Origin of the sequence: Nocardia sp. NPDC050413, from assembly GCF_040655475.1 — a bacterium.
In the GTDB taxonomy this organism is placed as follows: Bacteria; Actinomycetota; Actinomycetes; order Mycobacteriales; family Mycobacteriaceae; genus Nocardia; species Nocardia coubleae.
Genome location: NZ_JBFAJZ010000010.1, coordinates 1 through 57,671, shown reverse-complemented (window position 1 = coordinate 57,671; position 57,671 = coordinate 1). Strand labels below are relative to the sequence as shown.

Below are 57,671 nucleotides of genomic sequence, written 5' to 3'. Positions count from 1 at the left end.
CATCACCCAGAAGCAGTGGCTCGCGGTGACCCCGCCGCGCCTGCCGAAACTGGCCTCCCTCGACTCGGTGGTCGGGCACACCGACCCTGTGCTGCTGGACTGGCACGTCGGCCTGGCGTTCCCGTGTCAGCGCCCGTTCGAGCACCACGACGGTGTCGCCGAGGCGCCGAAGTGGCGGATCCTGCCCGACCGGGTGGGTTCGGACGCGGCCAACGCCTGGCAGGACGACATCGGCGGCGGCCCGCTCGGGTGGACAGGTCTGCTGATGAAGGCCGAGACTGTGCCCACCTACCTGGATCGTGATCTCGGTCGCGACTGGGGCTCGCTGGAGCGGTTCACCCCGTACGAGCCGGCGCCGCCCGCCGACATCACGGTGCGGGTGGTAGACCAGTCAGGACGGGCGAAGGAGCCGGACATCCGGGCGCGGTAGAGACTGGGGCAGCGCATGGGCAGTGATCGGGCAGTTGCGCTGCTGTTTCACGAAAACCCTAGTGTCACTACACATTTCGGTTCGGTGAAACACCCGTTAAGGACCCGCTCAACTTGGCCCGTTCTCAGGTTTGGCCACGTACCCTGGTGGGTATGACAGGAGCCTTCGATGACATGGACCTGCGGGATCTCGTCGACCTGCTCAGCGACGACGAGAAGAAGGAACTACGACCTGCCGTGATGCGGGTGCTGGAAAGACTGCCCTCCCAGGAGGTATTACGCCGCGACCTCAACCGTCGCTTGCTCAACGTCTGACCTTCCGCACACGGCATACAAACCGAAGGCGGGGACCACGATGGTGGTCCCCGCCTTCACGCTTTCCCGCCTCAGAACACCCGCAGCGGTCCCGGGCTCCAGAACCCGTCGCGACCGGTCGTCGCGGTCTCGAGCTGGGCCGGTTCGGCCTGGATGTGCTGGTCGTAGCGTTCCAGCGAACCCCAGTCGCGGGCCCAGTCGTCCTTCAGATAGGTGGGGATGGTCACCCGGGCGGCCAGCATCTGCGCGAAGCCGAGCGGGCCACCGAACTCCTGGGCCTGCCAGGTGTCGGTCGAGGAGATGGCCAGCGGGCGGTCGGGCAGGATGCGGTAGTTGGGCACCTCGGCCACGCCGTTCTCGTGCGAGAACGGACGCTGGCACGGGAACTGCAGGCCGACGGCCCAGTCGAGCAGCACCGGCTGGGTGCGGCCGATGAAAGTGTCGAGGCTCTGCAGCTTGGGCACACGCGGCGGGGTGAACGCCAGCCACTGGTCACCGATCAGAATCGGGTCGTTGGCCAGGATGCGCACGGCGTTCGCCTCGGGAGCCAGCTCGGCCAGCGGCACCCGCAGGTTGCGCCACGACGGCGCCGGGCCGATATCGCGCGGCTGGTAGGTGCCGAGCGGGGTGACGCTGCCGTCGGGGTTGCGCGTGCCGTACTCCACGAGCAGCGACTGGCCGTACTTGTCGGCGCCGGTGTCGTCCTTGGAGGCGATGCGGCCGGCCGCGCTGATGACGATCAGCGGGGACTCCTCGGTGCGCGCGGGCAGCCCGTACCAGGACGACTCGAGGCGGGCGCGCTGCTGCATGCCCTCCTGGTAGGAGCCGAGCACCGGCGTCTGCGCGGGATCGAGACCGAACGGCAGCGCGACGGTCGACCCGTTGACACCACGAGCGCCCTCACCACCGCCGGTGCCCGCGCTCTCACCTTCGGCGAAGGCGGCGCCGACCGACTGGTTGCTGGTGTTGCCGGTACCCGGCTTCACCTCGACGGCGTCGGCCGACAGGTCGCTCGGCACGCCGTTGGGGCTGAACCCTTCGGCCAGCGTGCCGCGCAGCGGGTCGGCGGGGTCGACGAGCGGACGCGACGGGTCGACGAGCGGGTCGAGTCTGCCGCTGTTCGGGTCGGCTTCCACCAGCACGTCGCGGGCCAGGCCGCAGCTCTCGCCACCGAGCGCGTCGATGTTGGAGCGGGCGAGCGAGTACGCCGGGTACTGCTGGGTGGCGCCCTTCACCAGCGAGAGCACCTCGAACGCGACCATCAGCCCGACCACGACGGTGAGCGGGATGGCGGCGAACTTGCGGATCCGCCTGCCGCGCTTGGTCTTCGCCGAGGGCTGCGGTTTCACGTAGTCCTCGCGCAGCGCGTACCAGCCGACCAGGGCCAATCCCACGCCGAACAGGATCAGCATCACGGTGTTGGACTGCACGCCGCTCAGCGAGATGGTCTTGTCGAACCACGGCACGCCGTAGCTGGACACGTACCAGTACCCGTTGATGCCCGAGAACGACAGCGCGAGCACGAACAGCAGTCCGGCGAGGAAGATCGCCCGGTTCTTGCGTGACCGCAACGCGCTCTGCGACACGGCCACAGCCGTCACCGCGGCGAGCGATCCGGCGATGCCCGCGTACGCGCCGAAGTGGTGGGTCCACTTCGTCGGGTTGAACATCATGAAGAAGATCGTGCCGAACACCACGGCCATCAAACGCCAGGTCGGACCCGACGCGATACCGGGCACCTGGCGGCGGCGCAGCAGCACCAGCAGCGTGGTGAACAGGCACAGCAGCATCACCAGGAAGGCGAAGCGGCGGGCCAGCGAACCGTCGACGGTCTCGACGAACATGTAGTAGTAGCGCAGGTAGTCCTCGTACCAGGCCAGGTTCGGGCCGGTGGCCTGGCGCACCCGGTTGGCCTCCTGGATACCGGCGAAGGTCTGGTCGCTGTAGACCACGGTGAGCACGAGCAGGCCCGCCGAGGCGATCGGCGCGAGCAGCGCGGCCGTGCCGAACTGGCGATGCCGGCGCACGATGATCCGCACCAGCGGCCGGATACCGGCCAGCAGCGCGGCCACACACATCAGGCCGGTCGGGGCGGCGGCCAGCGTGAAGGCGGCGACGAGCACCGCGATCCCGGCGGGCAGCAGCCGGCCGGTGGCGATGGCACGTTCGATCGAGACCCAGGTGAGCAGCGCGCCGAGGGCCACGATCGGCTCCGAGCGCAGGCCGTTGTCGAACGGCAGCCAGAAGGCGAGGAACACCAGGCCACCGGTCCACAGCGCCACCTGGCTGCGCTTGACCGCGTTGCCGAGGCGGGGCACCACCTCGCGGCTGATGACCATCCAGCACAGGATCGCGCAGATCAGCGCGGGCACACGCACCCACGGGCTGGCCGTGGAGATCTCGGCGAACACCTGGATGACGTAGTAGTACCAGCCGAACGGCGCCTCCGGCACGCCGTACCAGCGGAAGTAGTTGGCCATGTAGCCCGCTTCGGGCGCCACCCGGACCATCGAGAGGATGTAGCCGTCGTCGGAGGTGTTGGCGCCGACGAAATGCCACACGAGCAGCGTGCCGATCACCGCGCCGTCGGCCCAGGTGGGCTTGAGCCAGTTCTTCGGCAGGAACCGGCGGTGCCCACGCCCGTCGCTGCCGTCGAGCTGGGCGAGCGCACCGAGTGCCAGCAGGGTGCACAGCACGGCCGCGATGATCGCGATGAGCTTCACCGCCGACGGGCTCGACGAGAACCTGGTGTCGATGGTTGAGGTGAGCGAGAGGCCCTGGGGTACTTCGCCTTCCAGGTCGGAGAACACGCCGACGATCTGCGGGCGCAGGTCGCCGCCGAGCTCGCCCTCCACCGGGACGCGCACCGTCTCCGTCGCGCCCGGCTGACCGGGGATCGGCCGCTCGATCTCGGTCGTCAGGCCGTCGAACGAGGCGCGGGTGCGGTGCTGGTCGGAGGCGATGGTGATGGTCGAGCAGCCACCCATCTCCGAACGCGGCGCCGAGGCGACCACCGCGTTGCGGTCGACCACGTCGACGGCGGTGTCGGAGACGCGAACGAACAGCGCCTCGAGTGCGGCGCCGTCGCCTTGAGGCGGTGCGGTGGCCAGCAGCATGCCGCCCTGGGCGGGCAACCGGTCGACCGCGGCACACGGAATGGTGGCGTTGAGGTCGATCGGGACCTGCGACATCAGCGGCGCTTGCAGATTGCCGAGCTTGCCGTTCTGCGGCCAGTTCAGCTGCGCGGTGGTCTGGGTGACCGGCAGGAACGGCGTCGCCACCGCGAACACGGCTCCCAGGAGTCCGGCGATCAGCGCGATCCATCGCGCGATGCGGAAGTCCTTCGCGGAGGCCACCGGTTCTGCGGGTGGCTTGGAGAGAACAGCTGTTGCGGCGTCTGGCACGGTTCGCCATGGTATCTGCTGGGTTGACTCAGCGTTGGTGCGCGCGAGTCAGCGGCCGTTGAGTCGTCGGATTGCCAGTGTGAAGTTCAAGTATTTCATTAGGTTTAACCTGGTAGAGCCCGTGATCCTCCCGCCGGCCCCACTTGTTTCGCCATGATGCATATCAGCTATCGATCCAGGTCCGTTCGGAGCGACAGGCAAGTACCGTAGAAGGCACAGGAGTTATCCGATGATACCAGCGCGGGTTCTTCGCATTGATAAAAAGTGCGGTAACTGTTACACGCGGTAACGTCAGTGCATTCTAAGGCCGGAATCGGCGCATACGCACCCTTTTCACGAAAGTTTCCGCACGAAATCGTCGCGATGAATCGAGCGCTGTAAACAATTCCCATTCGTACTCTTGAACGTGACAGCTTTCATCCCGAAAGTCTGTCGGCTTCACCTAGGAGTACGCATGAGCCATACCAATTTCTATACGCGTGCAGCCCTGGCTTCCGTGAGTTGTGCGGCAGCCGCAATTGCCTTCGGAATAGGGCCGGCGCACGCCGCCGGATCCACCACCGTTTCGCCCGCCGGGGCGAATGTATCGGCTACCAATTCGGGGACGGTGAAGTTCGTGGCGGGCAGCGTCACGGTGACCTGCACGACCTCGAGCACCACCGGCGCGGTACCCGCCGCGCCGAACAACTCGAACCCGAGCGGGCCGGTGACGGTTCCGATCGCGGCGCCGAGCATCACCGGGTGCACCACGAGCATGTGGGGTGTGAGCGCCACCGTCACCACCAGCGGCAGCTGGGCGATCACCGGCCAGAACGGCTCACCCATCACGGGCAGTCTGGTGATTCCCACCGGCGGCGCGGTGATCAAGACCTCCGGTCTCGCCACCTGCACCGCCGTTGTCGCCCCCACGGCACCGGCGAATGTGGCCGGTTCGTGGACCAACGGGTCGCCGTCGACGGTGTCGCTGAACAACGCCTCGGCGCCCATCAAGGTGACCGGTGGATTCGGCTGCCCGACCAGCTCGACCACCGGAACGGTGACGGCCACCTACAAGGTGAACAACACCACCAACCCGTCGGTGCCGATTACCGTCGGCCCCTGATTTCAGGGTTGATATTCCGGTGACGGGTAACGCGACGAAGTCACCGCGAATCAGGTGAAGCACGCCGGCGTGCGATAAATAAAGGCCCGCATGCGTCCGATGGCGCATGCGGGTCCCTGCATTCAGGGATTCCGCGACGAGAATTGTTTCTCGTACGCGGATTTGTCGTGCCCGGGCCCGGATGCGGCGGTTATCGGCTCAGAGATCACCGCTGTGGATATCCGATCTGAACAGCCGATTCGGATGAGACCCCGCCTGCCGAACCCTCATGACTGGAGGTGTGGAGTTCAACCGTTTTATTGTGTTTAGAACCGGCAACTACCGATTTGCAACGGCCCCACCGATCGTTTCATTACGATGCCGAGTTACTATTACAGCAGGTCAGCAGCACCTTGCACTCGACGTCTGCAGCTTGGCACAGAGATAGTCGCAATAGTACCGATCAATTGCGCAGCCGTTAATAAGAACGGCGGTAACTGTTATGTCCGGTAACGGCTGGGCATTCTAAGCTAGTCGAGCCGCGTTCGGGCCCCGAACGGCGAGTGATTCCCGATGAAATGGTCGCTACGAAACACACGACATGAACAATGCCGATTCGTACTCTTGCTCCTGACAGCTTTCATTCCGAATGCTTGTCAGCTTCACCTAGGAGTACGCATGATCGAAAACAATCTCTGGACACGCGCAGTCTTGGCTTCCGTGAGTTGTGCGGCAGTAGCCGTCACTTTCGGCATCGGACCGGCCAATGCCGCCGGCTCCACCACCATTTCGCCCGCCGGCGCGAATGTGTCGGCGACGAATTCCGGGTCGGTGAAATTCGTTGCGGGCGGCGTCACCGTCACCTGCGCCACCTCGAGCACCACCGGCACGGTGCCCGCCGCGCCCGGCAACACGAATCCGAGTGGGCCGGTGTCGGTGCCGATCGCGGCGCCGAGCTTCGCCGACTGCACAACGAGTCTCCCCGGCACCAGCGCCACCATCACCACCAGTGGAGATTGGGCGATCACCGGCCAGAACGGCTCGCCCATCACCGGCAGCCTGGCGATCCCCACCGGCGGCATGGTGATCAAGACCAGTGGCATCACGGCCTGCACCGCCGTGGTCGCGCCCACCGCCCCGGCCGATGTGGCAGGTACGTGGACCAACGGGGCGCCCTCCACGGTGACGCTGTCCGATGCGCCCGCACCGGTCAAGGTGACCGGTGGGTTCGGCTGCCCGACCAGCGCGACCAGCGGCACGGTGACCGCCACGTACAAGGTGGACAACACCACCGATCCGGCGGCGCCGATCACGGTCGGCCCCTGATTTCAGGGTGATATTCCGGTGACGGGAATCGCGACGAAGTCACCGCGAATCAGGTGAAGCACACCGGTGTGCGATAAAGGCCCGCGTGCGTTCGGTACGCACGCGGGCTCCTCATCGATTATGTCCTCCGACGCGGTATTTCCCGGTCGGGGGCACCCTTCTGCCGGGAGCGGATTTACCGGCGCACCGGACCCCGGTCACTTCCATACCCCTCCCCTCCCTAGACTCGACCACATGACCAAGGTGAATCTCGTAACAAACTACGGACCGATCGTGCTCGAGTTGGACGACCAGGCCGCGCCGAACACGGTCGCCAACTTCGTGAACTACGTGAACTCCGGCCATTACAACGGCACCGTGTTCCACCGCGTCATCCCCGGTTTCATGGTGCAGGGCGGCGGCTTCGAGCCCGGCCTGAAGCAGAAGCCCACCCAGGCGCCCATCCAGAACGAAGCAACCAACGGCCTGAAGAACGACAAGTACACCGTCGCGATGGCCCGCACCAACGACCCCCACTCGGCCACCGCCCAGTTCTTCATCAACGTCTCCGACAACGCCTTCCTCAACCACACGGCCCCCCAGGGCCAGGGCTGGGGCTACGCGGTCTTCGGCAAGGTCACCGACGGCACCGAGGTGGTCGACAAGATCGCCGCCGTCCCCACCGGCAACGCGGGCCCCCACCAGGACGTCCCCGTCGACGACGTCGTCATCGAATCCGCAACCGTCGCCTGATTTCCCCGACGCTTGCCCGGGCCGCCACCTTTCTTTCGGTGGCGGCCCGTTTCGAAGAATTCGACTCGGGCACACTTATCACAGCACGGGCATCCTTGCCGCAATGAGGAATTCGACTACGAATTCCAAGCTCCGACTGCGGCGTTCGAACGCGTAAGAGATTTTCAGGGTCAGGCAACCCAGGCTTTCAACGGCTCTGTATCGAGTGTGACGCCGACGGGTTCGGGGATGGTGACCTGTGCGCCGAAGGGCTGGATGAGGATTCGCTCGTACTCACCGTCGACCGGATTGCTCCGCACGACTACGGAACCCTTCTCCCGATCGATCAGGAGATACACCGGAATGCCGGTTCTGGCGTAAGCGCGCGGCTTCTCGCAACGGTCCCGCCGATCCGTGTCCTGATCGTGTGATGTCACCTCGACGACCATCAATACCGGCGCAGGGTCGGCCCATTCGGGTTGTCCTGCGAAGACACCTGTCGGAGCGAGTGCGCCGTCCGGGCGCGCCCGACCTGTCCGATACGAGTCGACCTTCAGACCGCGTTCGGGAAACAGCCACAGTTCAGGGCGCAAGACGAGCAGGATACGCATCAGCCACTCGAGCACACAGTCGTGGTCCCCGTCCGGCACGGCCTTCGCCCCCAGCTTCCCCTCGACGAACTCCAGCCGTACACCCTCGGACACCTGACCGGCGACCCGCGCGAGTTCCTCGAACTCCCCGGTCGTCATAAGCGGCTCACGCGCTGCGGTCATGAATCAACGATACCCAGTGCATTCGCTTGACGAAGCATCCTTCGATGGTCGGCATGCGGCTCGCGAGCAGGTTGGAGCGCGATGAGGATGTGATCGGTTGGCCGGTGATCGCCGACGCGTGGGGACTCGGTAGGACTGTGTGAGGTTGCTCGGTGGGCGAGCGCAACGGCCTGCCGCGGGAGTCGCGGCAGGCCGTTGGTGAGGGCTACAAGGGCAGGACGTGGTGTTTGCGGGGGTTGCGCTGGAGTTTCTTGTCCTGGAGGAGTTTCAGGGCTCGGCGGAGTTCGAGGCGGGTGGTGGCGGGTTCGATTACCGCGTCGATGAAGCCGCGTTCGGCGGCTACCCAGGGGGTGGCGATGTTGGCGTTGTAGAAGTCGATCAGGTTTTGGCGGATGGCGGCGCGCTGGTCTTCGGGGGCGGCGGCGATCTGGGCGGCGCCGAGGAGGCTGACGGCGCCCTCGGCGCCCATCACGGCGAGGCGGGCGGTCGGCCAGGCGAGGTTGATGTCGGCGCCGAGCTGCTTGGAGCCCATCACCGCGTAGCCGCCGCCGTACGACTTGCGGACCACCAGGGTGATCTTGGGGACCGAGGCTTCCACATAGGAGAACAGGAAGCGGCCGCCGCGCTTGATGACGCCGACCTTCTCCTGTTCCACGCCGGGCAGGAAGCCGGGGGTGTCGACGACGAAGATCAGCGGGATCTCGAACGCGTCGCACAGGCGCACGAAGTGCGAGGCCTTGTCCGAGGCACGTGCGTCGAGGGCGCCGGCCGAGGCCAGCGGCTGGTTGGCGACCACGCCGACGCTGCGGCCGTCGACCCTGGCGAAACCGGTGATGATGTTGGGGCCGGTGCCCGCGCTGATCTCCTTGAACTCGCCGTCGTCGAAGATGCGCAGCAGGATGTCGTACATGTCGTAACCGGCGTTGTCGGAATCCGGCATGATCGTGTTCAGCTCACGATCGGAGTCGGTGATCTCGGGCTCGATGCCCGGGTTCACGACCGGCGGGAGCTCCTGGCAGCTGCTCGGCATGTAGGCCAGGTACTCGCGCACCCACTGGAACGCGGCGGCCTCGTCGACGGCAACGTGGTGGATGTTGCCGTACTCGGCCTGCGTCTTCGCACCACCGAGCTCCTCGAGGCTCACGTCCTCGCCGGTGACCTCTTTGATGATCTTCGGACCGGTGACGAACATGTGCGCCGACTCGGTCGCCACCACCACATCGGTGCAGATCGGCTGGTACACCGCGCCACCGGCGCAGTTGCCGAGGATCACCGACACCAGCGGCACCATGCCCGACAGCGGCTCCACATTGGTCGCCATCCACGCGTACCAGGCCAGCGAGCTGATGGCCTCCTGCACGCGCGCGCCGCCGGAATCGTTGATGCCGACCAGCGGGATGCCGACCTTGGCGGCGTACTGCATGATGCCGCACAGCTTGCGGCCGAACGCCTCGCCGACCGAACCGCCGTACACGGTCTGATCGTGCGAGAACACGGCGACCGGACGGCCGTCGACCTGTCCGTGCCCGACGACGACACCGTCGCCGTAAAGGGCGGTCGGGTCGCCGGGCTTGCGGACCAGCGCACCGATCTCGACGAAGGTGCCCGGATCCATCAGCATGTTGATCCGGTCTCGGGCACTCGGAATGCCCTTACGCGCCCGCTTTTCGATACCCTTCGCGCCCGCGGGCTCTTTGGCGAGCTCGAGCCGCTGGTTCAGATCGGCAAGCTTTTCGGCGGTCGTGCTCAACTAACTCAATCTCCCTTTGCGGAAATCGCGGCCAGCTTGGCGGCGAGGTCGGCACCGATCTGGCCGATCCGCGGTTCGTCGACAATCTGCAGGTGGTCGCCCGGAATATGGACGATCTCCAGGTTGGGAATGTATTCGTCCCAGCCGCCGTTCGGCTTGCGATGGGCGAAACGCGGCTCGAGTTCGATCGCGCCGTCGTGGTAGCGGTCGGCCAGGTACAGCACGACGTCACCGTCATACTGACGCGGCGAAATCTGCTGCAGCGCACGGTTTTCCAGCCATGAGGTGCGCTGATGTTCGAGCACACCCCCCGGAATCTTCGCACCGGACAGCTTGATCAGGTCGCTGATCATCGCGAACTGCTCGGTATCCGTCGCAGCGGCGAGTTCCTCGATCTGCTCCCGATCGAGCTCGGCGGGGACGTTGTAGGTCTTCTTGGCGAAGGCCTGGTAGCGCTCGAGGCGGCGCACGCGCTCCTCGGGGCTGTTGTCCTCGTCCTCGACGGTCATCGCGAGGTCGATCAGGCCGACATAGCGCACGTCGGCGCCTTCTTCGCGCAGCATCTGACCGACCTGGAGTGCGAGCACCGCACCCAGCGACCAACCGGCCAGCACGTACGGCCCGTCGCCCTGGAGCTTGCGCAGCTCGGGCAGGTACTGGCGGGCCCGCTCCTCGATGGAGCCGTCGACCCGCTCGAAGCCGTACATCGGGGTATCGGCGGGCAGACGCTTCAACAGCGGCTCGTAGACCAACGTGTTGCCACCGGCCGGATGGAACACGAACACCGGCACGGCGTCGGAACCTTCCACGCGAGCCCGCAGCGGACGAACGAACCCGTCCACATCGGCCCCGCTGTCCTGCAACCCGCGCACGATGTCGGACAGCTGCTCGATGGTCTCGCAGTCGAGCACGTCGTCGACGGTCACCTCGGCACCCACCCGCTCGGTGAGGCGGGCCGCCATCTTCTCGGCGACCTCCTCTTCCAGAATCGGGAGAGTGTTGAAGATGCCGCCGGGCGAGGCGCCTGTGACGACAGCCCAGGTGGCGTAGGTCAGCCGCTCGGCCGCGTCACGTGGCGGAACGTTGTCCTCGTCGGCACTCGCATCGGCGAAGTAGTCGATATCGGCAACGGCGGACTCTTCCGCAACCGGCTCGGCCACAGCCGCATCGCTAGCAGGCGCATCGGAAACCGACTCCCCCGCAGCACTTTCCGACGGAAGCTCAACACCGGCAGCCTTGGCCGCGGCCAACGGATCATCCCCCGCCGCGATAGCGGCCCGCGCCGCCTCCACGAAGTTCGCGTCGACCCCGAGCTCCACATCTTCGCCCGCGGCCCGCGCCGCAGCCTGCTTCTCCGCCATCGCCGCGACCTCGTCGCGGTGCTCGATCGCGTAGCGCAGCACCTTGGCCACCTCGTGCAGGCTGGCATCACGCACGGCCGACACCTGCAGCTGCGGGATGTCGAATTCGTATTCCACGCGGTTCTTGATGCGCATGGCCATCAGCGAGTCGAGGCCGAGTTCCATCAGCGGGATCTCCATGGGGAGGTCCTCGACGGCGTAGCCCATGGACTCGGCGACGATCACGCACAGCCGCTGCTCGACGGTCTCGCTGCCGTTGGGGTCCCAGCGGTCGCTGGTGGCGACGGCGATCTCGGCGGCCGACGGATCGGTGGCCGGAACAGCAACGGGTGCAACGGGTTCGGGCAAGGCAGCACCGGAGGTCACGACCGCGTCGAACAGCAGGGTGAACCCGACCGGCGTCTTGGCGTGCACCTGCACCGACGCGCCACCGAGGTGCGGGGTGAGCGTGGTGGTGAGGGTGCCGGTGGTCGGCAGTTCGGCGTGCGGGTGCGTCACCGTGACGGCGACATCGGAAAGTACCTGCGCGGCAGCGGCTTTCACGAGCGCGGTGAGGTCGGAGACCGAACCGGCCTGCACCTCCCACGCGTGGCGTCCGTCCGGCATGGCGACATGCGCGCCGGGCACGCGGGTGCTGCCCGAGCCACCCGACATCGTGACCTTGGGCCAGTACTCCTTGCGCACGAACGCGGTACGCGGGATATCGGCGTAATCACCTTCGGGCAGCAGCGAACTCAGGTTCACCGCATGACCGTGCACGTAGAGCTGGGCGAGCGCGCCGATGACACCGGCCGACTCGTCCTCCTTGCGCTTCAAGGTCGGGATGAGCTGCGCGTCGTGCACCCCGGCCGCGAAGGTGGTGCCCAGAACCTGCATCAGCGCAACGGAATTCGGCGCCAGCTCGAGGAACGTGGTGTGCCCGGTGTCGACGGCGGCCTTGATCGCGTTGGTGAAGTACACGCTGTGGCGCATGTTCTTCACCCAGTACGGCTCGTCGTGGATCGGGTCGGTGCCGGGCTTGAAGTACAGGCCCTCGTGCACGGTCGAGTACAGGCCGACCTTCAGCGACGTGGGCTCGATGCCGGCGAGTTCGGCGGCGAGTTCGCCGAGCAGCGGATCCATCTGGGAGGTGTGGCCCGCGCCGCGGGTCGGCAGGATGCGGGCGAACTTGCCCATGCCCTCCACCTCGGCGACGATCTGCTCCACCTGGTCGCGCGGCCCGCCGATGACGGTGTTCGTCGGCGCCGCGTACACCGCGCACTCCACATCGGGGAAGCGCGGCAGCAGCTGGGCCACGTCGTGGGCGCTGAGTTCGACCAGTGCCATATTGCGCACGTCGTCCTCGGTGATCATCTGCTCGCCCTCGCCCATCAGGCGCGAGCGGGCGCAGATCACGCGCACCGCGTCCTCGATCGACAGACCGCCCGCGATGTAGGCACCGGCGACCTCACCCATCGAATGACCCACCACCGCAGCGGGTTCCGCGCCGTGTGCGCGCAGCACCGCGGCGAGGCCGAGCTGGATGGTGAAGATGCCGACCTGGCAGGTGCCGACGTCGTAGTCCTGCTCGTCGTCGAGGAACATCTCGCGGATCGAGTAGCCGGCCTCGTCCTGCACCAGCTCGTCGACCTCGTCGACCGTCTTACGGAAGATCGAGTTCTCGGTGTAAAGCTGCTTGGCCATCTTGCGGTGCTGGGAGCCGAAACCGGCCATCACCCACACCGGACCGTTGGACGCGGGCGAGTCGGCGGTGAACACACCGGCGCCCGGCTTGCCCTCGGCGATCGCACGCAGACCAGCCACGGCCTCCTCGTGTGTCTTGGCGACGACGACACCGCGCGAACGCTGGTGGCTGCGCTTGGCCAGCGAACGGGCCACGTCGGCCAGCGGCACATCCTTGCCCGCACCCTCTAGCCAGTCGGCCAGCCGCGCGGCGGCACGCTTGCGGCGCGACGGCAGGTAGGCCGACACGGCGAGAATCACCGGCAGCGGCTCCTCGCGGTCGCCGTCCCACTCGAGCGGGGCCGGTTCGACGGCGGCCTCGGTGATCGCGACGGCCTCGGCGACCACATCGGTGGTCTCCTCACCCTCGACCTGGGCGGCGGCGACCTGCTCGGACGTCACGTCCTCGACGACGGGCTGCGACGGCACGTATTCCTGCAGCACCACGTGCGCGTTGGTGCCACCGAAACCGAAACCGGAGATACCGACGGTGGCGACACCGCTGTAGCGCGGAAACTCGGTCGGCTCGTCGACGACCTTGAGGTTGGCCTGCTCGAACGGGATGTACGGGCTCGGGCCCGCGTAGTTGATGTTCGGCGGAATCACGTTGTGCTGGAACGACATCAGCACCTTGGCCAGCGCGGGCACGCCCGCACCGGATTCGAGGTGGCCGAAGTTGGTCTTCACCGAACCGAGCAGGGCGGGCTTGTCGGCCTCGCGGCCACGGCCGATGACGCGGGCCAGCGCGTCGGCCTCGATCGGGTCGCCGATGGGGGTGCCGGTGCCGTGCGCCTCGATGTAGTCGACCGAGGAGGGGGCGATGCGCGCGTCGCGGTAGGCCGCACGCAGCACGTCGACCTGGGCGTCGGGGTTGGGGGCGAACAGGCCGTTGGAGCGGCCGTCGGAGTTCACGGCCGAACCCTTGATCACGCCGAGGATGTTGTCGCCGTCGCGTTCGGCGTCGACGAGGCGCTTGAGCACGACAAGGCCCGCGCCCTCGGAACGGACCATGCCGTCGGCGTCGGAGGAGAACGCCTTGATGTGCCCGTCCTTGGCGACCGCGCCGTTCTGGTCGAAACCGAGCGTGATCACCGGGGCCAGGATCATGTTCACGCCGCCGGCGAGCGCCACATCGGCCTCGCCGTCACGCAGCGCGCGCACGGCCTGATGCACCGCGACGATGGTCGAGGAGCAGGCGGTGTCGACGGTGATCGACGGGCCGCGGAAGTCGAAGAAGTACGAGACACGGTTCGCGATCACACCGGTCGACGCGCCGAGCAGGGCATAGCCCTCGGCCGACACCGGCAGATCCGGATCACGATCGCCAAGACCCAGCGAGGCGAGCAGCTGGAAGTCGCTGGTCGAGGAGCCGACGAACACGCCGACCTTGCCGCCCTTGAGGTCACTGGCCGGGATGCGCGCGTGCTCGAGCGCCTCCCAGGTGAGCTCCATCATCAGCCGCTGCTGCGGGTCGACCCGCTCCACCTCGACCGGCGACATCGCGAAGAACTCCGCGTCGAAGCCCTTCACCACGTCCTGGTCCAGGTAGCCGCCGAGGGTGTTGCCCGCCTCGATGGCCGCCGCGACCGACGGGTCGGCGCGGAACTCGTCCCAGCGGCCCTCGGGCAGCTCACGGATCGCGTCGCCGCGGCCCATGATGAATTCCCAGGTCGACTCGGGAGTGTCGCCCGCGCCCGGCAGCCGCGTCGACAGGCCGACCACGGCGATGTCGTGCGCCTCACCGGGGGTGAAGCTCGCGGTGTACTCGTCGGCCGACTCCTCGACCTCCTCCGGCTCACCGTTGACGATGATCTCGGCCAGCGACGCAATGGTCGGATGCTGGTAGATCACCGTGGGAGCCAGCGAAACGCCGGTGCGGTCCTCGATGTCGCCGCCGAGGGCCAGCGCGTCGCGCGAGGCCAGCCCGAACTCCTCCATCGGCCGGTCGACGGTGATCGCGTCGATCGACTGGCCGGTCGCGTCGGCGACCCAGCGGCGCAGCCAGTCACGCAGCTCGGCGACCGAGAGTTCGGTCTGCTCCGCGGGGAGGTCGGGGTTCTGGGTGGGCGTGCCCTCGTTGTCAGCCATCAATTCCTCAAGCTACCTGTCTGCGTACAGGGCGCGCCGTGGATTGACGCCCGGTGTGGTCGCACCGGGCGTCAGCTCCGAGCCGGTCGGCCGATTACTCTTCCGGTGCATCGGGGAAAGCCTGCTGGGTGTAACCACCGCGCAGCGTTCCCTCGAGGTAGGCGGCCTTGCAGGCGCGCCGGGCGATCTTGCCGCTGGACGTACGCGGAATGGAACCCGCGGGCACGAGCAGCACGTCACGCGCGGTGACGCCGTGGCGCTGCGAGATCGCCGCGCGAACGGCGTCGGCGATCGGGCCCGGGTCGGCCTTGCCGGCGCCGGGACCGCGTTCGGCCACGATCACCAGCTGCTCGGAGGCGTCGTCGGCGTCGAACTTCAGGCCCGAGTGGCTGTCGGCGGCGAAGACCTCGGCGGGCAGCTGGTTGGCGGGCACCGCGAAGGCGGCGACGAAACCGGGGCGCAGCGCCGTCGAGGCCTCCTGGGCGGAGTACTCGAGGTCCTGCGGGTAGTGGTTGCGCCCGTCGACGATCACCAGGTCCTTCACGCGACCGGTGATGTACAGCTCACCCTCGAAGTACACGCCGTAGTCGCCGGTGCGCATCCAGTCGGCACCGGGCTCGGTGCCCTCGGTGTGCCCACCCGGCTGCGCTTCGGCGATCTTGTTGCGGAACGTCTTGGCCGACTCGTCGGGGCGACCCCAGTAGCCGATGCCCATGTTCTTGCCGTGCAGCCAGATCTCACCGACCCGGCCGTCGGGCAGCTCACGGCCGCCCTTGGGATCGTCGATCGACTCCGGGTCGATGATCGCGGCCCACTGCGACAACCCGACGTAACCGCAGGAGACCTGCGCGATGGCGTTCGGCGCGGTCGGCTCGACCCGAACCATCCGGCCCGCGTTCAGCTCGTCGCGGTCGACGTAGATGTACTTGGCCTCGTCCTCGGACTTGGTCGCCGAGACGAACAGCGTCGCCTCCGCCATGCCGTAGCAGGGCTTGATGGCCGTCTTGGGCAGACCGAACGGCGCGAACGCCTCGTTGAACTTCTTCATCGAGGACACGGTCACCGGCTCGGACCCGTTGATCAGGCCGATCACGTTCGACAGGTCCAGCGACTCGCCCGCCTTCGGCACCCCACGCGCGGCGGCGTGCTCGAACGCGAAGTTCGGCGCGGCCGCGAACGTGCCGGCACCGTCGGAGACGGCGGCCAGCTCGTTGATCCAGCGCGACGGGCGGCGCACGAACGCGCTCGGCGACATGATGGTGATGAACTTGCCACCGACGGCGGGCAGGATCACGGTCAGCAGGCCCATGTCGTGGAACAGCGGCAGCCAGGTGACGCCGCGCGAGTTCTCGTTCATGTTCAGCGACTTGATCATCTGCAGCAGGTTCGTCCCGACCGCGCGGTGCGTGATCTCCACGCCGGCGGGGGTGCGGGTGGAACCCGAGGTGTACTGCAGGTAGGCGATGTCGTCGATCGCGGTGTCCGGCCGGACCCACGAGTCACCGAGGGTGTCGGGGATCGCGTCGACGGCGATGATGCGCGGGCGCTGAGCGGCGGGCAGCGAACGGAAGAACTGGCGCACGCCTGCCGCCGAGGAGGTAGCGGTGAGGATCGCCGAGGGCTCGCAGTCGCCGAGCACGGCGTGCAGCCGGTCGGTGTGGCCGGGCTCGTCGGGATCGAACAGCGGCACCGAGATGGTGCCCGCGTAGATCGCGGCGAAGAAGGAGATCACGTAGTCCAGGCCCTGCGGCGCGAGGATCGCGACCCGGTCGCCCGGGTTGGTCACCTGTTGCAGGCGAGCGGCCACCGCGCGCAGCCGAACTCCGAACTCCTGCCAGGTCAGCTCGTGCACCTCGCCGTCGCGTTCCCGCGAATAGTCGATGTAGCGGTACGCGAGCGTGTTCGCATCGTTACGGGTGTGCTTCTCGACGTGATCGACCAGGGTCCGACCCTCGGGAATAACGATGTTCCCGGTCTCGTCCAGGTAGTCGTCGAAAGTCTCTTCCATTCCTTCTTCTCCTCCGAGGCCGAGTCACCGGTGAATTCGTCCAACGCATTTCGACGTTGACGCCGGTGCGGCCACGACTCGCTATCGCCACCGGCCCCCGGAGCACGCCGGAGCGTGCATCCTGACAACCTGCGGATTTTCGAGCGGTCTGCGCGGTAGACCGCTATCGGCTAGATGTTCTCAAACCAGAGTCATGTTACAGAGAACCCCCGCTCAGTCCTCCCGCAGCAGCGGAATGACAGGCGCGAACGCGTCCATCTGGGTGGGGAAGATGCCGACATACGACATCGACGTGAGTTCGCGCACACGCTTGATCTGTTCGGCGATTTCCTCGAACGTGCCGATCGCGACGTAGGGCGAGTTCAGAATATCTTCCACCGACAGTTCCACGTCGACCTCGAGGTCCGGGTGCAGGCCACGATCGATCGCGCGCAGCGCCATCTCGGCGGTCTTCTCCCGGTCGTCGGTGATGACGATGGCGGTGATGGCCCAGTTCAGTTCGATGTCGGCGAACCGGTCACCGGCAGCGGCCTTGACGATGTTGACCTTCTCGATCGTCTTCTCGAGCGTGATGCCCGAGAGCAGGCCCTTGCCGTTCTTGGTCGTCTGCGGCACCACCGAGACGATATCGGCGTGCTTGGCCGCCAGGGCGAGCATCTTCGGGCCGCCACCACCGGTACACAGCGGCGGACGCGGGCCCTGCCTCGGGCGCGGCGTGCCCTTGATGCCGCGCACCTGGTAGTGCTTGCCCTCGAAGTTGCATTCCTGGCCGCGCAGCAGCGTGTCGAGAATCGTCAGCGACTCGTCGAGCTTCTCCAGGCGCACGCCCGGACGCTCGTACGGGATGCCCGCGTTCTCGAACTCTTCCTTGATCCAGCCCGCGCCGACGCCGACTTCCAGCCTGCCCTTGGACAGCACGTCGATGGTCGCCAGGTCCTTGGCGAGCACGACGGGATGGCGGAATCCGTTGGCAAGCACCGAGGTGCCGAGCCGGATCTTGCTCGTGGCCTGCGTGAGTGCGCCCAGCGCGGCGATCGGGCCGATCTGGTCACCCAGGTGATCGGGCACGACGAACGTGTCGTAACCCATCTCCTCGGCTTCCTGTGCCGTCTGGACGAACTTGCGCGCGCCACCCTCCTGCTTGTTGCCCTCGCCCGCCGCGGCGAAACGGAACGGACGCAGCGGCGTACCCAGCGCGGTCAACTCACCGACGGGTGCCCCAGCTTCGGTCATGAACTCTTCGCTCCTGGCTCTCCGGTGTGTTCGGGCGCAATCACCAGCGCACTTTACAGCGTGCGAGCGAACAGTACTGCGGATGTCACAGCGAGGCATGAACCACGCCAAACATGGCGGCCCTGTGACTGTGACAACCTCGTCTTGCGAAACTCAGGAATGCGGTGGATGGGGGGCGTTCTGGATGAGCTCGCTCGCCCAGTTCACCGTCCACTGGGTGGCCGTGGTGCCCTGTCCGTCGACGGTATTGCTCGCGTAGAGCGCATGCACCGGGTTGCCCGCCGACCGGATCAGCGCCGCGAGACTGCCCAGCGCGTTCACCGGATTGAGCGCCTCGCGCGGCGCGTCGCAGATCATGTCGCCGGGGGCGCAGATGGAGAACACCTTCGGTGCCAGCTCGCCGAAACCACCCTCACGCGGGCCGGTCATCGTGATTCCCGGCACGTTCACCCCCCGTAACGCGACTTCGGCACCCTCGCCCGCAGGCGGCGGGTCGCCGATCTCGGTCGGCTGGCCGGGGCCGGTGTTCGCGGTGCGGCGGCCGTCGGCGATCACGGTGACGCCGAGTACCCGGTCGGCGGGAATCGGGCCGTTGCCCGCGCCGATCTGGGCGGCCACGTCACCGGCGATGACCGCGCCCTGGGAGAACCCGGCGATCACGTAGGTGGTGAGCGGACACTGCTGGTGACGCTGGGCCAGGATGTCGGTGGCCCGCGCGGTGCCCTCGGTGCGGCTGTTGTTGTACGAGGCCTGACCGTCCGGCGGGATGGCGATGGGGTTCGAGAACTGTGCCACGTAGGGCACGGTGTACACCTCTAGCCGGTTCTCCGGGAACTGGGCGCGCAGCGGATTGGTGATGCTGAGCATCAGCGAGATCGGATTGGCCGTCGGGTTGTACGGGTCGTCATTGCTCGCCGACTCCCAGGTACCGGGAATCGACAGCAACATCACATCGGGACAGTCCGCCGACTGCGACGTCGGTGGCGGGGGCCCGGGCGGCGTCGGCCCCGGCTCACGCAACCGGCCCGCGAGCAGGTACCACAACAGCACGATGACGATGATCGCCAGGACGAGCAGCGCGAGTACCGTCAGACACCCCGCAGGCCAGAACCTGCGGGTACGTCGCGTCGGTCGGGGATTCATCAGCAGTAGGTGGCGTTCGCGGCCGCGATGTAGATCTCGGCGGCCTTGTTGACGTCCATCTTGGCCGGGTCGAACGCGGCGTCGGTGCCCGCCATCGCGGCGACGAAGGTGGCGATGTCGGCGTCACTCGCGCCGGTGCTCTTCGCCGAGCAGATGTAGGTGGCCGCGGTGATCGCGCTGGTCTGGTCGGCCGGATGGATGCCGTTCTTGCCGAGCTCGTCGAGGAACGCCTTGTCCTTGCCGGTGGCCGGGGTCTCCTCGACGGTCGGCGCGACCAGCGGCTGCTCGGGTGCCGAGGTCTCGGACTCCGGCGCCGCCGAGGTGGTGTCCTCGGCCGCCGAGGTGGCGGGAGCCTGCGTGGTCGCCGACGCGGCGGCGCTCGCACTCGACGAAAGGGTCGGTGTCTGCGAGGCGGTCGAGTCGTTGTCGCCGCAGGCGGACAGCAGGGCGACGGCCGCGAGGGCCGCGACCGATCCGGCTACCTTGCCAGGGATCCGATGCATGAAGATGTCTTTCCTCGATCGTTAGTCAGGGGAGCGGTCGCTGCCAAGGCTAGCCGGACACACGGGTGGTCCGGGCGCCCCGGCACGAACCTCAGCGAGTTCTCAGCCCGAGCTCACACACCGTGCACTTCGGATTTGCCGTCGCGCACCACGATGAACCCGGTCTGAAAGTTCTGCTGCACACCACCCGGAACGGTGAACTCGTCGCTCACCGGATACCCCAAACGGCCGTTCTCGAAGCCCTGTGCGGCCCAGGCGTCGGCCAGCGGGCCCGGTCGCACGGCGAAGGCACCCGAGAGCGGACTCCAGTAGATGGTGCCGCCCTCGAACCGGGTGGCCCGGCCGAAGTCCTTCAGCGGCAGTTCACCCGACACGGGGAACCCGAGCGGGCTGTTCTCGAATCCGAGCTGGGCGTACTTGTCGAGGATGAAACCCTCCACGCGGTGCGCGCCGGTGGCGGCGCTGTGGAACATGGTGCCGTGCTCGAAGGCCTGCACCGCGCCGTCGCGGCTCGGCGTACGCGCTTCGGCGGCCAACGGGTAGCCCGCGGGTCCACCTTCGAAACCCTGCCTGCCCCATTCCTCGAGGAAGGCGCCGCGCACCACCTGCGCGCCGGTCTGCGGCGTCCAGTAGATCGAGCCGCCCTCGAAGGTCTGCATGCGGCCGCGCCCGTCGGGCAGGCCGTGCTCGTCGCCGGTCGGCAGCCCCAACGGCGAAGCGGCACCGCCGATTCCGGCATACGTGCCGCCGATCCGACCGCCGACGGCGTGGGTACCGGTCGCGGCCGAATGGAACACCCGGCCGTTCATGAAGTCCTGCACCACCCCGGCGCCCGCCGCGTACTCCCCCGTGACGCACCCGCCGAGCCAATTCGCCACCTGCACAACCGAACCGATCGCACCGCCCGCCGCGCACTGCACCCCACCGGGCTCCGTGCCGAGCGCGGCCGCTGCTTGCGGCCACGACTGACGCATCTCGAAATCCCAGTACGGCCACGAATGCGTGCCCGCCGGACGGTAATTCGCCTGCACGGGGATCGCGAGCTTCTCCAGCTTGGTCACGAAATTCTGCGTCGACAGACGCGAGAGGATCTCCAGTCCGGTGCCCGCCCAGTTCTCGCTCAGCAGCGGGATCTCGCCCGCCTGATCATGGCTGCCCGCCAGCCCGCTGCCGCTCGAGACGTACATGCTCACGCCTTTGAGCTTCTCCGCGAGCAGATACGGGTCGTGAGCGGCCCACTCGGGGCTGCCGGGCGGACCCCACATGGCCGACGACTCGAACCCGCCCGCGTCGCGGACCGCGAATTCGATCGCCTGCGGCATACCGAGCGTCGTCGTGGTGAGCAGGCCCGAGTACGAGGCCACGTATTTCATCAGGCCGGGATTGCGGCCCGCCAGGTTCATCGCGGCCGTGCCGCCCATCGAAAGCCCCTGGACGCCACGCACATCCGTCGTGCGCCAGTCACGTTCGAGCACCGGCGGAAGTTCCTTGGTGAGGAAGGTCTCCCACTTGTACACACGGCCGTTGTTGGGCTCGAGCCAATCGGAGTAGAAGCTGGACTGACCGCCTACCGGCAGCACCACGTTCACGTTCTTGTCGGCGTAGAAGCCTTCGGCGTCGGCGTCTTTGGTCCAGCCGTTCTCGTCGTCCTGGGCGCGCAGGCCGTCGAGCATCAGCATCATCGGGAACGCGGCGTCGGGGCGGGCGTGCCAGTCGCGGGCCAGCAGCATCTGCACCTGGATGGGGGTGTTCATGGCGGGCGAGAAGACCGTCAAGGCCACCCGTCGGTCCGTCAGCCACTCCACCCGTTGCACCGACGCCACCGCGGCCTGTGCGGGCGTGGGAACGGCGAGCGCGGGACCGAGCAGGGCGGCGGTCATGGCCGCGATTCCGAGGATCCGCCGAATCGGCGCCCGGAGACGATGTTTCTGCAACACGCGCGACCTCCTATCCCCACCCTGGGACACAGCCTCCGTCACGTTGTACCGCAGTACCGGCCGATAACCGGGGAAGACACGCGAAGCGCCCGCACAGCAAAAAGACCGGCCCACCCTGCGGGTGAGCCGGTCTTCTCAGCGTTGCTGTGCGGAAACTACTCAGGCACCGAGCGCGCCGAGGATCTGCGGGCGAGCCTTCCACAGCTGGTCTTCCCAGTACTTCCACGAGTGGGTACCGGTGGCCGGGAAGTCGAAGGTGGCCGGGATGCCGAGGCTGGCCAGACGACGCTGGAACGCCAGGGTGCTCACGAACGAGATGGCCTCGATGCCCATCGCGTTGGCGGTGTTGTACACCCCGCCCAGACCGGCCGGACGATCGTGCTGACCGGGCAGGCCGTTGGCCGAGGAGATGAACATCGGCAGACCACGCAGCTCCGGCGCGAACACCATCGGGTCCATCCGCAGCCACGCCGGGCTCCACGGAGCGGCCATGGAGTCGACGTTGAAGCGGCCCGCGTCGAGCATCATCACGCGGATGGCCTCACGCATGCCGGGGGCACCCCAGTTCAGCGGGCCCGACAGCGAGGAAGCGTGCTTGAACTGGTCGCGGTGCAGGGCGGCCAGCCGCAGCGCGGCCGGACCCGACATCGACAGGCCGAGCACCGCGTTGTTGTGGCGGGAAACGCCGTAGCCCTCGAGGAAGGCGGGGAGCTCTTCGGTGAGGAAGGTTTCCCACTTGTAGGTGGTCTTCTGACCGTTGGTGTTGGACGCGGCGGTCCAGTCGGCGTACCAGCTGGACTGGCCACCGACCGGCATCACCAGGGTGACGTTGTCGTTGGCGAACTGCTGCATCGCGTTGGTCTCGAAGGACCAGGCGTTGCGGTCGTCGCGGGCGCGCAGACCGTCGAGCAGGTACAACGCGGCATTGCCGCCATTGCGGGCCCACTGGACCTGGACCTTCACCGGACCCATCTTCGACGGGACCATCAGTTCTTCGTAGCCACCTGCGGGCGCACGCAGTGCGACACCCGGAACCGGCGCGGCGAACGCAGTCGGGGCCGCCGCACCCGCGGCGATCGGCAGCACGAGGGCTGCTGCGCCGACAGCTAGAATTCGATTACGCCAACCACGAGGTGCTGTGCCCCGGGAGGTACCCGGCTGGTCACCCTTCGGCGCGACGGCCTTGCCGAAACGCATGTGAATTCCGCTCTCTTTCTGCTGTTATGGCATGCCAGACACGTCGGTGCCGACAACCGGATCCCGACACTCCGGTCGTCAGAAGAGATGAAACAACGATCTGGTCACACTTACGCTCGCTGGAGGATATTCGACTGGCGAATTACTTGCAAGGGCAGGAACATTCGGCCCGCAAACCGGGTGCTGCAGACACAGAACCGGCGCCGAAATATTCGGCGCCGGTTCATGTTTTGTCAGCCGATATTGTTCGACAGGTCCGGGATCATGCGCAGGGCCTCGTCGTTCCAGGTGTTCCAGGCGTGGATGCCGAAGGGCGGGAACGAGTAGGTGACGTTGCGCGCGCCGAGGGTGGCCATGCGGACTTCGAAGGCGCGAGTGTTCGCCAGTGCCAGCGCTTCCAGCGCCATTCCGTTGACGGTATTGATGTTCGGCCCGTCGGAACTGGTCGGCAAGCCTGAGCCCGCCGCTATCCACAGGCGGGTGTTGTTGCGGACCAGGTTGGGGGCGAACACGAACGGGTCCATCCGCAGCCACTGTGGGCCCCACGGCGGGGCCATGGAGTCCACGTTGTAGCCGCCCGCGTCGATCATGCCGAGGCGGATGGCCTCACGCATACCGGGCGCGGAGATGTTCAGGTAACCCGAGTAGGCGCCTGCGAAGGAGAACTGGTCGGGGTGGTAGGCGGCGAGGGTGAGCGCCGCCGAACCACCCATCGACAGACCGAACACGCCGTTGCGGGTGCGGCTGAAGCCGAGCCGGTCGCCGAGCGCGTTGGGCAGTTCCCTGGTGAGGAAGGTTTCCCACTGGTACCGGTAGCTCTTGCCCGGTCCGCCTGCGAACGCGTCGATCCCGCCGGAACCGGTGGCGGGACCGGTGCCGGGCACACCGAAGAAGCTGCTCGGGGAATTCCAGTCGGCGTAGAAACTCGACATTCCACCGACCGGCATCACCACGTTGATATCTGCCCGCGCGAGCGCGTTGGGGATATCGGTCTCGATTTCCCAGCCGTTGAGATGCTCGGGGGCACGCATGCCGTCGAGGACATAGACCACTCGATTGGTGTTGCCGTTGGCCGCGCGCAGAATGCGCGTCTTCACCGGGCCCATGCCGGAATCGACCCAGAAGTCGAACGCGGCCGGGTTGAAGCCCGCGGCGGCCGGCGCGGCGGTACCGCCGACGGCCGTGGCGAGCGGGACGAGCAGAGCCATGGATACGCCCGCGGCCCATCGCCGCACCCACGATCCGCGGGTTGCGGTCTTCACGGGTCCACGCTCGCGGCGCAGTGTTCGCATTCGACTAGACCTTTCTCGGCAGACCGATAGCGCAAACCCCGAGCTACGCAGTCGGATTCCTCATCGGGCGCCGAAATGTGATCGAACCAGGGCAAAACGGACGATTCAACCTCGACGCATGCTCACTGAGTATCAAACGCTTCACGAACGCTTACATGTTGCTGGAAAGTGACCCGCAACACAACTCTCGGTGATCTGTCGCACATGATTCGTCACCGTCTTTGCCTCGGATCGTGACGCGAAAACACAAAACCGCCCGGGTGCGAATGCACCCGGGCGGTTTCGCGTGAAACCAGCCGACTCAGCCGATATTGGCCGAAAGGTCGGGGATCATGCGGTGGACTTCCGCTTCCCAGTTGCGCCAGTTGTGCACGCCGGTGATCGGGAAGTCGAAGGTGGCGTTGCCGCCGCCGAGGGTCGCCATGCGGACCTGGAACGCGCGGCTGTTCACCATCGCGAGCAGCTCGAGCGGAACGCCCTGCACGATTTCCATCGGGTTGGACACATCGCCCGCGCCGGGGATACCGCTGGCCGCCGAGACCCAGACGCGGGTGCCGTTGGCGACGAGGCGCGGCGCGAAGACAAACGGGTCCATGCGCAGCCACTGCGGGCCCCACGGCGGCGCCATCGCGTCGATGTTGAAGGCGCCCGCGGAGATCATGGCGGTGCGCATGGCCTCACGCATACCGGGCGCGGAGATGTTCAGGTAGCCGGAGAACGAACCGGCGTAACTGAACTGGTCGGGGTGGTAGGCGGCCAGGGTCAGGGCGGCCGAGCCACCCATCGACAGACCGAAGACACCGTTATTGTTGGGGTTGAAACCGAGCCTGCTCGACAGCGCGTTACGCAGATGCGTGGTCAGGAAGGTTTCCCACTTGTAAGTGTTCTTTTTGCCCGCCACCTGGGCCGGAGCGATCGACGAACCGGTCATCGACGAGCCGGTGGCCGCCGAACCGGTGGAGCTACCGCCCGAACCGGCGTCGAGGCCGAAGAAGTTGCTCGGCGCGTTCCAGTCGGCATAGAAGCTGGACTGGCCGCCGACGGGCATCACGACGTTGATGTTGGCGTCCATCAGCGCGCGGGCGACGTTGGTGTCCTTCTCCCAGCCGCTGAGGTCGTCCTGGGCCCGCATGCCGTCGAGCGCGTACACGACCCGGTTGGTGTTGCCGTCGGCCGCGCGGAAGATCCGCGACTTGATCGGGCCCATTTCGGAGTCGACCCAGAAATCGAAACCACTGGGATCGAATGCCGCCGTCGCGGTGCCGGTGGGACCTGCCACCGACGCCCCGAGCGGCAGCACGATCGCCAACGAAACCAGCACCGACCGCTTGAGCCAGCCGGCTCCCCTGGTTCTCAGACGTCCGCCACGCATTCTGTGTTGGGCCTTTCCTCGTGCGGTTCACGCGGAACCGCGGTTGCAATGACCGCCGACTGACATCCGGCACACCAGTGCGCCGACGGAAGTTCCTCGTTGACCCTATCGCTACATCGATAGCCTGGCGTTACCAAAAAGTAATTATGTGATCGATTCAGCGCTGTGGCTCGGGGTAGGGGTTGACCAACCCACACCGCTGGATCTCGTACTTCGGGACGCGGTCGATGCGGTACTTCGCGAAGGTCATCGCATTGCGGAGGTTGTGCTTGAACCGATCGAAGGTGAGGGGGTCACGCACGGAGATCATCAGGGCCTGCGTTTCGGGGCACGACATGGCGGTGCGTGCCTGGGTCACCCACTTCTCGTCCATGAACCACGGCATCCACGGATGGATGTCGACCATGCCCGAATCGACGACCACCCAGTCGGGGTACAGGCTCTTGTCGTGGCCGATGCGGCCGTCGACGAGCCGGTCCGAATGCGCGGCCAGCGGGTACGCCAGGCCCATCGGGTCGATCACGCGCACGCTCAGCGGCACGTTCATGCTGGTCATGCCGAGGTTGAGGAAGTACACGGTATGCCCGGCGCCGCCCTCGGGGATGGGCTGCGGCGGCGGGTCGAGGTACCAGAAGGTGAACGACGGCGAGTTCAGCAGCAGGCCGCCGTTGGGGTTGTTCGCGATGTCGTTCACCATCGCCCGCATGCGCGGGTAGTCGAGGTAGTCCTCGGCGCGGATCGGATGGTCGTGACCGGTGTTGAGCACGTAGTACACGCGCTCGTCGACGATGCCCGAGGCGCTGATCTTGGTTCCGGTGGTGATGGCGGTGGTGCTCGCCGCGTACAGCGACCAGCCCGCCGTGCCGAGCAGCGCGACGAGCAGCACCGCGAACGACCAGTCCCGTGCCGCGAACGCGCGCACCGGGATGGGGACGACAGCCACCGGGAGCAGCAGCAGGAACAACTGGGTGAGCAGCATCCGGCCGTGCATGAAGTCACCGCCGACGCGCACCGCGTACACGGTGAGCAGCACGCCGCTGAGCAGCACCATCACCACGACCGCGCTCGGCGAACGGAACCACGAGCGAATCGCGGCGATCGACCAGGTGGGCTTCACCCGGAACCCGTGCGCCATGGCGGCGAGCACGCCCGCGACCAGCAGGACGAGCAGCGGGATCCACAAGTAGTAGGGCCCGACCAGATCGGCCAGGTACTTCAGACCCTGCCCCCACTTGGCACCGCCCGCGTCCTTGGCGACGGCGGTGTTCGGATAGGGCAGGCCGTAGTAGCCCATCCGCCAGATCTGGTAGGCGACCGGGACCAGCCCGGCGACGAGAACGATCAACGCGCGCAGCACCACCGGCCCGAACCGGAACTGCGGCATCGGCGCGAGGAAGATCATGCCGAGCGCGAGCGCCCCGATCAGGGCGGCTTCGGGCCGGACGAGTGGTGCGAGACCGGCAAGGAAAACCAGCCCGAGCAGCCCCGGAACCCGCACGACCGCGGCCTGGCTCCAGCGGATCATCAGCCACCACAGCAGCCCGACCCAGCAGATGACCAGGCCGCTCTCCAGCCCGGAGGTGGCGTAGTCGCGGGCGGGCGGCAGCGCGATGTAGACGAGTACACCCGCCGGGATCAGCAGCTGACCGGTGCTTCCGCCCCACAGCCGCGCGGTGCCGAGCATGGCGAACACCATCGCGAGCACCGAGACGACGAGCGCGACACCGAGCACCACGTATTCGAGCCTGGCCTGGGTGACCCAGCTGAAGAACCAGACGATGTAGGTCCAGGCGGTGCTGGTATTGGTTTCGACCCGCTCGTCCATGTTGAAGACCGGGCCGTTGCCCGCGAGCAGGTTGCGCACTGTGCGAAGGACGATGAGCCCGTCGTCGGCGATCCAGCGCCGCTGCCAGGCACCGATCGCGAACAGCGCGGCGGTGAGCACGACCCCACCGACGAATGTGGCCCGGGACGCGGCTGCGAAACGCGCGGCCGGGCGCGCCTGTTCGGCGCTGCCCAGCCGTTCGTCTTCAGATGATTCCCGCTCCGCTACCACGATCTCGTCAGGTGAGATAGACAGCGACACCTACCGCTCCGATCCAGGCAATAGCGAGGAACTGCAGGATGCGGTCCCCCAGCGCGATCTCTTCGGGTTCACCGGCCTCGCCACCATCGACGTCGACCGCGTAACGCAGGACTGCGATGGTAAACGGCACCATCGAGATCGCGTACCACTGGGTGTCACGGGCCTCACCCTGCTGGAACGCCCACAGTCCGTAGAACACCACGAGCGCGGTGGCCGCGAGCGTCCAGACGAAGCGCAGGTAGGTGGGGGTGTAGTACTGCAGCGACTTGCGGATCTTGGCGCCCGTGTCGAGCGCGATCTGCAGTTCGGCGTAGCGCTTGCCCGCCGCCATGAACAGCGAACCGAACGCCATGATCAGCAGGAACCATTGCGACAGTTCGATATCCGCGGCCGCGCCACCGGCGATGGCGCGCAGCAGGAAGCCCGAGGAGACGATGCAGATGTCGAGCACGGCCTGGTGCTTGAGCCCCAGGCAGTACGCCAGCTGGATGCCGATGTACACGGCCATCACCACGGCGAGATGCCACGACGCGAGGAACGAACCGGCGATCGAACCGACCAGCAGCACGGCGGCCAGCGCGTAAGCCAGGTTGACAGGAACGACGCCCGCCGCGATCGGCCGGAACCGCTTCGTCGGGTGGGCGCGGTCGGCCTCGACATCGAGCGAGTCGTTGACCAGGTAGATGCCCGAGGCGGCCATGCAGAACACGACGAACGCGATCGCCACGTGCGCGAGGATCCCCAGGTCGCTGACGGCTTCGGGGCCCGCGGCGAGCGGCGCGGCGAGCACGAGCACGTTCTTGACCCACTGACGTGGGCGAACGGCCTTGACGAGCCCGCCGGCCAGGGTCTTCGGCGGGCCCTTCACAGCAGCCTCGTCCAGGACGGCGGCGGACGGTTCTTCGCTCATCTCAGCCAGAGTTCTTTCGGTAGCGGTCACGGGCGGCGTCTCTTTTCGGCGGCGAGCACGGCGGCGGCCGACGCGGCCCCCAGTGCGGAACCGGCGAGCACATCGGAAGGGTAATGCACCCCGAGCACGACCCGGGACAACAGCATCGGTGGCACGAGCACCGCAGGCAAGGGTAGCCCGGTGAGCCTGCCGAGCAACACCGCCGCCGCCGTCGTGGAGGTGGCGTGCGAGGACGGGAAGCTCAGCTTGCTCGGCGTAGACACGTTGACCTGCACCGACGGATCGTTCGGGCGCGGACGGCGGACGATGCGCTTGATGACGATCGACGCCGCGTGCGCCCCGACCGCGCCGACGGCCACGCCCGCCCACTGACGGCGGCGCGGCTTGTCGACCAGCCAGCCCGCCGCCGCGATGCCGACCCAGCCGAGCGCGTGCTCACCGAAGTGCGACATCGCCCGCGCGGCCGACACGACGGCCGGGTTGGTGCCGATGGTGCCCTGCACCGCGTTGAGGATCGCGACCTCGACGGGCACCTCCACGTACTCTCCACTGCACGCGCAGTCGCCGCCACAGCCCTCGTCGAGGAGTTCCAGTTCCGGGTTGATCGCGTTCACTTGCTCGTTCCGTTCAGGCCGAAGGTCTTCTCCCACGCCGCCGTGCTCGTCAGCTCGGCGTGCGCGGCCCGGTAGCGCTGCTGCATCTCCGGGAAGCGGGCGGTGAGCTCTTTGCGCAGGCGCAGAGCTTCTTTGAGCAGCTCCGCCGCCTTGCGCGGGTCGCGCTTGCGGTACACCACGCCACGGCCGTCGGCGGTCGTCACGGTCACGCCGTCGACCTGTGAGAGCAGGAACCAGCGCGCGTCCAGCGTCGGCACGTTGAGCTGCGGTGTCTCGTGGGCGGCCGGGTCGGCCTTGCGGAAGTTGTGCACCACGCCCTTGGCCAGGCGCGCCACCTTGGCGATGGGGTTGCCCGGCTCACCGACGGCGCCGACACCGTGGCGGCTGGCCAGCGGCAGTTCGGTCGACGACGGAACCACGACGGCGTCCGGGTACTCCTTGCGCATCGCGTGGATCTTGCCCAGCGCGCTCGGCAGCAGGTCGAACAGACCTTCCGGCCCGGCGAGGAAGTCGCGGATCGCCTCGTTCTGGATGGCGACCGTGGAGTACTCGAGGCACAGCAGGTGCTTGAGGGTGGCCTTCACCGTGTTCACGATCATCGGCTTGCCGTCGCCCGGCAGGTGCAGCGAGGCGACGACCAGGCGGTTGCGCAGGTGGAAGTAGGCCTGCCAGTCGATGGCGTCGTCCTTGTCGGACCAGGCCATGTGCCACACGGCCGCACCGGGGAGAGTCACCGTGGAATACCCGGCCTCACGCGCGCGCAGACCGTATTCGACGTCGTCCCACTTGAGGAACAGCGGCAGCGGCTGCCCGATCTGCTCGGCGACCTTGCGCGGGATCACGCAGGTCCACCAGCCGTTGAAGTCGACGTCGATGCGCCGGTGCAGCAGCTTGGAGTTGTCGCGGTCCTTGAGCGGGTACTTCGAGAAGTCGTGGTCGTACTCGACGTTCGGCGCCGAGGACCACATGAAGATCCCGCGATCGACGACCTCACCCATGCTGTGCAGGTGCGAGCGTTCCTGCAGGTTCAGCATCTGCCCGCCGACCAGCAGCGGCGACTTGGCGAACCGGGAGAACGCCAGCGCGCGCAGGATCGAGTCGGGCTCGATCTCGATGTCGTCGTCCATGTAGACGATGAACTCGGCGTCGGTCTTGAGCGCCTCGTACATGACGCGGCTGTAGCCGCCGGACCCGCCGAGGTTGGGCTGGTCGTGGATGCTGAGCCGGTCGCCCAGCGTCGCGGCGGCCTCGGTGAAGCCCGGCTCGTCGACGACCTTGCGGTTGCCTTGGTCGGCCACGATCACCGCGGCGACATTGCCGAGCACCAGCGGGTCCGAGCCGAGGGCGGCCAAGGTCTTCACCAGGTCGGTCGGCCGGTTGAAGGTGGGCATGCCGACGGCGATGCTGCCGGTGCCCGGCGCCTCCTGCGGCGCGTACCAGCCGCCCGCGAGCAGGGTGACCGCCGTGTCCGTGGTGATGTCGAACCAGATCCAGCCGCCGTCCTCGAACGGGCCCAGGTCGGTCTCGAACTCCACCGACACCGAATCCGCACCCTGCGGAACGGCGAACTCCTTGCCCTGCACGTGGATTCGCGAACCGTCCGCCTTGGAGCGGTACACGTCGACGCGACCGTGCCCGGCCAGCTCCAGCCGGAGCACCACCGACTTCAGCACGCTCCACCGACGCCAGTAGCTGGCGGGCAGCGCGTTGAAATAGGTGCAGAACGACACCTCCGACTCCGCGCCGATCGAGAGCGCGGTGCGGCTGGTGGCGTGCGCGCGGCGGGCGTTGGTGGTGGATTCCTCCAGGTAGAGGGTCCGCACGTCCAGCGGTTCGCCCGGGCGCGGCAGGATGACGCGTTGCAGCAGCGACTTGGCGCGGGTCTCGGTGGTCACGTCTTCGAGCATCGGTTGCGCGCTCATGCCTCGTCCACCAGGGGCGCGCCCGACTCGAGGTGCGGACGGAGCACGTTCTCGAACATGCTCAGCGCCGAACCGATCGCCATGTGCATGTCCAGGTACTGATAGGTGCCCAGACGGCCACCGAAAAGCACCTTCTTCTCGGCGGTTTCGCGCTTGGCGCGCTCGCGGTAGGCGAGCAGCTTGGCGCGATCCTCCGGGGTGTTGATCGGGTAGTACGGTTCGTCGCCGGTCTGGGCGAAGCGCGAGAACTCGCGCATGATGACCGTCTTGTCGGTCGGGTAGTCGCGCTCCGGGTGGAAGTGGCGCGGCTCGATGATGCGGGTGAACGGGACGTCGGCGTCGTTGTAGTTCATGACGCTGGTGCCCTGGTAGTCACCCTGCTCGAGCACCTCGGTCTCGAAATCGATGGTGCGCCAGCCCAGTTCGCCTTCGGCGTAGTCGAAGTACAGGTCCAGCGGACCGGTGTAGACGACGGGGGCGTCGGGGTTGGCGGCGGTGATCTCGTCACGCACGTCGAACCAGTCGGTGTTGAGGCGCACGTCGATGAGCTCGGAGGCGGCCATGTTCTCCAGCCACTTCGTGTACCCCTCCTTGGGCAAGCCCTCGTAGGTGTCGTTGAAGTAGCGGTTGTCGAAGGTGTAGCGCACCGGCAGGCGGGTGATGTTGCCCGCGGGCAGTTCCTTCGGGTCGGTCTGCCACTGCTTGGCGGTGTAGTCGCGCACGAACGCCTCGTAGAGCGGGCGCCCGATCAGCGAGATCGCCTTCTCCTCGAGGTTCTGCGCGTCGGCGGTCTTCACCTCGGCGGCCTGTTCGGCGATCAGCTTCTTGGCCTCTTCGGGGGTGAAGTAGCGGCCGAAGAACTGCGAGATCAGACCCAGCCCCATCGGGAACTGGTAGGCCTGGCCCTTGTGCATGGCGAACACGCGATGCTGGTAGCCGGTGAACTCGGTGAACTGGGTGACGTAGTCCCACACCTTCTTGTTCGAGGTGTGGAACAGGTGCGCGCCGTACTTGTGAATCTCGATTCCGGTTTCCGGATCGGGCTCGGAGTAGGCGTTGCCACCCAGGTGGTAGCGGCGGTCGATCACCAGCACCCGCTTACCCAGCACGTTCGCGGCCCGCTCGGCCACGGTCAGGCCGAAGAAGCCGGACCCGACCACGATCAGGTCGTACTGGTTTGCCTGGCTGGCGGAATCTGCGTTGACGGAGTTACCCGGGGACGATGCGGCGGTCACGGGTGCCCAGCGTATCGGAAGACCGCCGATTGTCCCGGCGGAGTCCATGACCGACTCCTGACCTGTGCTTTTATCAGCCACTACCCGGCTGGCGCCGAACCGACGGCGATGTGTACGGCACTCTCGGGTGTGAGTCGCTGTTCCGGGGCGGGATGCGAGCGTCAGTAGTGGGGATATGCGGTCGGGCGGCCGGCGCGGATCCAGCGGCCCGTCGAGGGGGCTGCGGTCAGGATGAGGATGATGAGGGGGAAGAACGAGATCACGAGGGCGCCCGCGATCGCGCCGCCGGCCTCCGATGAGGAGGCCTGGCTCAGTGCCATGAGGACCGAGACCCAGGTGCCTGCCAGGGCGAGGACGGACAGCAGGATGAGGAGCACTCGGCCTGCGGTCTTGCGGCGGAACAACAGGATCGAGCCGAGGAACCACAGCAGGCTGGGGACGGCGCCGATGGCGAGGCCGATGGTCACCTCGGACCGGCCGGCTTCGTCGGTGGCGCTGGTCGGCTCGGTGCCGAAGATGAAGGCCGCGGCGATTCCGAGGCCGCCGAGGGCGATCAGCGACAGCAGCAGTGAGATGACCGCAGCGGTGATCGCCGTTCCTCCGCCGGGGCGTGGCCGGCCGTAGCCAGGCGGATACGCACCGTAAGCTGGTGCGCCGTAACCGTATTCGGCATAAGGCTGAGCGCCGTAGGGCTGAGCGTAGGGGTCGGGGGCGTAGCCCGGTTGTGCATAACCCTGCGCCGCGTACGGGTCGTAGCCCTGCGGGCCGTGCGGATACCCCATCGTTTCCCCCTCCTGATGAGCTGTGTGCCCTGGTGCTGACCAGCTGAAACTATACGACCGGTCCGACAAGACCTTTCGGGCGTGCGCGCGTGTAGGCCGCCGTCCACGGCAGGATGGCCATGAGCAGCACGATCGCGCCGAGACCGGTCGCGGTGCCCGCGGCGGTCCAGTTGTGATCGACGATCGCCGTCACCGCCCCCGGCACCCCACCGAGACCGACGAAGATCGAACGCAGTACCGACTGGTCGGCGAACCAGTGGATGCCGTACCCCGAGTCGTAGCCGATGAGCGTGGCGAGCAGGGCGAGCAGCCCGAGGCCGAGTTGCGCCGCGGCGGCGACGATCAGCACCCAGCGACCGGTGTCGTCGCGGCGGGCGAGCAGCAGCGCGCCGTAGCCGAAGGCGAACGCGGCGGCCAGCGCGCCGAGGGTGCTGAAGAGCACGAGCGAATCGTCGAGCAGCTCCGGCTCGCTGAAGAAGGTGCGCAGGACGTACGCCGCGCCGAGCAGATTCGCGACGGCGGCGAGCGCGCCGAGGGTCACGGCGACGACGGCCGTCACGTCACCGAGAGTCGTTGTCTTCTCCTGCTCGAGCATGGTCCGACCGTATCCCGTCCGCCGCTATCGCGTCGCGGTCCAGCGGCGCGTCGGCTCGATCACGCTGAACGCCACGATCACCACATTGAGCCCGAGCCAGCAGTCCAGCGGCCCGAACCGCCAGCCGTGACTCGCCCCGTTCAGCACCACGACCAGCCCCGTCGCGCCCGCCATCACCGCCGCCATGGTGAGCAGCACTCGCCTGCCGAGCATCCGGCGCCGCAACAACAGCACCGCGCCGAGCAGATACACCACGCCGAGCCCGCCGACGATCCCCGCGCCCACATAGTCGAGATCGATCTGACGCCCGAGCGTCCGCAGCACCGCGGTCGCCACCCCGACGACGATCCCCGCCACGCCGACCAGCACCCCCAGCCAGCCCGCGATCAGCGCCGTCACCGCGCGCGAAGGCCCCTCCGGCCGCACCTGCTCCACACTGTCCCCGCTACTTGTCGTCGTTCGGAGTCAGTTATACGGCGGAACCGCCGGGCGTGGGCCGCTCGGTGGGGCGAGCTGGGGATTCGGTTGCGTCGCGACCCATCGGTTGGACGAGGGAAGCACCGTGAGCACCAGAATGAGCGCGGAAACCGTCGACATCCCGACGAACATGACTTTCGACGAGACGGACGAATGCGTGGCCAGTGGGCCGAGACAGGCGAAGATCCCCAATCCACTACCGATGGTCACCATGGTGAGCCCCGCCGGTCGTCGCGCGAGCAGCAACACCCCACCCAGTCCGAGCAGCACGGCGAAGACGGAACCGGTGAACAGCTCGATCTGGTTTTCGAGCTGCATCCGGTCCCAGTCGACATCGACCCTCGGGTCGCGCATGCTTTCCACCACTTTCAGCCCGGCGTAGCCGCCTTGCGCGAGCGCCAGCCCGGCAAGACCGCCGAAGATCGAGATGATCCCCGCGCTCATGACCGCACCGGGCGGCGACCAATCCAGGCTCCGACGCCGTGGCGGCGGCGGAAATCCCTGCGGCCCTGGCTGATTGTGCATTTCTCCCCCGAAAATCCGCGACGGCGCCCGCGGCGAGCGCCGATCGGGAGCCTACCGGCAGGCTCCACCCGCGCAACGCGATCGACCGCGCCCGGACGGTGATCGTCCGGGCGCGGTCGCTGTTTTCACACCCCGTCGCGCTCCGGCCAATCCCTACGCCGGATGCGCGGCGGCGTACGCGCGGAACGCATCCCGGATGTACTCGGCGGTGTTCTCACCGTGCACGTCGTAGTTCTTCCGGAAGCGCGGATCGGCGACGTACATCTCGCCGAGACCGACGAGGTACTCGTTGGTCACCGGCCGACCCTGCGTACCGTCACCGAGCCAGGCACGGTGGCGTTCGACGATGGCCTGCACCGTGTCGCCTTCCACCGGAAGTCCTGCGGCGTGCGCCTTTCCGAAGTCGGCAGCGATGTCGAGCTGGGTCTGCAGGAACTGCTGCTTACCCTCTTCGCTCAGCGAACGCCACCAGCGGTCGCCGCTCTCGTAGGCCTCCTTGCCCCAGCGCTGGGTGACTTCTTCCTTGTACTGCGTGTGGTCGAAACCGTCGAAAACCTCTGCGGCCATGAGCGGTTCACCTCTTTCCGTCTTGTGCAACGTGGTCGACACCGACTCGATCTGCCGCGCGATCCGATCCTGTTGCTGCCGAAGCAGTTCCAGGTGGGTGCGCAGCGCGTCGGTGGTGTTCTGTTCACCGGCGAGAACCTCGGCGATCACCGGAAGGCCGAGCCCGAGTTCGCGCAGCAGCAGAATGCGCTGCAGGCGGACCAGGGAGTTCTGGTCGTAGTAGCGGTAGCCGTTGGCGCCGATCCGGCTCGGCTCCAGCAGCCCGAGCTGCCCGTAGTGGCGCAGCGTGCGGCTGGTGGTGCCCGCGGCCTTCGCGAGGTCCTGAATGGACCATTCACCCACCATGACCAGCTCCTTTCTCGTCGATGAGACCAGTCTGCAAGTTGACGCTACGTCAAGGTCAACACCGAAAGTCAGAACCCGATCTCGACCTCGACGGTGTCGCGTTCGGTGTACATCCGCCAGTACTCGGCGCCGAGTTCGGCGTTGCCGATGCGCGGTAGCACCATCCCGTCGGGGATCAGCTCGGGATGAGCGTCGACCTGGTGCTGCACCGCGCTGTTCTCGATGAGCGAGCCGATGGCGAGCAGCCCGGCGAACACCCCGGTGCCGTCGAGTTCGGCCGCCAACTGCCGGACATACGCACGCTGGGCGCCGAGGGCAACGCCCATATTCGCGAGGTAGGGCTGCAGATTCACCTCGGACGCACCGGAGGAGAACAGCAGCGCACCCCGACCGCGCGCGAGCATCCCGGGCAGGAGTTCGCGACCGAGCTGGATCGACGAATACACCTTGAGCGCGAACGGCACCTCGAGCGCGGCCCGGTCGACCTCACGGGTCGACGCACTGCGCACCGATATTCCGGCGGCGGCCGCGTGCACCGCCACCTCGATCGGGCCCAGTTTCTCCTCGACCCGGGCGATCACCCCGGTCAGCTGGGCGGGATCGGTGATGTCGGCCGCGAAGGGCTCGGCATGGATCCCGACAGCGCGCAACCCCGCTACGCGCTCGGCGGCCGCGCCGGGATCTCGTCCGATCGCCGCTATCCGAAAGCCATTGCGCCCGAACACCTGTGCTGTTCCCGCGCCTAGCCCTGGTCCGTATCCGAAAATCGCGAGTGTGCGCATCCGGTAAGCCTCTTCAAGTTGAGTGCTGGTTCAAGTTATCGGCAACGTAGCACTAAGTTGAACCCTGGCTCAAGATATTTCGGCGGGCCGATTTGTAGGATCGGCGGATGCCCGAGGACAAGCCGTTGCGCAGCGACGCCAAGCGCAACCGTGACGCCCTGGTCAGCGCGGCCCGGGAACTCTTCGAGGAACGCGGCCTCGACGCGCCGCTCAAGGAGATCGCAGCGCGAGCGGGCGTGGCAATCGGCACCCTGTACAACCGATTCCCCACCCGCGACGAGCTCATCGCCGCCGCCGTCGACGACCGGGTCGGGGCGGGCGCTCGCATCGCCGAGCAGGCACTCGAACTCGACGACCCGTGGGAGGCGTTCGTTTTCCTGGTCGAGGGCATCTGCGCGCTGCACGCCGAGGACCGCGTGCTCGGCGAACTCGCCCTGCGCAACCCACCGAGCCCGGCCCTCGAACGCGCCCGCGTGCACGGTCACGATCTGATGCGCCGAATCGTCACGCGCGCACAGCGGGCCGGGGCATTGCGCCCGGACTGGACACTCGAGGACATCGCCTTCATCACCTGGTCACACACCAGCGTGCTCGCCGCGACCGCGCACGTCGCCCCCGATCTGTGGCGCCGCAACCTCGCCCTCATCCTGGACGGCCTGCGCGCGAAAGCCGCACACCCCCTGCCGGTTCCGGCCCTCACCGAGGACCAGCTGATGCAGGCGATGCGCGGCTGACGGCCCCCTCCGCCGAGGTGGGTACTTCTTCGGGGCCGCAGTCCAACGGCACTCGGTCTCAGCGAGAGGCGACGACCGGCTCTTGTGACACGGTCACGACGCGGGCGGGCTTCGCCGGGATCTGGCCGAGGACGGTGCCCGCGAGGGCGATGACGAGGCCGAGGACCTGTAGCGGGGCCAGCGCCTCGCTCAGTGCGAGCCAGCCGATGACCGCCGCGGTGACGGGGCTGAGCAGGCCGAGGAAGGAGACCGAGGTGGCCGAGACGCGGGCGATGCCGCGGAACCACAGCCAGTAGGCCAGGGCGGTGCCGATGATGCCGAGGTAGAGGTAGCCGCCGACGGCTTCGGCGTCGAGGGCGGGTGGGGCGCCTTCTACGAACAGGGCGAGGGGGGTGATGAGGAGGCCCGCCGCGGTGAGCTGCCAGCCGGTGACGGTGAGCGGGCCGACGCCGGTCGGGTGGCCCCATTTCTTGGCGAGCACGGTGCCCGCGCCCAGCGAGGCAGCGGCTGCGAGGCCCGCGAGTACGCCGACGGTGTCGAGTTCGACAGTGCCGCGCAGGACGACGAGGCCGACCCCGAACACCCCGATCAGGCCGGCGAGAACCTTACGGCGAGTGGGTGTTTCGGCCAGCAGGACGGCGGCGAAACCCAGCGCGAACATGGGTGCGATCGCGGCGAGCACGCCCGCCACACCGCCGGGGAGCCGGTAGGCGGCGAGGAACAGCAGGGGGAAGAAGACGCCCATGTTGAGCGTGCCGAGCACGGCGGCGCGGCCGATCCAGATGCCGCGCGGGAGGGTGCGGGTGATGGCGAGCAGGACGAGACCCACGGGGAGCGCCCGCATGAGGGCGGTGAACAGCGGCCGGTCGGGCGGGAGGAATTCGGTGGTGACGGCGTAGGTGGAGCCCCAGGCGATGGGGGTGAGGGCGGTGAGGGCGAGGGTGCGCGCATCGCCGTGGGTTGCGGTCGTCATGTTCGCTCCTGATTGATAATCTCAACGTTGAAATATCTACTCCTGGCGATGCCTCAGCGTCAAGTAGATGAATGTTGAGATATTCAACGGAGAGAGGAACTCGCATGTCCGATGCCGTGGACTCGATCGTCGAACACTGGAATCGCGAACGCCCCGATGTCGACGTGTCGCCGATGGCGGTGATCGGCCGCATCACCCGCCTCGGCCGCCTGTTCGATCAGGAACTGCGCACGTTTTTCGCACAGCACGACCTGGAGCGCTGGGAATTCGACGTGCTCGCCACCCTGCGCCGCTCCGGCGGCACCAAGGGCCTCACCGCGGGCGCCCTCAACCGCGCCGCCATGGTCACCTCCGGCGCGATCACCAATCGCATCGACCGGCTCGCCGCGAAAGACCTGGTCCGCCGCGCCCCCTGCGCCGACGACCGCCGCTCGGTCTACGTCCAGCTCACCGACAAGGGCACCGAACTCGTCGACCGCCTGCTGCCCCTCCACGTAGCCAACGAGGAACGCCTACTCGCCGGCCTCTCGCCCGAAGACCGCGACAACCTCACCGACCTCCTGCGCACGCTGTCCATCGCCCTGGGTGACACGTCGATCAGCTGACCAGAACCGTCGCAGGGTCGCCCCGGCTCACGCGGACAAGGGAGGACCGTCGTGCGCTATTCGGTCGGGACCGCGCTCGCCTGCAGCGGTGGCGGGACGGCGCCCGGGTCCGGTTCGAGGATCTGTTCCGGCGCGAAGTTCGGGTCGACCCCGCTGCTCATCTCCGGCCCGGGGGCGGCGTCGGTCCCGCTCGCGTCCGGTGTGGCCGCAGCATTCGGATCGGTGCTGACGCCTGGGCCTGTCGCGGCGCCCGGGTCTGTCGCGGCGTTCGGGTCAGGCGCGGCGTTCGGGTCAGGCGCGGCGTTCGGGTCAGGCGCGGCGTTCGGGTCAGGCGCCGGACCGACATCGGCGAGGTTGGGCAGCTGGGGTGCGCCCTCGACAAGTGGGTCACCCTGCGCCCCACCGGGTTTCGGTCGCGATCCGGCGGAGCCGGGCAGCTGCTCGCCGACCTCGGGCACCAGCTGGAGCAGGGTGGAGAAGTCGACCACTTGGGCGCCAAGGGTTTTCGTCGCCACGATGACACCGTTGATGTACAGGCGGTAGGTGCCCGCGCGTTGGGGCAGCATCATCTCCGGGCCGATGGGGGCGCCGATCGAACTGCCGGGGCCACCGAGGCGGCGGTATTCGGTGTCGATCACCGACTCACCCGCCAGCGCTTCGATGGTCGGGCCGGGATCGGCGGGGAGCTCGGGAAGCGCTGGGATGGGCAGGGATTCGACGAGGTCACCGGGGGCCGGGCCGACGGCGAAGGTTTCGATGTCGGCGGGTCGGCCGCCGTCGGGAGCGGCGGAGTACTCCGAGCGCAGGATCAGGCCGTCGCGCAGCAGTACCGTGCCGACGGTGGCGGCGACGGCGTCGGTGGTTCGCGCGTCTTCCTTGACCGTGCCCGGGTAGACCTGGCAGTCGGTGGTGTCGCAGGTCTGCGCGTACGGGTAGCGGTCTTCGGCGAGGGCGTAGGAGCGGGCGGCGATGGCCTGTGCGCGCAGGGCCTCGAATGCGCCCTGATCGGCCCAGTTGGCCTGCATTTCGGCGGGCAGAACGCCGGCGAGATAGTCCTCGATATCGACCTGGTTCACAGTCCGGTACGAACCGTTCTCCAGCGCGACGCCGAGCGCGCCGCGATAGGCGGTGCCACCGCAGAGAGTGAGGTGTTCGTCGGCGGGACGACCCGGTCCGGCACCGATCGGGTAGACGTACGGATCGTCGGTTGCGCTCTGCCACAACACTTCTCCGTCACAGCCCGCGGTCACCACCACGCTGGCGCCACCGTCGGGCATGGGGGTGAGGTGGGCGGCTTCGCCGGGTCCGATCATCCGGCCCGCGACCTGCGCGCCCGCGGCGGCATAGGTGTCGAGGGTGGCGTCGTCCTGGGCTTGCAGGCGTACGCCGATGGTGGTTGCTCCGATTTGGCCGAGTTCCGCCCCGGGGTAATAGTGGCCGAGGATCTGCTCGGCGTTCCAGCCCGCGCGCGCGTTGTCGAAGGCGCCGACCTGGCTCATGCCGCGGCCGTGCCCCGCGCCGACCGTCGGCTCCACGTCGGGCAGCAGTTGCCACAGCCCGAGTGCCCCGGTGAGCACGAGCGCCGTACCGCCCACCAGCACCGGAAGGGGTGGCGTCGCGAGTATCGGAACCGCACGGCGGCGGGTGCCGCGACGGGTCTTGCGGGCGATCGAGGTATCCGCTCTCATCCTGCGCTCCCACGGTTCGGGGGTTCTACCGGCGGAGCTCGCGTCGGCATGTCGTCCGCGCCGAGCGGGTTCCGAGGGCTACATTCGAGCAATCACATAACTCTCGAGTTGAGGTTTAGATGTGTGACGTATGTTAACTAGTGTGGTGTGTGAGGCAAGAGGAAGCAAGCATCACTTGCCGGTGATCTGCCGCTAGGGATGACACTGCTCGACCCTGATTGGAGAGGCACGTGCGATACCGAAAGCCGAAACGTTCCTACGTGCTACCGGTGGTCACGACCCTCGCGGTCGCCGCGCCGATCGGCGCGTTCGCGCTCAGCGATTCGACCGATTACCGCAGCGCGAACACTTCCCAGTTCGCGGCGGTGCAGCCGGAGCTGTCGGAGGTCGCGCTCACGTCGGTCCCCGACATCACGATCCCGCTGCGCGAGCTGACCGGCCTCGACCTGCCCGACCTGCACCTGTCGGACCTGCGCATGCTCGGGCTGCCGTCGTCGATCCCGATCCCGCCCGGAATCCCCGCGCCGCCGGGCGTGGCGCTGCCGACGGAGATCCCGCTCCCCCAGATCCCCACCAAGGCTCCGTCGACGCCGACCGAGCAGGCCGCGCCATCCGCCACCCCCGGTGCGGCGCCCGCGCCCGGACGACCCCCGGCACCGACCACGGCAGTTCCGACCGCTCCCCCGGCGGCCGCGCCACCGGCTGCTCCCGCACCGGCACCCGGCGCGCCCGCACCTGCCGCGCCACCCGCCGCCGCGCCGGCACCAGCTGCTCCCGCGGCTCCGCAGGACCAAGCGCCGGCACCAGCCGAATCAGCTCCGGCGCCGGGCGCGGCTGCCCCGAACGCCCAGGCACCGGCAGCCCCCGCACCTGACGGTGCCGCACCGCAAGACCAGACACCGACCCAGGCGCCGGGCGCTGCACAAGGCCAAGCCGCCCCCGCCCCGCAGGCCCAGGTGCCGGCGGCCCGGAAACTCCCCGCCGGAGCGAAATTCATCGCCGACCCGGAAAACCTGGAACCCGGCACCACCCCCGACACCCCGGCTCTCGCGCCGGGCGCGGTCGACCCGGAACTCGTCGACGAGGTCGGCGCCCAGGTCAAGGAGCTCACCCAGGAAACGCCGTTCAGCATGGTCGCGCTCACCGCGCGTGACCTGGTCAACACCACCACCAAGCTGCGCGCCCGCCAGCCGGACGGCAGCTGGGGCCCCTGGTACAACGCCGATCCGATCGACACGCGCGCCACCGATCAGACCCCGGCCGACGCACCGACCGGCACCGAACCGATCTACGTCGGCGAGACGACCGCCGTGCAGATGCTGGTGACCCGCAAGCCCACCGCGGGCCCGGATCACGACCCGGCGCACCTCACCGAGGCCGCGCTCAAGGCGGTGCTCATCAATCCGGGCCGGGCGGCGATCGATGCCGCGCTCAACGATGTGGCGGCGGCCCTGCCGGGCGGCGGTCCCAAGGTCATCACCCGGGCGCAGTGGGGTGCCGACGAGTCGATCCGCTGCCAGGAACCCACCTACGACGACGGCATCGGCGGCGTCACCGTGCACCACACGGCGGGCCGCAACGACTACAGCAGGGCTGAGTCGGCGGGCATCGTCCGCGCGATCTACGCCTATCACGCCGAAACCCTCGGCTGGTGCGACATGGGCTACAACGCCCTGGTCGACCAGTACGGGCAGATCTTCGAGGGCCGCTACGGCGGCCTCGACCAGGACGTGCAGGGCGCCCACGCGGGTGGGTTCAACGAGAACACCGCCGGTGTGGCGCTGATGGGCAACTACGAGAACGAGCAGCCGAGCAACGAGGCGATCACCGCGATCGGCCGGTTCATCGGGTGGCGCACCGGGATCGCCGGTCTCGATCCCGAGGGCGAGACCGTGATGTACTCCGAGGGCACCGAGTTCACCCCGTACGCCCAGGACGAGGCGGTGGAGTTGCCGGTGGTGTTCGCGCACCGCGACGTGGGCAACACCGACTGCCCCGGCGACGCCGCCTACGCCATGATGGACCGCATTCGCGCCATCGCCGCGGGCAATTCGGTCACCAACGACGCGTCGAGCAACCCGCATCGTCCGCCGAGTAATCAGGCGCGGGCGCCGCAGGGCAATATGGCCGAGCTGGGCGCGCTGGTGGACAAGTTCCTCGGTCTGTCGAGTGAGAATCCGATCGCCAAGCACTGGGTGAGCCGCGGTGGTGCCGACGGTCCGCTCGGCGCGCCGCAGGCGGACCTGCTCGCGGGTGCGGGCGGGCGTCAGTACGCGAAGTTCGCGAACGGGTTCGTGTATTCGGGCGAGAACGGTCAGGTGTTCGAGGTGGTCGGCGCGATTCTCGACCGCTATCTGAGTCTGGGTGCCGATGCGGGCGTGCTCGGCCCGCCGACGGGCAGTTCGTACCTGGTCCCGGACGGTCTTCGCACGGATTTCCAGAACGGTTCGCTGGTGCTCAACGAGCTCACCGGCATCGTCACCACCTTCTGGAAGACCTACAACGACACCTACGAGCAGGAGATGAACGGCAGCAAGCCGGAACAGGCGCCGCCGACCACCGCGCCCACGCTCGGCCTGGCAGTCCCGGCCGAACCGGGCGCACCGGAGGCCGCCGCACCGAGCGGTCCGCAGGCACCGACCACGACGCCACCCGCCGGTTCACAGGCTCCCGCTGGTTCACCGGCGCCCGCAGGTCCTCCGGCGCCGGCCGTACAGCAGGCACCTGAGCAGGGGGCTCCGGCACAACCGGCCCCAGCCGAGCCCGTCCCCGCGGGCTGACCTACCGCAGCAACGTCAGAGCCGGTGCGCTCCTCCGGGAGAGCACCGGCTCTTCGTCATCAGCCCGGAAAGTTCACCGGTTCGGTCCCCTGGCTCATCGAGGCCGAGCGGCGACAGCGCGCTAGGTCCACCACCGCTCGAGCACCATCGCCACCCCGTCGTCCACATTCGTCCCGGTCACCTCGTCGGCCGCCGCCCGCGCCTCGGGATGCGCGTTCCCCATCGCCACCCCGTGCCCGGCCATCGTCAGCATCGGCACATCGTTGGGCATGTCCCCGAACGCGACGATCTCGTCCTCGCGCACGCTCATCCGCCGCGCAACCTCGGCCAGCCCGGACGCCTTGGTCACCCCCGGCACGGCGAGTTCGATCAGCCCGTGCTCGGTGGAGTAGGTGATCTCGGCGCGGTCGCCGATGAGCGGGGCCAGCGCCGCGCGCATCTCGGAGCTGCGGGCCGTGCTGAGCCGGATCAGCATCTTGATGGCCGGTGCGTCGATGACCTCGGCATGCGAGACGACGGTGTCGTCGGGATTGAGCCACGCGTGTTCGTACGTCGGCGAGCTGACGAACTGCGGCGTAGCGGCGTCGTGCGCGCTCACCCCCACCCGTTCGGCGGCGAGCCCGCACCCGGGTAACGCGCGTTCGGCGATCTCGGCGAGCCAGCCGAGGGTCTCGGTGTCGAGGGTGTGGCTGGCGAGCACGCGGTCGGTGGCGCTGTCGTAGACGACGGCGCCGTTTCCGCAGATGGCCAGCGGTGCGTAGCCGAGTTCGCTGACCACCGGGTCGATCCAGCGGGGCGGTCTGCCGGTGGCGAGCACGAAGGTGGCACCGTCGGCGAGGACGGCGCCGACGGCGGCCTTGGTGCGGGGCGAAATCCGGTCGGCGTCGTCGATGAGGGTGCCGTCGACGTCGGTGGCGACCAGCTTCGGTTTCGGGTGCGTGCTCGTCATCGTTTCCATCCTGCCGCACGTCGGCACGCGGCGGCGCGTGACTGTCCTTATGATCAGGGCTTGATTACCCGATCCAGAGGGGACTGATGACCGGCTTCTTGGTGCGGCGCGCGCTGAACTACCTCGTGCTCCTGTTGCTGGCTTCGTTTCTGACGTTCAGCCTCGCCTCGCTCACCTTCCGTCCGCTCGACAGTCTCGAGCAGCGCAATCCGCGCCCTCCGCAGTCGGTGATCGACGCCAAGGCCGAGCAGCTGCATCTCGACGAGCCGATCCCGCAGCGCTATCTCACCTGGCTCGGTGGTGTGGCGCAAGGCGATTTCGGGACGACGCTGGCCGGGCAACCGGTGAGCGAGGAACTGGGCAGGCGGGTCGCGGTGAGTCTGCGGCTGTTGATCCTCGGATCGATCATCGGCACGGTCCTCGGTGTGCTGATCGGTGCGGCGGGCGCGATCAGGCAGTACAAATTCAGCGACTATTTCTCGACGGTGCTGTCGCTGCTGGTCTTGTCCACACCGATCTTCCTGTTGGCGACCTTGCTGAAATACGGTGCGCTGGAGATCAATACGCTCACCGGCAGCCAGATCTTCCTCTATACGGGTGAAACCTCGGCCACCGAGATCACCGGCCTGTGGAACCAGATCGTCGACCGCGTACAGCATCTCGTGCTGCCGACCTTGGCGCTCGCCCTCGGCGGCATGGCCGGGTACAGCCGTTATCAGCGCAATGCCATGCTCGATGTGCTGCAGAGCGATTTCATCCGGACTGCGAGAGCCAAAGGCCTGACCCGTAATCGGGCGCTCTACAAACACGGCCTGCGCACCGCGCTGATCCCGATGGCCACGATTTTCGCCTACAGCCTCGGCGGCCTCATCACCGGCGCCACCTTCACCGAGAAGATCTTCGGCTGGCACGGTGTCGGTGAGTGGCTTGTCGACTCGATCAATGCCCAGGACCTGTACGTGGTGGTCACCGTGACCGCGTTCGCCGGGCTCGTGGTGCTCGTGTCGGGCCTGCTGTCCGATATCGTTCTCGCCCTGCTCGACCCGAGGGTGCGTGTGTCATGACCGAAACCGAACTGATCGTCGTCGGCGCGCCGGAGGTCGCGGCAGCCGGTCGCCGCAAACTGGTGTGGCGGCGTTTCCTGCGCAACAAGCCCGCCGTGGCCGGTGCGGTGATCCTGGTGCTGCTGCTGATCGCCAGTTTCGCGCTGCCGCCGCTGCTGCCGTGGGACTACCAGCAGATGGACTACAAGGCGCTGATGAAGCCGCCGAGCCTCGAGCACCCGTTCGGCACCACCCAGATCGGGCAGGACGTGCTCGCTCAAACCCTGCGTGGCCTGCAGAAATCGCTCGTCATCGGCTTCTGTGTCGCCCTGTTCTCCAGCGTGATCGCCGCGACCGCCGGTGCGGTGGCCGGGCTGCTCGGCGGCTGGACCGACCGGGCCATCATGTGGCTGGTCGACCTGCTGCTCGTGGTGCCCAGCTTCATCATCATCGCGCTGTTCGCCCCGCGCACCAAGGGTTCCGGGTCGATCGCGATCCTGATCGTGCTGCTCAGCGTGTTCGGCTGGATGATCGCCGCACGCATCATCCGTGGTCTCACCCTCAGCCTGCGTGATCGCGAATTCGTCCGTGCCGCACGGTATATGGGCGCGCCGACGCGCAAGATCATCGTGAGCCACATCGTGCCGAACATCGCCTCGATCCTCATCATCGACACCACCCTCGCCGTTGGTGCGGCGATCATGGCCGAAACCGGTTTGAGCTTCCTCGGTTTCGGTGTGCAGCCGCCCGATGTGTCGCTGGGTTCGCTGATCGCCGCGGGCACCAAGTCGGCGCTCACCTATCCGTGGTTGTTCCTGTTCGCCGGTGGGCTGCTCATCACGATCGTGTTGTGCGCCAACCTGGTCGGTGACGGTCTGCGTGACGCGTTCGATCCCGGCGCCCGTGGTGCGCGCAAGTGGCGCAAGGACAGCGCCGAGCGTAAGGACCAGGCGCAGGTGGAGTTGAAGAAAGCCGAGAAGCGATGACGAATTCGACCGCGCCGCTATTGGAAGTCACCGACCTGCGGGTGTCGTTCCCCGGCGAGGAGGGCCGCGTCGAGGCGGTGCGCGGTGTGAACTACACCGTGTCCGACGGTGAGGTCCTCGCGATCGTCGGCGAGTCCGGTTCCGGGAAGTCGGTGTCCTCGCTCGCGGTGATCGGGCTGCTGCCCGAGCAGGCGCGGGTGCAGGGTTCGGTGCGGTTGCGTGGCCGCGAACTGCTCGGCCTCGGCGACAAGCAGATGTCGAAGCTGCGCGGTTCCTCGATCAGCATGGTGTTCCAGGACCCGCTCTCGGCGCTCACGCCGGTGTACCGGGTGGGCGACCAGGTGGCCGAGGCGCTGCTCGCGCACGGCACGATGAGCCGCAAGGAAGCCGGCGAAAAGGCTGTCGAGCTGCTCGAACTCGTCGGCATTCCCGATGCCCGGGCGCGTTCGCGTGCCTTCCCGCACGAGTTCTCCGGCGGTATGCGTCAGCGGGTGGTGATCGCGATGGCCATCGCCAACGATCCCGCCCTCATCATCTGCGACGAACCGACCACCGCGCTCGACGTCACCGTGCAGGCGCAGATCCTCGACCTGCTGCGCAAGGCGCGCGACATCACCGGTGCCGGCGTCATCATGATCACCCACGACATGGGCATCGCGGCGACGCTCGCCGACCGGGTCGCGGTGATGTACGCCGGAAAGGTCGTCGAAACGGCCCCGGTGACAGAGCTTTTCGCGGCGCCGCGCATGCCGTACACGGTCGGTCTGCTCGGTTCCATCCCCCGCATGGACGGTCCTGCTCGCACCCCGCTGATCCCGATCGTCGGCGCACCGCCCGCCATGCACGCCCTGCCGCCGGGGTGTTCGTTCGCGCCGCGCTGCCCCGTCTCGATCGACGACTGCACCGCCGCCGAACCCCCGCTCGAGCGGGTGAGCCCCGGCCATTCGGCGGCCTGCATCCGCACCGCCGAACTCGGCACACCGGAGCTGTTCGACGCCTACCGCGCCGATATCGCGGCCCAGCCGCATCCCGACCGCACCGATGAGGACGTGGTCCTTCGGGTCACCGACCTGGTGAAAACCTTCCCGCTCACCTCGGGTGTGCTGTTGCGGCGGCGCACCGGCGAGGTGCGGGCCGTCGACGGGATCAGTTTCAGTGTGCGGGCGGGCCGCACGCTGGCGCTGGTCGGCGAATCCGGTTCGGGCAAGTCGACGACGCTCACCCAGATCATGGATCTGGTTCGCCCGCAGTCGGGTTCGATCGAGGTGCTCGGTCACGATGTCGCCACCCTCACCAAGGCGCAGATCCGGGAGATCCGGCGCAAGATGCAGATCGTCTTCCAGGACCCGAGCGCCTCGCTCGACCCGCGCCTGCCGATCTTCGACGTGCTCGCCGAACCGTTGCGCATCGATGGCCGTTCCCGCGACGAGGTGAACAAGCGGGTGCCCGAGTTGTTGCGGCAGGTCGGTCTGCGGCCCGAGCACGCCGACCGGTACCCGTCGGATTTCTCCGGTGGGCAGAAGCAGCGCATCAGCATCGCGCGGGCGCTCGCGCTGGATCCGTCGTTGCTCGTGCTGGACGAACCGGTGTCGTCGCTGGATGTGTCGATTCAGGCCGGTGTGCTGAATCTGCTGCGCGATCTGCAGGCCGAGCGTGGCCTGTCGTATCTGTTCGTGTCGCACGACCTGTCGGTGGTGCGCAATCTGGCCCACGACATCGCGGTGATGTTGCGCGGGAAGATCGTCGAATCCGGTCCGGCGGAGCAGATTTTCGCGAATCCTCAGCACGAGTACACCCGCTCGCTGATCGCGGCCGTGCCCGAACCCGCCGTGAGCGGCTGACCTTGGAGGAGACGCCATGAGAACCCGACGCCTACGCACGCATGGTGCCCGGCTGCGCTGCGCGGCCGTGGTGGTGGCCGCCGGGATGATCGTGGCGGGCTGTGGCGGCGGTGACGACGCGGCCGACGGGTACACCGGCGCGATCGGCAGCTCCATCGACATCAATCCCAAGGACGTCGGGGAACTGCGCGAGGGCGGGAATCTGCGCCTGGCCGTCACCTCGTATCCGGCGAACTGGAACACGCTGTCCAACGACGGCAACGACGGGGAGATCGGCGAGATCGTGCGCGCCATGCTGCCGCGCGCGTTCGAAGTGGACGCGTCGGGTCAGCTGACGGTCGACACCGACTTCTTCACCGGCGTGGAGTTGACCAGCACTGATCCGATGCAGGTGACCTACACGATCAATCCCTCGGCGGTGTGGTCCGACGGCACGCCCATCACCTGGGAGGACATCGCCGCCCAGGCCAACGCGCTGAGCGGGCGCGACAAGCGGTACCTGATCGCGATCACCAACGGTTTCGAATTCGTCGAGAAGGTAGAGCGCGGTGTCGACGACCGACAGGCCGTGCTCACCTTCAACACCCCCTACGCCGACTGGCGCGGACAGTTCGCGGGCAACACCAACCTGTATCCGAAGTCGGTGACCAGCACACCCGAGGCGTTCAACACCAGCCTCGCCGATGCGATGGGGGTGTCGGCCGGACCGTTCATCGTCACCGGAACCGATCGCGGTCAGGGACGGATCACGTTGGGCCGCAACCCTCGCTGGTGGGGCGACAAGCCGGTGCTCGACACCATCACCTACTCGGTGCTCGACCATTCGTCGTGGGTGCAGGCGTTGCAGAACAACGAACTCGACCTGGTCCGGTTGACCACCCTCGAAGATGTGCAGACCGTGCGCGGTACCCAGGACCTCGTCGTGCGCCGCGCACCCGGCAATCGCTGGCGTCACATCACGTTCAACGGTGCGCCCGGCTCGATTCTCGCCGAAGAAGGTGTGCGCGTAGCCATTTCGAAGGCGATCGACCGCCAGCACATCGTCGACGCCTTGCAGGGCGGACTCGTCGAAAAGCCGACTCCGCTGAACAACCACATCTTCCTGCAGGGCCAAAAGGGTTACCAGGACAACAGTCTCGGCTTCGACCCCGAAGCCGCCGCCCGCGAACTCGACGCCCTCGGCTGGAAACTCAACGGCGACGTCCGCGAGAAGGACGGCCGCAAGCTCGTCATCCGAGACGTGATGTACAACGACCCCACCTGGGTGCAGATCGCCCAGATCATCCAGCAGAACCTGGCCGCGATCGGCGTCGGCCTCACCATCGATACGAAACCGGGCGCGGGCTATTTCACCGACGTCATCCAGCCCGGCGACTTCGATGCCGCCCAATTCATCTTCCAGGGCGACCCGTTCCCCCTGAGCAGCATCCGCCAGATCTACTACTACGACCCCGACGACCTCCAGGGCAATTACGGCCGCATCGGCTCCCCAGAACTCAACGCCCTCATCGAACGCACCCTCACCGAACTCGACCCGGAAAAGTCCATCGAACTCGCCAACCAAGTCGACCGCAAAGTCTTCGAAGAAGGCCATTCCCTGCCACTCATGCAAACCGACGGCAGCGTCGGCGCCCGCTCGACGCTGGCCAATATCGGTTCACCGGGGCTGGCCACCTACGACTACACGAAGATCGGATTCCTGAAATGACCACAGCTACCTATGGTTCCCGGCTGCGCCGCGCCGGATTTCGCGTCGCCGCACCAGTCGCCGCGCTGACGCTGCTGCTCGGTGGTTGTGGTTCCGGTCCCGACCTGGAAACCGGCTCGAGTTCGATCACGGCGATGAACGACATCAACCCCAAGGAACGCGACGAATTGCGGGACGGCGGCAATCTCCGCCTGCCGCTCACCGGTTTCCCGCCCACCTTCAATGCCAATCACATCGACGCCGACGGCGAGGTGAGCGATGTGGTCGGGTGGACTCTGCCGGGCACGATCAATGCCGATGCCGCAGGCAACATCACGGTGGACCACAACTATTTCACCGACGTGCAGCTCACCAATACCGAGCCGCAGCAGGTGACGTACACGATCAATCCGAAGGCGGTGTGGTCGGACGGTACGCCCATCACCTGGGAGGATCTGAAGTCGCAGGCACATGCGTTGAGCGGTCGCGATCTCGGTTATCAGGTGTCGGCGACGCAGGGCTACGACCGTGTCGAGAAGGTCGAGCGCGGCGTCGACGACCGACAGGCGGTCGTCACCTACGCCAAGCACTACGCCGAATGGCAGGGCCTGTTCAATCCGCTGTATCCGAAGCAGAGCACCGCAACGACCCAGGCCTTCGACGACATGTACCGCAACGAAATGCCGCTGTCGGCGGGGCCGTTCATGGTGACGGGGATCGACCGCGCGCAGCAGCGCATCACCTTGAACCGCAACCCGAAATGGTGGGGTGACACCCCGAAGCTCGACACGGTCACCTACAGCGTGCTCGACTATTCGGCACGGCTGAACGCCCTGCAGAACAACGAACTCGACGCTGCGACGGTTTCGGGCATCGATGAGGTGAAGACCGCGAGCAATTCCCCCGGCATCAAGGTGCGCCGCGCACCCGCGCCGCGGTTCTCGCACTTCACCTTCAACGGCGCGCCCGGTTCCATCCTGGCCGACCCGAAGCTGCGCGTCGCGATCTCCAAGGGCATCGACCGTCAGGCCATCGCCACCGCCACTCAGAACGGCATTGTCACCGACCCGAAGCCGCTCAACAACCACATCTATCTTGACGGCCAGAAGGGCTATGAGGACAACGCGCAGTCGGTGTCCTACGACCCCGCCGAAGCGGCCCGCATGCTCGACGAACTCGGCTGGAAGCTCAACGGTGACGTCCGCGAGAAGGACGGCCGCAAACTCGAGATCCGCGATGTGATGTACCAGCAGGACAGCTGGGTGCAGATGGCCCAGATCGCCCAGCAGAACCTGGCCCAGATCGGCGTGAAACTCCACATCGAGACCTACCCGGGCAACGGCCTGTTCACCGATGTCATCGACCCGGGCAATTTCGATATCGCGCAGTTCACCTGGTCCAAGAGCATTTTCCCGCTCGGTGCGCTCCCCCAGATCTACGCCTACAACCCGGAAAACCCGCTGAGCAACAAGGGCCGCATCGGCTCCCCCGAACTGAACGCCCTGATCGAGGAGATCATCTCCGAGCTGGATCCGGAGAAGGCGATCGAAATGGCCAACGAGGCCGACCGGATCATCTTCGAATCCGGTTTCTCCCTGCCTATCGTGCAGTCGGCGGGCACGGTCGCGGTGCGCGAAACCCTCGCCAATTACGGTGCCTCGGGGTTGGCTTCCTACGACTACACCAAGGTCGGCTTCGTCAAGTGACCTCGGCCCGCTTACGGAAAGGGCGCAATCCCATGCGAATTCGCTCGCTCGGTACCCGATTCGCGGTGCCATGTGTGGCCATCGGCCTGATTCTGTCCGGGTGTTCGGGCGACACCGGCGGTTCCTCCGGGACCAATCTCATCGGCACCGGCAACGACATCAATGCCCACGATGTGGCCGACCTGCGCGACGGTGGCAATCTGCGATTGGTGCTGAGCGCACTGCCGGAAACGTTCAACTATTTGCAGGTCGACGGGACCACCGAGAACACCGGCGATGTGATCGAGCCGCTGCTGCCTTCGCCGTACACCAGCAACGCTGCGGGCGAATTGTCGATCAATCGCGACTATTTCACCGATATCCAGCTCACCGGTACCAACCCACAACAGGTGACCTACACGATCAATCCGAAGGCCGTGTGGTCCGACGGGACGCCGATCACCTGGGAAGATCTTCGCTCGCAAGCGGCGGCACTCAGCGGCCGTGACCCGGCATATCTGATTTCGGCGACCAGCGGGTTCGAGCGCGTGGAGAAGGTGGAGCGCGGTGTCGATGATCGGCAGGCCGTCGTCACCTTCTCCCAGCCGTATGCCGAATGGCAGGGACAGTTCAGTCCGCTGTATCCGAAGGCGAGCACCGAATCGGCCGCGGCATTCAACGACCGTGACCGCAATGGTCTCGTGGTGAGCGCGGGGCCGTTCCAGATCAGCTCGATCGACCGCACGCAGAACCGGATCGTCCTGTCACGCAATCCGGCCTGGTGGGGCGCGACACCCAAACTCGACACGATCACCTTCAGCGTGCTCGACAGTTCAGCCTGGCTGCCCGCCATCCAGAACAACGAACTCGACGTCGCCTACATGTCGGGGATCGAGAATGTCACCGGCGCCAAGCAGGCGGCGGGCGTGGTGCTGCGGCGCACGCCGGAACCGAGCTGGTCGCACATCACGTTCAACGGCGCGCCCGGTTCGCTGCTCGAGGACCCGCAGTTGCGGATCGCGCTGTCCAAGGCGATCGACCGGCAGGGCATCGTCAATGCCGCGCAGAACGGCGTGGTCGACGATCCGAAGCCGCTGAACAACCACATCTACATGCAGGGCCAGAAGGGGTACCAGGACAATTCCGGACCCATCTCCTTCGACCCTACCGCGGCGGCGAAGATGCTCGACGACCTCGGCTGGAAACTCAACGGTGAGGTCCGCGAGAAGGACGGGCGCAAGCTCGAACTCCGCGATGTGATGTACCAGCAGGACGGCTGGGTACAGACCGCGCAGATCGTGCAGCAGAACCTGGCACAGATCGGCGTGAAACTGAACATCCAGACGGTGCCGGGCGCCGGGCTTTTCAAGGACGTGATCGACCCGGGGAACTTCGAACTGGCCCAGTTCAGTTGGGGCGGAAGCGTGCTGCCGCTCGGTGCGTTGCCGCAGATCTACGCCTACGACCCGAACAACTTGAAGTCCAACAAGGCCCGGATCGGGTCGCCGGAGCTGAACGCGCTCATCGAACGCACGATCTCCGAACTCGATCCCGACAAGGCACGCGAACTCGCCAACGAATGCGACAAGCTGATCTTCGCTTCGGGCTATTCGATTCCGCTGCAACAGGCTTCGGGCACCTATGCCGTGCGGGAGAACCTCGCCAACTACGGAGCGTTCGGCCTCGCGTCACCCGACTACACCAAGGTCGGCTTCCTGAAGTGAGCCTGCGCGCCCTCACCTATCCACTGGCGGTCACATCCGGCACCCTCGTCGTCATCGCGGCGTGGATGCCGTTCGCCGACCTGGATCAGGTGAGTGCGCTGGCCGTGGTGGCGTTGGGGGTGCTCGGGTACACCGGCTCTCAGATGGCGCTGGCGTTCGGGGTGTTGCCCAGCGGGGTCGCGGCGCGGCGGGACGGCCGCGGGGTCGCGACGGGGCGGCGGGTTCGGCAGCAGCATCGGCTGGTTAGTCGGTCGTTTCTGGAGATCAGCGTGGGTGAGCGCACGGTGTGGCAGCCGGTGTTCTACGAACCGGCACTGTCCACCCTCACCCCCACCGAGCTGAGCATCGCCCCGCGCTCGATTCACGCGGGCCCGACCAGGTTCCTCCCCTCCGGCCGGGCACGCACCACCGAACCCCCGGGCAAACTCGTCGACAACCCCACCCGTCCCGCCGACCCACCCGCCTTCACCCCGACCCGGCGCCTGATCCTCGACGCCCAATCCACGGTCGCCGCCCCTTTCGCCGGCTTCCTCTGGGTCTACGTCATGAACGGCGGCCTCCCCGCCTTCATCGGCGCCACCACGGTCGCCGCCGCCACCGCCACCTGGCTCTCCGCCATCCGAGGCTCCGACCCCAGCTGAACGATTGATCACCACGCTCTGATGGCGGCATCGGCCGAGAGGCTCCCGCCACCACAGCGTGGTGATCTCATGCCGAGCCGAGGCGTGATGGCCGCGCGGTCGGACGCGGCGGCACCTGGAGTGGCGCTCGGACGCTACTGGTCTTACCACTTGACCACCTAGCCAGAACGGCGCATGCTTGGGGTATGGCGTGGACTCCTGTTGTGAAGCGGTCGGTATCCGGGGACGTGTTCGAGCAGATCGCCGAGCAGGTTCTGGGTGGGGAGCTGGCCGTGGGGAGTTCGTTGCCGAGTGAGCGGCAGCTGGCCGAGGCGTTGGGGGTTTCGCGGCCTGCGGTGCGGGAGGCATTGCAGCGGTTGGCGGCGGCTGGGTTGGTCTCGGTGCGGCAGGGGGAAGCGACGACGGTGCTGGATTATCGGCGCAGTTCGGGGTTGGAGGTGCTGCCACGGCTGTTGCTTCGGGGGGAATCGATCGATCCGGCGGTCGCGCGGAGCATCCTCGAGGCGCGGTTGCACAACGGGCCGAAGATCGCCGAGCTCGCCGCGCGCCGGGTGCGAAGGGAGGCCGCTCGCGGGGGCGGCACGACGCCGTCGGCCGAGGCCGCGCCTACGCCCATCGCGGAATCGGCGGTGGACGGCGAGTTGACGCTCCTGCACGAATCGGTCGAAAGGCTTGTCGCCGAGTCGGATCCACTCACCCAGCAGCGGATCGCGCTCGAATTCTGGGATCACGTGCTCGATCTCGCCGACTCGATCGCGTTCCGACTGATGTATTCCATGCTGCGCGCCGCCTACGAACCCGCGTTGGCCGCGCTCGCGCCGATCATGTCCGCCGAGGTGGGCAACGGGGGCGCGTATCGAGACCTGGCCGCCGCGATCGACGCGGGCGAGCCGGAACGGGCCGCCGAACGCGCTCGGGCACTGCTCGAGCCGGCGACCACCGCTCTCATCCATGCCCTCGACGGGGCATGATCCACCCGAGGAAGCACCATGACTACTGACCGTCCGACAACGTCGTCGCACGAAACCACCACCGGCGCAAGCGAGAAGGCTCCCGAACGGACCGGCGCAGGCTCCGCCGAGCACGCGCACCGCACGAAGCGAAGCGAATCGGCGGGCGGCTCGGGGCGAATTCGCCGCAGCATGTCCCTGGGCGCGGCGGGGCGAGAATTCCTCCGGCATCCATCGCCGTGGATGATCGGCGCGGTACTGATCGTCGCCCTGATCGCACGCGTCCTGGTCGGGGATTGGCAGCTCACCGACGCACTGGTGCCGGTCCTGATTCTCGCGGCATTCCCGCTGATCGAATGGGTCATCCATGTCACCGTGTTGCATTGGCGACCAAAGCATCTGGGCCCGATCACCCTGGACAGCGAACTGGCCCGCAAGCACCGCGCCCATCACACCGATCCCCGCGATGTGCCACTGATCTTCATCCCACCGAAGTCGCTACTGCTCACCATCGTGGCCCTGGTGGCCGTCGCGCTGCTCGCGTTCCCGCGCCTCGGTCTCGGCCTCACTTTCCTGCTCACCATCACCGTTCTCGGCCTGCTCTACGAGTGGACGCACTACCTGATCCACACCGACTACAAGCCGAAACATGCCGCGTATCGGGCGATTTGGCGCAATCATCGCCATCACCACTACAAGAACGAGCACTACTGGTTCACGGTAACCACCACCGGCACGGCCGATCGACTGCTCGGCACCGCGCCGGACCCGGCCACCACGCCGACCTCACCGACCGCCCGAAACCTGCACGCACACTGACCCTCCGCCCCTGGCGCCCGGCTCGCACCCCGCGAGCCGGGCGTTTTCCGTTCGAGCGAATCCACTCTTGACACATTTATACCCTAGGGGGGTAAGGTACCGTCCACGAGACGCACTCCGCTCGAAAGGACGAAAGTCGTGACTACGCAATCGCAATCCACCCGCAGGTGGTGGGCGCTGGCGGTGATCGCCGCCGCGCAATTCATGGTCATCATGGACACCTCGATCATCGGGATCGCGCTGCCCAAGATGCAGGCCGAACTCGGCTTCACCCCCGGAAATCTCACCTGGGTCTTCAATGCCTACGTGATCGCCTTCGGCGGTCTGCTCCTGCTCGGCGGACGGCTGTCGGACCTGTTCGGTGCCCGCCGGGTGTTCGGGGCGGGTTGGCTGGTGCTGGCCGTCGGTTCGGTGATCGCCGGTGCCGCGGGCTCGGTCGGCGTCGAACTGGCCGGTCGGGCGATCCAAGGAGCCGGTTCGGCACTGATCGCACCGTCGGCGCTCACGCTGCTGATGATGTTGTTCGGCGGTACGCCACAGGAACTCACCAAGGCGCTCGCGGTGTACGGCGCGGCTGCGCCTGCAGGTGGTACGGCGGGCGTGTTCCTGGGTGGCGTCATCACCGAATATGTGAGCTGGCCTTGGGTTTTCTACATCAACATCCCGATCGCCGTGCTCGCGCTGATCGCGGTTCCGCTGTTGATGCCCGCCGCACCCGCCCGTAAGGGTTCCATCGATCTCGCCGGATCCGTCACCGTGACAGCCGGTTTGGCCGCGGCCGTGTACGCCATCGTGCAAGCGCCGGAGGTCGGCTGGGCATCCGGGCAGACCTGGGGTGTGCTCGCCGTGGCCGCCGCCTTGCTCGCCGGTTTCGTCGCCATCCAGTCGCGCCGCTCGGAACCGCTGATGCGGCTGAGTATCTTCCGCGCACCGAACCTGGCCGCCGCCAACTTCGCCCAGTTCGCGCTGGCCGCCGCGTGGGTGCCGATGTGGTTCTTCCTCAACCTGTACCTGCAGCAGGTACTCGGCTACAGCGCGTTCCCCTCGGGCGCGGCGCTGCTGCCGATGACGACGCTCATCATGCTCGGCATGGTCGTGCTCGCCCCGAAGGCGATGCAGCGGTTCGGCGCCAAGCCGATGATCGTGACCGGCCTGGTGGTGCTCGGTGTCGGCCTGGGCATCATGTCGCTGGTTCGCCCCACCGGCAACTTCTGGGTCGACGTGCTGCCTGCCTCGCTGGTGGCCGCGGGCGGTATGTCACTGGCGTTCATCCCCTCGCTCGGCACCGCCATCTCGGCCGCGCGACCGGAGGAGGGCGGGCTCGCCTCGGGCATCGTCAACGTCAGCTACCAGGTGGGTTCGGCGCTCGGCCTGGCCGCGATGACGGCGGTGGCGGCCGCGTTCGGCGCGGGTGAACTGGGCGATCCGACGGCACTCACCGACGGTTACTCCGCCGCCTTCCTCGGCGCGGGCCTGCTGGCCCTGGCGGGCGCGGGCATCGCGGCAGCAACCCTGCGCAGCCCCGCCGAGGACAAGACCCCCGCCCAGGTTTGACAACCTACCCTAGGGGGGTATGGTAATTATGACGACGACAGAGGAGAAGATCATGAGCACCACCGTGACCGTCACCGGAATGACCTGCGGCTGCTGCACCAACAAGGTGCGCGACAAGGTCGGCGCCCTGCCCGGCGTCACCGGCGTCGAGGTCGACCTGGCCGCAGGCTCGGTGACCATCGAAGGCGCCACCCCCGACCGCACCGCCCTCGCCGACGCCGTCACCGCGGCCGGCTTCCAGCTCGCAGACTGAACCCGAAACGGAGCATCCCGATGAACGCAACAGGCAAGTTCGCCGGATTCACCCTCGGCCTCGCGGCGGTCTTCGGGATCGCTCTCGGTGTCGGTGCCCTGGTCGGTCCGGAGCCCACCCAGGCTCCGGCCGGGCACGGCGAGCACTCGGCGGCGGCACCGGCCGACGACCTGCCTGGCGGCCTGCTGGTCACCGACCAGGGCTACACGCTGGCGCTCGACACGACGGTCGTGAAGAGCGCGGCACAGACGCCCGTCTCGTTCCGCATCCTCGA

46 protein-coding genes and 1 pseudogene (1 of these 47 running past the window's edge) are annotated in these 57,671 nt (G+C 67.4%); 20 read left to right on the top strand and 27 right to left on the bottom strand.

From position 1 onward, the window contains the following. A protein-coding gene (locus AB0I19_RS22210; RefSeq protein ID WP_357150811.1) for an arabinosyltransferase domain-containing protein crosses the window boundary here: on the top strand, positions 1–430 show its 3' portion. Its footprint begins 3,005 nt before the window's first position; 430 of the gene's 3,435 nt are visible here — the last part of the coding sequence; the start codon falls outside the window, past its left edge; its stop codon occupies positions 428–430. A 152-nt stretch (positions 431–582) separates the two neighbouring features. Further along, complete coding sequence (locus AB0I19_RS22205; protein WP_157101793.1) at positions 583–744, top strand: hypothetical protein; 162 nt, start codon at positions 583–585, stop codon at positions 742–744. 71 nt (positions 745–815) lie between these two features. Here AB0I19_RS22205 and AB0I19_RS22200 read toward each other — a convergent pair whose 3' ends face one another. Continuing rightward, entirely contained in the window at positions 816–4,100 is a 3,285-nt protein-coding gene (locus AB0I19_RS22200; protein WP_357151023.1) for an arabinosyltransferase domain-containing protein, read from the bottom strand. Positions 4,101–4,619: 519 nt separating this feature from the next. After that, positions 4,620–4,922 (bottom strand): hypothetical protein, encoded by a 303-nt coding sequence (locus AB0I19_RS22195; RefSeq protein WP_245655374.1) that lies wholly within the window; start codon positions 4,920–4,922, stop codon positions 4,620–4,622. Between AB0I19_RS22195 and AB0I19_RS22190 the strand changes: the two genes are divergently transcribed. The 3 genes from AB0I19_RS22190 to AB0I19_RS22180 all read left to right on the top strand — a co-directional run bounded on the left by AB0I19_RS22190 (position 4,912) and on the right by AB0I19_RS22180 (position 7,287). Further along, on the top strand, positions 4,912–5,250 hold the full coding sequence (locus AB0I19_RS22190; protein ID WP_243750027.1) for a hypothetical protein: 339 nt from the start codon (positions 4,912–4,914) through the stop codon (positions 5,248–5,250). The genes AB0I19_RS22195 and AB0I19_RS22190 overlap by 11 nt on opposite strands. A gap of 657 nt (positions 5,251–5,907) precedes the next feature. After that, on the top strand, positions 5,908–6,555 hold the full coding sequence (locus AB0I19_RS22185; protein ID WP_357150810.1) for a hypothetical protein: 648 nt from the start codon (positions 5,908–5,910) through the stop codon (positions 6,553–6,555). A gap of 234 nt (positions 6,556–6,789) precedes the next feature. Further along, positions 6,790–7,287: a peptidylprolyl isomerase gene (locus AB0I19_RS22180; protein ID WP_357150809.1), complete on the top strand. Its 498-nt coding sequence runs from the start codon at positions 6,790–6,792 to the stop codon at positions 7,285–7,287. A gap of 170 nt (positions 7,288–7,457) precedes the next feature. Here AB0I19_RS22180 and AB0I19_RS22175 read toward each other — a convergent pair whose 3' ends face one another. The 22 genes from AB0I19_RS22175 to AB0I19_RS22070 form a co-directional block, all read right to left on the bottom strand. After that, positions 7,458–8,039 (bottom strand): Uma2 family endonuclease, encoded by a 582-nt coding sequence (locus AB0I19_RS22175; protein ID WP_357150808.1) that lies wholly within the window; start codon positions 8,037–8,039, stop codon positions 7,458–7,460. Positions 8,040–8,244: 205 nt separating this feature from the next. Then, positions 8,245–9,789: an acyl-CoA carboxylase subunit beta gene (locus tag AB0I19_RS22170; protein WP_067494870.1), complete on the bottom strand. Its 1,545-nt coding sequence runs from the start codon at positions 9,787–9,789 to the stop codon at positions 8,245–8,247. Between the two features lie 5 nt (positions 9,790–9,794). Continuing rightward, the gene (pks13, locus tag AB0I19_RS22165; protein WP_357150807.1) at positions 9,795–14,960 is read right to left on the bottom strand and encodes a polyketide synthase Pks13; all 5,166 of its coding nucleotides are present in this window, start codon (positions 14,958–14,960) and stop codon (positions 9,795–9,797) included. Between the two features lie 94 nt (positions 14,961–15,054). After that, positions 15,055–16,968, bottom strand: coding sequence for a long-chain-fatty-acid--AMP ligase FadD32 (gene fadD32, locus AB0I19_RS22160; RefSeq protein WP_357150806.1), 1,914 nt, complete (start codon positions 16,966–16,968; stop codon positions 15,055–15,057). Positions 16,969–17,181: 213 nt separating this feature from the next. Next, positions 17,182–18,201 (bottom strand): LLM class F420-dependent oxidoreductase, encoded by a 1,020-nt coding sequence (locus tag AB0I19_RS22155; RefSeq protein ID WP_067494879.1) that lies wholly within the window; start codon positions 18,199–18,201, stop codon positions 17,182–17,184. A gap of 153 nt (positions 18,202–18,354) precedes the next feature. Further along, positions 18,355–19,344: a cutinase family protein gene (locus AB0I19_RS22150; RefSeq protein WP_067640242.1), complete on the bottom strand. Its 990-nt coding sequence runs from the start codon at positions 19,342–19,344 to the stop codon at positions 18,355–18,357. Beyond that, entirely contained in the window at positions 19,344–19,847 is a 504-nt protein-coding gene (locus AB0I19_RS22145; RefSeq protein ID WP_357150805.1) for a DUF732 domain-containing protein, read from the bottom strand. Before AB0I19_RS22145 ends, AB0I19_RS22150 begins: the two co-directional genes overlap by 1 nt. 113 nt (positions 19,848–19,960) lie before the next feature. Beyond that, positions 19,961–21,727, bottom strand: a complete 1,767-nt coding sequence (locus AB0I19_RS22140) for an alpha/beta hydrolase-fold protein (protein ID WP_357151021.1) — start codon at positions 21,725–21,727, stop codon at positions 19,961–19,963. 216 nt (positions 21,728–21,943) lie between these two features. After that, positions 21,944–22,981: an alpha/beta hydrolase family protein gene (locus tag AB0I19_RS22135; protein ID WP_243750028.1), complete on the bottom strand. Its 1,038-nt coding sequence runs from the start codon at positions 22,979–22,981 to the stop codon at positions 21,944–21,946. Positions 22,982–23,214: 233 nt separating this feature from the next. Beyond that, positions 23,215–24,273 carry an alpha/beta hydrolase family protein gene (locus AB0I19_RS22130; protein WP_067640238.1) on the bottom strand — a complete coding sequence of 353 codons (1,059 nt, stop codon included), beginning with the start codon at positions 24,271–24,273 and terminating at the stop codon, positions 23,215–23,217. Between the two features lie 301 nt (positions 24,274–24,574). Beyond that, positions 24,575–25,645, bottom strand: coding sequence for an alpha/beta hydrolase family protein (locus AB0I19_RS22125; RefSeq protein ID WP_181700508.1), 1,071 nt, complete (start codon positions 25,643–25,645; stop codon positions 24,575–24,577). A gap of 157 nt (positions 25,646–25,802) precedes the next feature. Further along, positions 25,803–27,665: a flagellar motor control protein ZomB gene (gene zomB, locus AB0I19_RS22120; RefSeq protein ID WP_357151019.1), complete on the bottom strand. Its 1,863-nt coding sequence runs from the start codon at positions 27,663–27,665 to the stop codon at positions 25,803–25,805. Between the two features lie 43 nt (positions 27,666–27,708). Beyond that, positions 27,709–28,641: a decaprenyl-phosphate phosphoribosyltransferase gene (locus AB0I19_RS22115; RefSeq protein ID WP_067494894.1), complete on the bottom strand. Its 933-nt coding sequence runs from the start codon at positions 28,639–28,641 to the stop codon at positions 27,709–27,711. A 26-nt stretch (positions 28,642–28,667) separates the two neighbouring features. Continuing rightward, positions 28,668–29,180, bottom strand: a complete 513-nt coding sequence (locus tag AB0I19_RS22110) for a phosphatase PAP2 family protein (protein WP_067494988.1) — start codon at positions 29,178–29,180, stop codon at positions 28,668–28,670. Between the two features lie 71 nt (positions 29,181–29,251). Further along, the gene (locus AB0I19_RS22105; RefSeq protein WP_357150804.1) at positions 29,252–31,177 is read right to left on the bottom strand and encodes a glycosyltransferase; all 1,926 of its coding nucleotides are present in this window, start codon (positions 31,175–31,177) and stop codon (positions 29,252–29,254) included. Then, entirely contained in the window at positions 31,174–32,412 is a 1,239-nt protein-coding gene (glf, locus tag AB0I19_RS22100) for a UDP-galactopyranose mutase (protein ID WP_357150803.1), read from the bottom strand. The genes AB0I19_RS22105 and glf overlap by 4 nt, the downstream gene beginning before the upstream one ends. A 161-nt stretch (positions 32,413–32,573) precedes the next feature. Next, a complete protein-coding gene (locus tag AB0I19_RS22095; protein WP_357150802.1) occupies positions 32,574–33,194 on the bottom strand; it encodes a hypothetical protein in 621 nt (206 codons plus the stop codon). Positions 33,195–33,243: 49 nt separating this feature from the next. Next, entirely contained in the window at positions 33,244–33,789 is a 546-nt protein-coding gene (locus tag AB0I19_RS22090; RefSeq protein ID WP_357150801.1) for a hypothetical protein, read from the bottom strand. 24 nt (positions 33,790–33,813) lie between these two features. Next, the gene (locus tag AB0I19_RS22085; RefSeq protein WP_181700496.1) at positions 33,814–34,224 is read right to left on the bottom strand and encodes a hypothetical protein; all 411 of its coding nucleotides are present in this window, start codon (positions 34,222–34,224) and stop codon (positions 33,814–33,816) included. A 30-nt stretch (positions 34,225–34,254) separates the two neighbouring features. Further along, the gene (locus AB0I19_RS22080) at positions 34,255–34,710 is read right to left on the bottom strand and encodes a hypothetical protein (RefSeq protein ID WP_357150800.1); all 456 of its coding nucleotides are present in this window, start codon (positions 34,708–34,710) and stop codon (positions 34,255–34,257) included. A gap of 234 nt (positions 34,711–34,944) precedes the next feature. After that, positions 34,945–35,703, bottom strand: coding sequence for a MerR family transcriptional regulator (locus AB0I19_RS22075; RefSeq protein WP_067644284.1), 759 nt, complete (start codon positions 35,701–35,703; stop codon positions 34,945–34,947). Between the two features lie 68 nt (positions 35,704–35,771). Then, positions 35,772–36,485 carry an SDR family oxidoreductase gene (locus AB0I19_RS22070; protein ID WP_357150799.1) on the bottom strand — a complete coding sequence of 238 codons (714 nt, stop codon included), beginning with the start codon at positions 36,483–36,485 and terminating at the stop codon, positions 35,772–35,774. Between the two features lie 107 nt (positions 36,486–36,592). On the opposite strand from AB0I19_RS22070, the gene AB0I19_RS22065 reads away from it, so the two are divergent. Then, complete coding sequence (locus AB0I19_RS22065; protein WP_357150798.1) at positions 36,593–37,219, top strand: helix-turn-helix domain-containing protein; 627 nt, start codon at positions 36,593–36,595, stop codon at positions 37,217–37,219. A 58-nt stretch (positions 37,220–37,277) separates the two neighbouring features. Here AB0I19_RS22065 and AB0I19_RS22060 read toward each other — a convergent pair whose 3' ends face one another. Further along, positions 37,278–38,192 carry an EamA family transporter gene (locus tag AB0I19_RS22060; RefSeq protein WP_357150797.1) on the bottom strand — a complete coding sequence of 305 codons (915 nt, stop codon included), beginning with the start codon at positions 38,190–38,192 and terminating at the stop codon, positions 37,278–37,280. Positions 38,193–38,296: 104 nt separating this feature from the next. Between AB0I19_RS22060 and AB0I19_RS22055 the strand changes: the two genes are divergently transcribed. Next, positions 38,297–38,797, top strand: coding sequence for a MarR family transcriptional regulator (locus tag AB0I19_RS22055; protein ID WP_357150796.1), 501 nt, complete (start codon positions 38,297–38,299; stop codon positions 38,795–38,797). 56 nt (positions 38,798–38,853) lie between these two features. Here AB0I19_RS22055 and AB0I19_RS22050 read toward each other — a convergent pair whose 3' ends face one another. Further along, positions 38,854–40,485, bottom strand: coding sequence for a SpoIID/LytB domain-containing protein (locus tag AB0I19_RS22050; RefSeq protein ID WP_357150795.1), 1,632 nt, complete (start codon positions 40,483–40,485; stop codon positions 38,854–38,856). A 269-nt stretch (positions 40,486–40,754) separates the two neighbouring features. On the opposite strand from AB0I19_RS22050, the gene AB0I19_RS22045 reads away from it, so the two are divergent. Then, entirely contained in the window at positions 40,755–43,265 is a 2,511-nt protein-coding gene (locus AB0I19_RS22045; RefSeq protein ID WP_357150794.1) for an N-acetylmuramoyl-L-alanine amidase, read from the top strand. Positions 43,266–43,386: 121 nt separating this feature from the next. Here AB0I19_RS22045 and AB0I19_RS22040 read toward each other — a convergent pair whose 3' ends face one another. Beyond that, positions 43,387–44,214, bottom strand: a complete 828-nt coding sequence (locus AB0I19_RS22040) for an HAD family hydrolase (RefSeq protein ID WP_225281705.1) — start codon at positions 44,212–44,214, stop codon at positions 43,387–43,389. A gap of 86 nt (positions 44,215–44,300) precedes the next feature. On the opposite strand from AB0I19_RS22040, the gene AB0I19_RS22035 reads away from it, so the two are divergent. The 12 genes and pseudogenes from AB0I19_RS22035 to AB0I19_RS21980 form a co-directional block, all read left to right on the top strand. Continuing rightward, on the top strand, positions 44,301–45,278 hold the full coding sequence (locus tag AB0I19_RS22035) for an ABC transporter permease (RefSeq protein ID WP_067644268.1): 978 nt from the start codon (positions 44,301–44,303) through the stop codon (positions 45,276–45,278). After that, positions 45,275–46,243: an ABC transporter permease gene (locus tag AB0I19_RS22030; protein WP_067495394.1), complete on the top strand. Its 969-nt coding sequence runs from the start codon at positions 45,275–45,277 to the stop codon at positions 46,241–46,243. The genes AB0I19_RS22035 and AB0I19_RS22030 overlap by 4 nt, the downstream gene beginning before the upstream one ends. After that, positions 46,240–48,084 carry an ABC transporter ATP-binding protein gene (locus AB0I19_RS22025; RefSeq protein ID WP_357150793.1) on the top strand — a complete coding sequence of 615 codons (1,845 nt, stop codon included), beginning with the start codon at positions 46,240–46,242 and terminating at the stop codon, positions 48,082–48,084. Before AB0I19_RS22030 ends, AB0I19_RS22025 begins: the two co-directional genes overlap by 4 nt. A gap of 16 nt (positions 48,085–48,100) precedes the next feature. Further along, positions 48,101–49,792, top strand: a complete 1,692-nt coding sequence (locus AB0I19_RS22020; protein ID WP_357150792.1) for an ABC transporter family substrate-binding protein — start codon at positions 48,101–48,103, stop codon at positions 49,790–49,792. After that, positions 49,789–51,477 (top strand): ABC transporter family substrate-binding protein, encoded by a 1,689-nt coding sequence (locus AB0I19_RS22015; RefSeq protein ID WP_357150791.1) that lies wholly within the window; start codon positions 49,789–49,791, stop codon positions 51,475–51,477. Before AB0I19_RS22020 ends, AB0I19_RS22015 begins: the two co-directional genes overlap by 4 nt. A 32-nt stretch (positions 51,478–51,509) precedes the next feature. After that, complete coding sequence (locus AB0I19_RS22010; RefSeq protein ID WP_357150790.1) at positions 51,510–53,180, top strand: ABC transporter family substrate-binding protein; 1,671 nt, start codon at positions 51,510–51,512, stop codon at positions 53,178–53,180. A 65-nt stretch (positions 53,181–53,245) separates the two neighbouring features. Further along, the gene (locus AB0I19_RS22005; RefSeq protein ID WP_357151017.1) at positions 53,246–53,821 is read left to right on the top strand and encodes a hypothetical protein; all 576 of its coding nucleotides are present in this window, start codon (positions 53,246–53,248) and stop codon (positions 53,819–53,821) included. A 185-nt stretch (positions 53,822–54,006) separates the two neighbouring features. Then, positions 54,007–54,792, top strand: coding sequence for a GntR family transcriptional regulator (locus AB0I19_RS22000; RefSeq protein WP_357150789.1), 786 nt, complete (start codon positions 54,007–54,009; stop codon positions 54,790–54,792). Between the two features lie 171 nt (positions 54,793–54,963). Continuing rightward, complete coding sequence (locus AB0I19_RS21995; protein WP_357151015.1) at positions 54,964–55,590, top strand: sterol desaturase family protein; 627 nt, start codon at positions 54,964–54,966, stop codon at positions 55,588–55,590. A 138-nt stretch (positions 55,591–55,728) separates the two neighbouring features. After that, positions 55,729–57,144, top strand: a complete 1,416-nt coding sequence (locus AB0I19_RS21990) for an MFS transporter (protein WP_357150788.1) — start codon at positions 55,729–55,731, stop codon at positions 57,142–57,144. Positions 57,145–57,193: 49 nt separating this feature from the next. Continuing rightward, entirely contained in the window at positions 57,194–57,397 is a 204-nt protein-coding gene (locus AB0I19_RS21985) for a heavy metal-associated domain-containing protein (RefSeq protein WP_357151013.1), read from the top strand. A gap of 20 nt (positions 57,398–57,417) precedes the next feature. Continuing rightward, positions 57,418–57,671, top strand: a pseudogene (locus tag AB0I19_RS21980) (hypothetical protein); the annotation flags it as partial.

Excerpts from the sequence above, each read along its gene's own strand:
- AB0I19_RS21995 (WP_357151015.1), top strand. The coding sequence starts at position 54,964 with ATGTCCCTGGGCGCGGCGGGGCGAGAATTCCTCCGGCATCCATCGCCG.
- AB0I19_RS22130 (WP_067640238.1), bottom strand. The coding sequence starts at position 24,273 with ATGCGAACACTGCGCCGCGAGCGTGGACCCGTGAAGACCGCAACCCGC.
- AB0I19_RS22105 (WP_357150804.1), bottom strand. The coding sequence starts at position 31,177 with ATGAGCGCGCAACCGATGCTCGAAGACGTGACCACCGAGACCCGCGCC.
- AB0I19_RS22095 (WP_357150802.1), bottom strand. The coding sequence starts at position 33,194 with ATGGGGTATCCGCACGGCCCGCAGGGCTACGACCCGTACGCGGCGCAG.
- AB0I19_RS22070 (WP_357150799.1), bottom strand. The coding sequence starts at position 36,485 with ATGCGCACACTCGCGATTTTCGGATACGGACCAGGGCTAGGCGCGGGA.
- AB0I19_RS22010 (WP_357150790.1), top strand. The coding sequence starts at position 51,510 with ATGCGAATTCGCTCGCTCGGTACCCGATTCGCGGTGCCATGTGTGGCC.
- AB0I19_RS22205 (WP_157101793.1), top strand. The coding sequence starts at position 583 with ATGACAGGAGCCTTCGATGACATGGACCTGCGGGATCTCGTCGACCTG.
- AB0I19_RS22035 (WP_067644268.1), top strand. The coding sequence starts at position 44,301 with ATGACCGGCTTCTTGGTGCGGCGCGCGCTGAACTACCTCGTGCTCCTG.
- AB0I19_RS22020 (WP_357150792.1), top strand. The coding sequence starts at position 48,101 with ATGAGAACCCGACGCCTACGCACGCATGGTGCCCGGCTGCGCTGCGCG.
- AB0I19_RS22125 (WP_181700508.1), bottom strand. The coding sequence starts at position 25,645 with ATGCGTGGCGGACGTCTGAGAACCAGGGGAGCCGGCTGGCTCAAGCGG.
- AB0I19_RS22025 (WP_357150793.1), top strand. The coding sequence starts at position 46,240 with ATGACGAATTCGACCGCGCCGCTATTGGAAGTCACCGACCTGCGGGTG.
- AB0I19_RS22000 (WP_357150789.1), top strand. The coding sequence starts at position 54,007 with ATGGCGTGGACTCCTGTTGTGAAGCGGTCGGTATCCGGGGACGTGTTC.
- AB0I19_RS22090 (WP_357150801.1), bottom strand. The coding sequence starts at position 33,789 with ATGCTCGAGCAGGAGAAGACAACGACTCTCGGTGACGTGACGGCCGTC.
- fadD32 (WP_357150806.1), bottom strand. The coding sequence starts at position 16,968 with ATGGAAGAGACTTTCGACGACTACCTGGACGAGACCGGGAACATCGTT.
- AB0I19_RS22185 (WP_357150810.1), top strand. The coding sequence starts at position 5,908 with ATGATCGAAAACAATCTCTGGACACGCGCAGTCTTGGCTTCCGTGAGT.
- AB0I19_RS22015 (WP_357150791.1), top strand. The coding sequence starts at position 49,789 with ATGACCACAGCTACCTATGGTTCCCGGCTGCGCCGCGCCGGATTTCGC.
- AB0I19_RS22060 (WP_357150797.1), bottom strand. The coding sequence starts at position 38,192 with ATGACGACCGCAACCCACGGCGATGCGCGCACCCTCGCCCTCACCGCC.
- AB0I19_RS22050 (WP_357150795.1), bottom strand. The coding sequence starts at position 40,485 with ATGAGAGCGGATACCTCGATCGCCCGCAAGACCCGTCGCGGCACCCGC.
- pks13 (WP_357150807.1), bottom strand. The coding sequence starts at position 14,960 with ATGGCTGACAACGAGGGCACGCCCACCCAGAACCCCGACCTCCCCGCG.
- AB0I19_RS22180 (WP_357150809.1), top strand. The coding sequence starts at position 6,790 with ATGACCAAGGTGAATCTCGTAACAAACTACGGACCGATCGTGCTCGAG.
- AB0I19_RS22055 (WP_357150796.1), top strand. The coding sequence starts at position 38,297 with ATGTCCGATGCCGTGGACTCGATCGTCGAACACTGGAATCGCGAACGC.
- AB0I19_RS22155 (WP_067494879.1), bottom strand. The coding sequence starts at position 18,201 with ATGACCGAAGCTGGGGCACCCGTCGGTGAGTTGACCGCGCTGGGTACG.
- AB0I19_RS22075 (WP_067644284.1), bottom strand. The coding sequence starts at position 35,703 with ATGGTGGGTGAATGGTCCATTCAGGACCTCGCGAAGGCCGCGGGCACC.
- AB0I19_RS22080 (WP_357150800.1), bottom strand. The coding sequence starts at position 34,710 with ATGAGCGCGGGGATCATCTCGATCTTCGGCGGTCTTGCCGGGCTGGCG.
- AB0I19_RS22145 (WP_357150805.1), bottom strand. The coding sequence starts at position 19,847 with ATGCATCGGATCCCTGGCAAGGTAGCCGGATCGGTCGCGGCCCTCGCG.
- AB0I19_RS22140 (WP_357151021.1), bottom strand. The coding sequence starts at position 21,727 with ATGACCGCCGCCCTGCTCGGTCCCGCGCTCGCCGTTCCCACGCCCGCA.
- AB0I19_RS22005 (WP_357151017.1), top strand. The coding sequence starts at position 53,246 with ATGCCGTTCGCCGACCTGGATCAGGTGAGTGCGCTGGCCGTGGTGGCG.
- AB0I19_RS22040 (WP_225281705.1), bottom strand. The coding sequence starts at position 44,214 with ATGACGAGCACGCACCCGAAACCGAAGCTGGTCGCCACCGACGTCGAC.
- AB0I19_RS22135 (WP_243750028.1), bottom strand. The coding sequence starts at position 22,981 with ATGCGTTTCGGCAAGGCCGTCGCGCCGAAGGGTGACCAGCCGGGTACC.
- AB0I19_RS22150 (WP_067640242.1), bottom strand. The coding sequence starts at position 19,344 with ATGAATCCCCGACCGACGCGACGTACCCGCAGGTTCTGGCCTGCGGGG.
- AB0I19_RS22175 (WP_357150808.1), bottom strand. The coding sequence starts at position 8,039 with ATGACCGCAGCGCGTGAGCCGCTTATGACGACCGGGGAGTTCGAGGAA.
- AB0I19_RS22030 (WP_067495394.1), top strand. The coding sequence starts at position 45,275 with ATGACCGAAACCGAACTGATCGTCGTCGGCGCGCCGGAGGTCGCGGCA.
- AB0I19_RS22115 (WP_067494894.1), bottom strand. The coding sequence starts at position 28,641 with ATGAGCGAAGAACCGTCCGCCGCCGTCCTGGACGAGGCTGCTGTGAAG.
- AB0I19_RS22065 (WP_357150798.1), top strand. The coding sequence starts at position 36,593 with ATGCCCGAGGACAAGCCGTTGCGCAGCGACGCCAAGCGCAACCGTGAC.